38 protein-coding genes and 1 pseudogene are annotated in these 57,671 nt (G+C 58.9%); 6 read left to right on the top strand and 33 right to left on the bottom strand.

Translation table 11 applies throughout. From position 1 onward, the window contains the following. Window positions 1–384: 384 nt before the first annotated feature. A complete protein-coding gene (locus tag ABIB06_RS07140; protein ID WP_354068682.1) occupies window positions 385–618 on the bottom strand; it encodes a helix-turn-helix domain-containing protein in 234 nt (77 codons plus the stop codon). A gap of 71 nt (window positions 619–689) precedes the next feature. Between ABIB06_RS07140 and ABIB06_RS07135 the strand changes: the two are divergent. Both ABIB06_RS07135 and ABIB06_RS07130 read left to right on the top strand, forming a co-directional pair. After that, window positions 690–1,494 (top strand): annotated as a pseudogene (locus ABIB06_RS07135) (YqaJ viral recombinase family protein). A 308-nt stretch (window positions 1,495–1,802) separates the two neighbouring features. Beyond that, on the top strand, window positions 1,803–2,738 hold the full coding sequence (locus ABIB06_RS07130; RefSeq protein WP_502916520.1) for an ERF family protein: 936 nt from the start codon (window positions 1,803–1,805) through the stop codon (window positions 2,736–2,738). Window positions 2,739–3,669: 931 nt separating this feature from the next. On the opposite strand, the gene ABIB06_RS07125 is transcribed toward ABIB06_RS07130, so the two are convergent. From ABIB06_RS07125 to ABIB06_RS07015, 23 genes are all read right to left on the bottom strand, one after another. Then, the gene (locus tag ABIB06_RS07125) at window positions 3,670–5,397 is read right to left on the bottom strand and encodes a PQQ-dependent sugar dehydrogenase (RefSeq protein ID WP_354045362.1); all 1,728 of its coding nucleotides are present in this window, start codon (window positions 5,395–5,397) and stop codon (window positions 3,670–3,672) included. A gap of 487 nt (window positions 5,398–5,884) precedes the next feature. Continuing rightward, window positions 5,885–6,454: a transglutaminase-like cysteine peptidase gene (locus tag ABIB06_RS07120; RefSeq protein ID WP_354068680.1), complete on the bottom strand. Its 570-nt coding sequence runs from the start codon at window positions 6,452–6,454 to the stop codon at window positions 5,885–5,887. Between the two features lie 900 nt (window positions 6,455–7,354). After that, window positions 7,355–8,668 carry an HlyD family type I secretion periplasmic adaptor subunit gene (locus ABIB06_RS07115; RefSeq protein WP_354045366.1) on the bottom strand — a complete coding sequence of 438 codons (1,314 nt, stop codon included), beginning with the start codon at window positions 8,666–8,668 and terminating at the stop codon, window positions 7,355–7,357. Beyond that, window positions 8,665–10,422 carry a type I secretion system permease/ATPase gene (locus tag ABIB06_RS07110; protein ID WP_502916524.1) on the bottom strand — a complete coding sequence of 586 codons (1,758 nt, stop codon included), beginning with the start codon at window positions 10,420–10,422 and terminating at the stop codon, window positions 8,665–8,667. Before ABIB06_RS07110 ends, ABIB06_RS07115 begins: the two co-directional genes overlap by 4 nt. 268 nt (window positions 10,423–10,690) lie before the next feature. Then, entirely contained in the window at window positions 10,691–13,435 is a 2,745-nt protein-coding gene (locus tag ABIB06_RS07105; RefSeq protein WP_354045370.1) for an Ig-like domain-containing protein, read from the bottom strand. Between the two features lie 656 nt (window positions 13,436–14,091). Beyond that, window positions 14,092–15,129, bottom strand: coding sequence for a glycosyltransferase family 2 protein (locus ABIB06_RS07100; protein WP_354045372.1), 1,038 nt, complete (start codon window positions 15,127–15,129; stop codon window positions 14,092–14,094). Continuing rightward, window positions 15,119–16,267, bottom strand: a complete 1,149-nt coding sequence (locus ABIB06_RS07095) for a glycosyltransferase family 4 protein (protein ID WP_354045374.1) — start codon at window positions 16,265–16,267, stop codon at window positions 15,119–15,121. The genes ABIB06_RS07100 and ABIB06_RS07095 overlap by 11 nt, the downstream gene beginning before the upstream one ends. 124 nt (window positions 16,268–16,391) lie before the next feature. Continuing rightward, window positions 16,392–17,582, bottom strand: coding sequence for a GNAT family N-acetyltransferase (locus ABIB06_RS07090; RefSeq protein WP_354045375.1), 1,191 nt, complete (start codon window positions 17,580–17,582; stop codon window positions 16,392–16,394). A gap of 87 nt (window positions 17,583–17,669) precedes the next feature. Then, window positions 17,670–18,524 carry a hypothetical protein gene (locus ABIB06_RS07085; RefSeq protein ID WP_354045377.1) on the bottom strand — a complete coding sequence of 285 codons (855 nt, stop codon included), beginning with the start codon at window positions 18,522–18,524 and terminating at the stop codon, window positions 17,670–17,672. Window positions 18,525–18,770: 246 nt separating this feature from the next. Further along, a complete protein-coding gene (locus ABIB06_RS07080) occupies window positions 18,771–20,126 on the bottom strand; it encodes an O-antigen ligase family protein (RefSeq protein ID WP_354045379.1) in 1,356 nt (451 codons plus the stop codon). Between the two features lie 90 nt (window positions 20,127–20,216). Beyond that, a complete protein-coding gene (locus tag ABIB06_RS07075; protein ID WP_354045381.1) occupies window positions 20,217–21,074 on the bottom strand; it encodes a 2OG-Fe(II) oxygenase in 858 nt (285 codons plus the stop codon). A 184-nt stretch (window positions 21,075–21,258) separates the two neighbouring features. After that, complete coding sequence (locus tag ABIB06_RS07070; RefSeq protein ID WP_354045383.1) at window positions 21,259–22,125, bottom strand: hypothetical protein; 867 nt, start codon at window positions 22,123–22,125, stop codon at window positions 21,259–21,261. A gap of 332 nt (window positions 22,126–22,457) precedes the next feature. Continuing rightward, a complete protein-coding gene (locus ABIB06_RS07065) occupies window positions 22,458–23,672 on the bottom strand; it encodes a glycosyltransferase family 4 protein (protein ID WP_354045385.1) in 1,215 nt (404 codons plus the stop codon). Between the two features lie 3 nt (window positions 23,673–23,675). Further along, window positions 23,676–24,713: a glycosyltransferase family 2 protein gene (locus tag ABIB06_RS07060; RefSeq protein WP_354045387.1), complete on the bottom strand. Its 1,038-nt coding sequence runs from the start codon at window positions 24,711–24,713 to the stop codon at window positions 23,676–23,678. A 209-nt stretch (window positions 24,714–24,922) separates the two neighbouring features. Then, complete coding sequence (locus tag ABIB06_RS07055; RefSeq protein ID WP_354045389.1) at window positions 24,923–26,122, bottom strand: DegT/DnrJ/EryC1/StrS family aminotransferase; 1,200 nt, start codon at window positions 26,120–26,122, stop codon at window positions 24,923–24,925. Further along, window positions 26,062–27,087, bottom strand: a complete 1,026-nt coding sequence (locus ABIB06_RS07050) for an NAD-dependent epimerase/dehydratase family protein (protein ID WP_354068658.1) — start codon at window positions 27,085–27,087, stop codon at window positions 26,062–26,064. The genes ABIB06_RS07055 and ABIB06_RS07050 overlap by 61 nt, the downstream gene beginning before the upstream one ends. Then, window positions 27,060–28,238 (bottom strand): DegT/DnrJ/EryC1/StrS family aminotransferase, encoded by a 1,179-nt coding sequence (locus tag ABIB06_RS07045; protein WP_354045393.1) that lies wholly within the window; start codon window positions 28,236–28,238, stop codon window positions 27,060–27,062. The genes ABIB06_RS07050 and ABIB06_RS07045 overlap by 28 nt, the downstream gene beginning before the upstream one ends. A 94-nt stretch (window positions 28,239–28,332) precedes the next feature. Next, window positions 28,333–28,854, bottom strand: a complete 522-nt coding sequence (locus ABIB06_RS07040) for an acyltransferase (protein WP_354068655.1) — start codon at window positions 28,852–28,854, stop codon at window positions 28,333–28,335. Window positions 28,855–28,882: 28 nt separating this feature from the next. After that, window positions 28,883–30,406, bottom strand: coding sequence for an oligosaccharide flippase family protein (locus ABIB06_RS07035; protein WP_354045397.1), 1,524 nt, complete (start codon window positions 30,404–30,406; stop codon window positions 28,883–28,885). 3 nt (window positions 30,407–30,409) lie between these two features. Then, window positions 30,410–31,471: a Gfo/Idh/MocA family protein gene (locus ABIB06_RS07030; protein WP_354045399.1), complete on the bottom strand. Its 1,062-nt coding sequence runs from the start codon at window positions 31,469–31,471 to the stop codon at window positions 30,410–30,412. A 38-nt stretch (window positions 31,472–31,509) separates the two neighbouring features. After that, complete coding sequence (gene wecC, locus ABIB06_RS07025; RefSeq protein ID WP_354045401.1) at window positions 31,510–32,772, bottom strand: UDP-N-acetyl-D-mannosamine dehydrogenase; 1,263 nt, start codon at window positions 32,770–32,772, stop codon at window positions 31,510–31,512. Further along, window positions 32,765–33,889: a non-hydrolyzing UDP-N-acetylglucosamine 2-epimerase gene (wecB, locus tag ABIB06_RS07020; protein WP_354045403.1), complete on the bottom strand. Its 1,125-nt coding sequence runs from the start codon at window positions 33,887–33,889 to the stop codon at window positions 32,765–32,767. Before wecB ends, wecC begins: the two co-directional genes overlap by 8 nt. A gap of 3 nt (window positions 33,890–33,892) precedes the next feature. After that, window positions 33,893–34,687: a WecB/TagA/CpsF family glycosyltransferase gene (locus tag ABIB06_RS07015; protein WP_354045405.1), complete on the bottom strand. Its 795-nt coding sequence runs from the start codon at window positions 34,685–34,687 to the stop codon at window positions 33,893–33,895. A gap of 189 nt (window positions 34,688–34,876) precedes the next feature. Here ABIB06_RS07015 and ABIB06_RS07010 point away from each other — a divergent pair, with 189 nt between their 5' ends. Then, window positions 34,877–35,764: a glycosyltransferase family 2 protein gene (locus ABIB06_RS07010; RefSeq protein ID WP_354045407.1), complete on the top strand. Its 888-nt coding sequence runs from the start codon at window positions 34,877–34,879 to the stop codon at window positions 35,762–35,764. Window positions 35,765–35,780: 16 nt separating this feature from the next. Here the strand turns inward: ABIB06_RS07010 and ABIB06_RS07005 are convergent, their stop codons facing one another. The 8 genes from ABIB06_RS07005 to rfbC all read right to left on the bottom strand — a co-directional run bounded on the left by ABIB06_RS07005 (window position 35,781) and on the right by rfbC (window position 50,526). Next, a complete protein-coding gene (locus ABIB06_RS07005) occupies window positions 35,781–36,953 on the bottom strand; it encodes a hypothetical protein (RefSeq protein WP_354068653.1) in 1,173 nt (390 codons plus the stop codon). 24 nt (window positions 36,954–36,977) lie between these two features. Then, window positions 36,978–38,405, bottom strand: coding sequence for an HlyD family type I secretion periplasmic adaptor subunit (locus tag ABIB06_RS07000; RefSeq protein ID WP_502916519.1), 1,428 nt, complete (start codon window positions 38,403–38,405; stop codon window positions 36,978–36,980). Beyond that, complete coding sequence (locus ABIB06_RS06995; protein ID WP_354045413.1) at window positions 38,402–40,606, bottom strand: peptidase domain-containing ABC transporter; 2,205 nt, start codon at window positions 40,604–40,606, stop codon at window positions 38,402–38,404. The genes ABIB06_RS07000 and ABIB06_RS06995 overlap by 4 nt, the downstream gene beginning before the upstream one ends. A gap of 324 nt (window positions 40,607–40,930) precedes the next feature. Beyond that, on the bottom strand, window positions 40,931–46,987 hold the full coding sequence (locus tag ABIB06_RS06985) for a DUF4082 domain-containing protein (protein ID WP_354045417.1): 6,057 nt from the start codon (window positions 46,985–46,987) through the stop codon (window positions 40,931–40,933). A gap of 81 nt (window positions 46,988–47,068) precedes the next feature. Next, window positions 47,069–47,974 carry a glucose-1-phosphate thymidylyltransferase RfbA gene (gene rfbA / locus ABIB06_RS06980; protein ID WP_354045419.1) on the bottom strand — a complete coding sequence of 302 codons (906 nt, stop codon included), beginning with the start codon at window positions 47,972–47,974 and terminating at the stop codon, window positions 47,069–47,071. Beyond that, window positions 47,883–48,872, bottom strand: a complete 990-nt coding sequence (gene rfbD, locus ABIB06_RS06975; RefSeq protein ID WP_354045421.1) for a dTDP-4-dehydrorhamnose reductase — start codon at window positions 48,870–48,872, stop codon at window positions 47,883–47,885. Before rfbD ends, rfbA begins: the two co-directional genes overlap by 92 nt. 7 nt (window positions 48,873–48,879) lie before the next feature. Beyond that, window positions 48,880–49,938 carry a dTDP-glucose 4,6-dehydratase gene (gene rfbB, locus ABIB06_RS06970; RefSeq protein WP_354045605.1) on the bottom strand — a complete coding sequence of 353 codons (1,059 nt, stop codon included), beginning with the start codon at window positions 49,936–49,938 and terminating at the stop codon, window positions 48,880–48,882. 30 nt (window positions 49,939–49,968) lie between these two features. Then, window positions 49,969–50,526, bottom strand: coding sequence for a dTDP-4-dehydrorhamnose 3,5-epimerase (gene rfbC / locus ABIB06_RS06965; protein WP_354045423.1), 558 nt, complete (start codon window positions 50,524–50,526; stop codon window positions 49,969–49,971). Between the two features lie 350 nt (window positions 50,527–50,876). Here rfbC and ABIB06_RS06960 point away from each other — a divergent pair, with 350 nt between their 5' ends. The 3 genes from ABIB06_RS06960 to ABIB06_RS06950 all read left to right on the top strand — a co-directional run bounded on the left by ABIB06_RS06960 (window position 50,877) and on the right by ABIB06_RS06950 (window position 56,873). Beyond that, window positions 50,877–53,213: an AAA family ATPase gene (locus tag ABIB06_RS06960; RefSeq protein ID WP_354045607.1), complete on the top strand. Its 2,337-nt coding sequence runs from the start codon at window positions 50,877–50,879 to the stop codon at window positions 53,211–53,213. Window positions 53,214–53,261: 48 nt separating this feature from the next. Further along, entirely contained in the window at window positions 53,262–55,295 is a 2,034-nt protein-coding gene (locus ABIB06_RS06955) for a hypothetical protein (RefSeq protein ID WP_354045425.1), read from the top strand. 108 nt (window positions 55,296–55,403) lie between these two features. Next, window positions 55,404–56,873 carry an exopolysaccharide biosynthesis polyprenyl glycosylphosphotransferase gene (locus ABIB06_RS06950; RefSeq protein ID WP_354068651.1) on the top strand — a complete coding sequence of 490 codons (1,470 nt, stop codon included), beginning with the start codon at window positions 55,404–55,406 and terminating at the stop codon, window positions 56,871–56,873. Between the two features lie 57 nt (window positions 56,874–56,930). Here the strand turns inward: ABIB06_RS06950 and ABIB06_RS06945 are convergent, their stop codons facing one another. Beyond that, window positions 56,931–57,299: an H-NS histone family protein gene (locus ABIB06_RS06945; RefSeq protein WP_354045427.1), complete on the bottom strand. Its 369-nt coding sequence runs from the start codon at window positions 57,297–57,299 to the stop codon at window positions 56,931–56,933. Window positions 57,300–57,671: the final 372 nt, after the last annotated feature.

Here is a 57,671-nt window from a genome sequence, read left to right as displayed (position 1 = left end):
CTCCGATCGCAAGAGCGCCGGCTTAAATATGCAGTCGAAGGGATCTTCGCACCGCGGCTTGCGGGACATGCGTTTCCTCCGCGAATCAAAACGCACCGTGACCTCGCGAGACTACTCACCGTTCGGTTTAACAAGATCTATACGCCGGACGCGGATGGGGCCACGGCTGCCAATTTGGGGCAGTTATCAACAGGCGCATAGTCGAGCCGGAAGCATCTCGTCGAGACCTTCAGCCGTCCCAATCCCGATCACGCCAGCTATGAAAAGATTTGAGCAGGACAAAACGAAGTAGCTGATTCCACGACACAAAATCGGGTTCGTTTTGCCAATCACAATGCAGCCGCCGCGAGAGACACCCGCACTAGCTGTCGGACTTGCCTGACTCTAAGCTCTCGACTTCCCTGATCTGCGCAGCCGGACGCCCGGTCCACCGCCGTTTTCGAAGATGAAGTCAACGCCGGCGGAGGTGATCGCATTTACGATCTTCTCGACCGTTTGGTCCCGCCCTCCCAGCAGACCATCCGACGCCTCAAGCCGCTTTACCGTTGGAACTGACAGTTCAGCGGCCATAGCTAAATCGTCCTGGGACCAACCCAAAAGCGCGCGAGCAGCTTTGATCTGACGAATGTCATGAATGATACTTTTCGTATCGAATTGAGCTACTTCGAATCGACCTAGGAAGAATTACAATGATCCCGCACCTTGCCAATGCAATTGCGAAGCGCCGTACATTTGTCGGCGACTCGGATGCGCGGATCATCATGGGCGGCGATGGAGCCGCCCTCGTCCGGCTTTGGCAAGAAAAGCGCGGCGAGGTCGAGCCAGAGGACCTGTCTGACGACCTGGCGGTCCAGCTTGGCACGGCGACGGAGCCTCTCAACCGAACCTGGTACGAGCGCCAAACGGGCCATGCGGTCGCGCACGTTCAGCGCCGGGTTTTCCACCCCGTGCAGAAGTGGATGGCTGCGACTCTTGATGGGCGGGTGCACCAAACCGGAGACGTCTTCGAAAGCAAATTCGCGCCCTGGAATTTCTCCGAGGACGCGGCGGCGGACAAGCACATGGCCCAACTGCAGCACAACATCTGGGTGGTCGCCGCACGCGCCGCGGTGCTGTCGATCATCACCGGTGGTGGCCGATGGGTCGAAATCAAGATCCATGCCGATCCGCTTTATCAACATCTGCTGCTCACCGCCGAGAAGAAGTTCTGGCGCTGTGTGCAAAACGGTGAGGCGCCGCAGCTATTTGGCATCGAACCGCCGCGGCCGGGCTGGCGGCGGTGCGAGTGGTCGACATGAGCGGCTCGAACGCCTGGGCGGAATTGGGCGCGCTCCACCGCCAAACTCGCGGCGCGGCGCTGGAGCACGAGCGGGCAAAAACGGAGCTAAAGGCGCTGGTGCGGAAGACGCCAAGGAGGCGAGCGGCCACGGCTTGCGCGCCAAACGTTCCAAGGCCGGCGCAATCAGCTTCGAGGTGGTCGACGACGTCGCTTAAACCTGCCGCCGAGCTCAGCCACGGGGCGGGCAACTTGCCGAGCCTGAGCTCCCGGTTCAGAGGGTCTGCCGATGCAGCCGTCCTTTGACTTTGTCCATCTCGATCCCTTCTCTGATCCCCGGAGCCGTACGAAGCGGCATTCGAGCTGTTCGCTGAACTCTGGGCCAAACTGCGTGGCTTTGAGGCGCGCTGCGCGCAGGACTACGTCCTTGTCGCCCTGATCCGTGACCTGCAGCACCAGTTGATCGTCGCCGGACTCATTCTGACGATGCAGCTGGACCGATAACCTCGAGCAGTGGAGACAGCCAATGCAGCGCTGCAGCGTGACCATCAGCCAAATCGCCGGCGCGCTTGCGCGGGCGCAAAGTGAGCTTGAAAATCCGGAAAAGGTATTGACCGCGACGATCGTATCACCGTTCCCGCGGGAGGAGAGCCCCACCTTCCGCTATGCCTCGCTCGCCAGCGGGCTTCAGATCGTGCGCAAGTGCCTCACCAAGCACGAGATCGCGACCGTGCAGGCCACCGCGATCGATGTCGACACCGGACTGATCAGGCTCACGACCACCCTGCTCCACGCCTCGGGCGAATGGATTGCCTCCGACTGGCCGGTGTGCCCGGTCGCCGACACCGCCGCCCCGCACCGGATGGGCGCCGCCCTGAGCTATGCCCGGCGCTATGCGCTGTTCACGCTGGTCGGCATTGCCGGCGAAGACGATCTGGACGCCCCCGCTGCGTTAGCCGGCCCGCTCGCTGCGGCATCGCAACCAGCCGTTGGCGCGCAAGCCAAGCCCGCCAAGGGCGTGCTCAACCGCGCGCCGGTGCTGGGGCCGCCAAGGTCCGCCGAGCTCCGCGAGCAGCTGTTGCGCCAGCTCGCAGAGCTGTCTGGCAGCACTGACCTGCTTGCCTGGGCCAAGGCCAGCCTTCCGCTCAAGAACAGCCTGCTAGAGGCGGACGCCCGCATGGTCGAGGCCGCCTATCAGAGCAAGCTTGAGGATGCCATCCCTCCCGCAGCCAGCAGGGTCGAACAAGCGCACGCCTTAGATCGCGGGCCAAGCCTGGCAGAAGAACCGCTGCCGGCAGCGGTTGCGGGCACCGAGACCGCGCCGCAGCCGGCCCTGCCACCAGCGCCCGAAACAGGGCTCGCTCATCCCAAAGAGCCTCCCCGCAGCAAGGCCCACCTGCTGTTCGTCCGGGAGCAGCCCTGCCTCGTCTGCCAGCGAGCCCGTGCGATGCCCACCATCTGAAATTCGCCTCGGCCGCAAGGTCAGTGACGAGTTCACCGTCCCGCTGTGTCGCGCCCATCATCAGGAGCTGCACCGGCATGGCAACGAACGGGCCCGGTGGGCCAATATGCAGATCGCGCCGCTGCCGGTGGCGCGGGACTTCTGGGTGACGAGCCCAGTCCACAGCCCGTCCAGTACCGCCGTCCTGAGCGCGGCCGTGCCCTCACGCACCGGGGAGGAGGCCTCACCGCTATGAACGGGGCCTCCAAACGGGGCGCCCGCTGCCGGCGGAGTTCAGTCGCCGAACTCTCCTGGGAGATCCAGCGCTACCGCTTACCGCGCCACAAGCTTCTTGAGACTTATAGCCAAAAGGCGATTGAGGCCACGCTCCGCCGCATCGGCATGGTCGTGATCGCCTCGGAGTTCGAAGACAAGGCCGTGTACTACACGCTGCAAAACGCGCTGAGCTCGCGGATCGATCCAATCGCCACGGTCGAGATCAACGCGCGTCTTGCGTCCTATGGATTCGATGCGACGCCATCAACACGGAAGTCTACGCGCAGGCGCGCGAGTTCTTGGTTCTGTTCGAGGGCTTACTCGATGCCGCACAGACAAAGCGCATGTTGCTGCTCCACGAGATCCGGAAACTCGTAAGCGGGCCGATGCGTCGGGGGGCGTCGCCATGCCGCTCACGGAGCGCTTGAAGTCGGGCACAATTAGCTCCGGCTTGTGGCCATCGAATAGGCCGTCATACGATCAAGACAATCCATCTTGCCGCAACGTACTGCCGATTTTCTGTGTCCACCCGCGCACACATCTTGCGTTAGAGTCCACGATGGCAGAGGCTGATTGTTCTGGACCAAAGATCTTCTCGAACGACTAAACGTTGGGGCGAATATCGGACGCAGCTCGCAGGCATGGTAACATTACAAAGCTGGCACGACGTGCTCCGTCAAAGCGTACGTAGATAATTGAGGATGGCTCGGCGTTCTGTCGCGCTGGCATCACCGGGGAAATCCATTCTCGTTCCAGGACAGAAGGCGCTTGGTGCTTTGAGAAACTCGTTAAGGCGCTCTTCGGTCCATGTGCCCCCTACCCGGCGCAAACTTGATGAATAATCCGGATAGTTCGTCACCGACGCGACTTGACGACCAACAATGCCGAGTAAATCTGGTCCGATCCGATTGCCACTCATCAAGTTCGGCTGATGGCAGCCGCTACACTTCTCCGCGAAAAGAGTTTCACCCGTGCCACCTTCCTTGGGACGAAGGGAGATCAATTTCTGTTCATCCGTCCATAGCAAAAGACTGCCATCATTGCCCTCGATGAGGTCGCGGATGCGACTCCCGATCGCGATCGGCTCGAGGTATTTGACCTGACCGTCCCGCACACGCGCGCGAAACAGCGTCGCCGCCTTGAGTGTGGCGATCAGGAGATCACCTTGCCACTGCGCAAACAATCCGCGCTCCACCCCGATTAAATTAGAAACTGCGATCGAAGGGACCCAAGCGAACACTGGAGCTTCATAGCCCTTCTGCTCCGCATCAGGTTTATTGAGCGGCCACGAGAACGAACCATAGTCTGTTCCATAGGTCGCAAATGGCCAACCATAATTTGCGCCCCGGACCAGCTGATTGAGTTCGTCGCCGCCCTGCGGGCCATGCTCGGTCGACCAAATCGTTCCAGACCGATCAATATAGAGGCCTTCCGCATTTCGGTGACCAATCGTAAAAATTGTAGTGTTTCCATCCGTAATGTTAATGGCCAGTGTTTTGCCGTACGAGGCCGCCGGGTCCTGCGCATAGGCGTGAACCGAGGCGGCCCCGTCGAAGCCAAAATCACCGACGGTCAACAGCAGCGTTTCCGGATTTAGGAGAGCCATCCGGCCCCCACCAAAATAGCCGACAAAAGGAATCCCGCGGCGGCGGTGTTCGCCGCGCACTGGCAGGCAAGGTGAGGTCTCATATAGAGTTCTCCATCTGGAGGCAGATTCGCCGCGAAGTAATGCCGCGCGGTTCGCCTCGAGGACGGAGATGCGTTCGGTCCAACATTCCGGACCAACATGCCAGTAAGCGTGCGATACGAAAATGCGTGTACTGGCGCCGACCTCCTGAACCAGCAGGTCATACGTACGGAACCACTCAGGATTAAGAATCTCGTGTCCGGCCTCTCTGCTCTGGGTCTCTTGAGGCACCCAGTCGGAGCGGTCTGCCCATGGACGGCCTGCAGCCGCGGAAAACGCCTGGCCGTTGATCGGTACCGGATACGGCAGCGTGTGGACGGTCATGTGGTCGACCGCTTCCCAGGAGAAGACATGGAGATGACCGTCTCCGCTCACGAGAAGATAACGATCGCCGATCCGGGCCAGTGCGCCGCCGCGCACCGCAGATTTTGGAAACGCGTTCGAATAAGTGTGAACGTCTAAATTGTAGAACTCAGTCTTGATCAAGGTATTACTGTGCACCGCTACATCGGGTGTAACTCGCAACGCGAACAATCCCGCGGCCGCCGCTGCCAGCAGCCCGCCAAGCGCCAGAGCTTGGTGCAGCGCCGCAGTTCCTACGAAGTACGGGGCGGGGACGAGCACCAGGGCAGACGTGAAAATCCCGAGCGTGACGGCGCGGGAATAATCGGTTCTGGTGAGGACAAACCCCAAGAAGACCACACCAAAAATCGCCATTGTGGACGCGATTATTCCGCCCAATCCCCGCCCCGTCGATGAGGGGCGGATCAAGAGAGTACATGCGGCGCTTAGGACGAAAGACACCACAAGACAGCCAAATGGAAGCGACTGCGCGGTGGGAAGCCGCCACAATGGCACGCCAAAACTCAATATTGGAAATAGCAAAAGCAACGCGACGGAGGTCGCATACCACAAGACCAGATAATGCCATGACGGATGTTGGCGCCGGCCGGGATTCGCTCCTGCTCTGGTTTGGTCGAGGAGCTTGAAGCGTGTCACCACATCATTGCTCGAAGACGGAACAATCTTCGCCTTTCGAACCTTCTCAGCCTTTAGGTTACCTCGGAGCTCCATTTACTGTTCTCATGCTTTTGATTATTATAGAGTTTATCGCATTCCGTATTAAATTGTTTTGCAATTGTACTAGTGCAGACCTTTTATGGACGCCGGAGATTTGCGCAGCGCGATGCCAGCGCCCGTTCGCTTACGCCCCTTCGCGTCCGACCGCCGCCCACAACCGGTTGTCGGTCGGGCTCTGCACGCGAATCCAGCGATAAGGCGCCCTCGACCAAGGCTTGATCTGCGGCGCGAGATTGTCGAGGACGAGATCGCCGCTCCGGGTACGCACGAGAAGCACCAGGTGGTGCTCTCCGGAGCCGACCACGACTTCGCTCAATAGCAGGACCCGCGCCGGCCAGCCGCGCTGAAGCAGCTCGTGGCGCTTGCTCACCGCGTAATCATTGCAATCGCCACGAGGGGGGTTGATGATCCAGGTCTCGCCAGCAAGTCCGAGCTCGTTGCGAAACGGCACTATCGCCAAATTGACCGTGCGATTGATTTCCCGCAGCTCCGCCGATCGCTTCTCCGTCAACCGGATCGGCCCGCCGCGGAAGAAGCGCCGCGGGCGACATTCGGCCTCATGGCGCAGGCAAAACGCCGTATAAGTGAGGGGCGGAAGCGTCGGGCGTCCAAGCTCGATATGGGTAAGAGGCGCTTGTGGAGCCTCTGGCACGGCCAACGATGCCGCCCGCCCGCACTGAATACCTCCAATCATGATGGTTACGGCTGCCGCGACGACTGGTCCCAAGGTTCGTTGCATCTACCGATCCCCCTGCGAACGCCAAATTGAGGCCCGGATTCACCCACCCAGCGCGGCCGCGCCGGTCGCGGGAACGGCTTGTCTTAGGTTATAATATTTAATCCTATTTATGTCTCATTTAATCCGCAATAACATATTTAAAATCAAATGGCGCGGCGTCGCACGCAAGGGGCCGCAGCCCGCGCCCCCTGAGGGAAGAACGGGAAGGATGAATGGAGCGAGAGGTCTTGATCAGCTCGGGTGTCCAGTGGGCCCACCATGCGCGGCACGGAAGTGCTTCGCGGATCCAGAGTCGGGGCAACAATATCACGCCCCTTATTAATGTTACTGGTTGATTTAATTACTCATCGAGGCCAAACCCTCAACCAGTGCTTCCTCGGGCGGGACAGATCTCACATGCCAGATGAGCTACTCGTCATTCTGGGGGCTGAAGCCACCATACTTGTCTTCGTAGCGGCGATGACCCTGTACGCTAGGCGAATGGACGTACTGAGCGGGCGGTCGTTCGAGCGATCGGTAGTCTCGCCCACGGGCAACAGGCATCCGTCACGGTCAATCCGTCGAAAGCTGCGCAATTTACTGCGGTTGATCAGGCGGTGGGGTGATCTCACCACGTTCGCCCCGTCAAATCTCTTGCGGCGACCAGACATCACCAGAACGCCGCGGTCGGGCCTTGAAACCCGACCGCAGACTCCGTCCCGGCTTGTGACGCGCTTTCGTCGGCCAGGCACGCCCGCTGCGGATGCGTCGGGCCGCTCAGCCGTGCTTTCAGCGCTGGGCGCGACGCCGGTGCCCATGGATAAAGGCGCCAGCCCCGAATGCGTGCAGTCGAGTGCTGCGATCTTCCGCGAAGACTCAGCGCTCCTTGAAGGCGCGCTCCGCCTGGTCGTGCAGCGGCTTGAGCAGATAGGACAACGCGGTCCGACCTCCCGTCTTGATGAAGACCTCCACCGGCATTCCGGGCAGCAGCTTGGCTGACCCGAGTTTCGCCAGCTCTTCGGGCTTCAGCAGGACGCGGCCCGTGTAGTAACTCGTGCCGGCACGCTGATCCTGTGTGATGTCTGCGGAGACCATGCTGACATCTCCATCGATTTCGGGCGTAGTCTTCTGGTTGAATGCCGCGAAGCGCATCGTCGCGGTCTGCCCCAGATAGACCTGGTCGATATCGCGCGGTGCGATCTTGACCTCAACCGCAAGCGTGTCCGCGTCGGGCACGATCAGCATGATCTGCTCGCCGGGAGAGATTACACCACCAACCGTGTGGACGCTCAGCTCATGGACACGTCCGGATTGCGGTGCCCTGATATCGACCCGATTCAGTTGATCGACCGCCGCAGTTTTGCGCTCGCCCAGCTCAGAGAGTTTCGATCGCGTTTCGATCAGGTCCTTGCCGACTTCCGTTCGTAGGTCCTGGTCGATCTGAATGATCTGGAGTCCGATTTCGGAAATCTTACCTTTCGACTGAGCAATCATTCCTGCCAGCTGGCTGCGCTCGCCTTCGAGCCGGGCGGCATCGCGCTCGAGAGAATTGAGCCGCGTGATCGGCACCAGATTTTTTTGCCAGAGGCTGCGAACGCCCTCCAGCTCCTGGCGGATGAAATCGACTTCCTTCACCTTGGCCTCGGTCTGCCCTGTATAGCCCTTGATCTCATTTTCCAGCTGCGCGCTTTTCTCCAGCAACTGCGCTTTTTGGCCGCTTCTCGCCTGACGACGCAGGTCGAACAGCTTCCGCTCCGCGGTGATTGCACGGCTCGCCTCGGAGTTACTCTCGTCGGCCCGGTCGAGCAGCAGCTTTGGAAACATAACCTGCTCGGCGCCATCGCGCTCGGCCTCGAGACGAGCCTGCCGCGCGAACAGCTCATCGAGGCTGTTTGTGACGATGGTCGCATTCGCGAGCGTCTGGGTCTCGTCGAGGCGGATCAAGATGTCCCCTGCATTGACCCGGGCGCCCTCCCGCACGCGCAACTCTCCCACGATCCCACCAGTGGAATGCTGAACCTTCTTGACGCTCGAATCCACCACGACCACGCCCTGGGCGATTACCGCGCCAGACAATTGGGTCGTTGTTGCCCAACCGCCGATCCCAAAGGTTACCAAACCGAACATGATCATACCGACGATCATGTAACGCTGGATGGATCGCATCGCCGGTGCCACTTGGCCGTTCATCGACCGCCTCCTTGAGCTTCCGCGACGACCTTGAGCGCTGCGGGATTTCGCAACACTCTCTTGAGAACCTCCTCTCTCTTGCCGAAGGACTGAACCCTGCCTTCGCCAAGGCACAAGACATGGTCCACACCTTCCAGCGCCTTCGGACGATGGGCGACAACGGCGACAATTCCTCCCCGGCGGCGCACGTTCAGGATCGCCTCGGTCAAGGCCTCCTCGCCCTCGGCATCGAGATTGGAAGACGGCTCATCAAGCACTACCAGGAAGGGCTTGCCGAAAAATGCGCGCGCGAGCCCGATACGCTGCCGCTGACCCGCCGACAGCGCTAGCCCTCCCTCACCAATCTTCGTGCTGTAGCCGTCCGGGAGGGAAAGGATGAGGTGGTGCGCGCCCGCAGCATGTGAGGCTTCCAGAACAGCAGCGGCCGTTGCCTCCGGGTCGAACCGAGCAATGTTCATTGCGATGCTGCCGTCGAACAATTCAACGTCCTGAGGCAGATAACCGATGTGCTTGCCAAGGGTGTCTGAAGACCAGTGATCGAGCGCGGCATTGTCGAGCCGGACCCTGCCTCGAATGCACGGCCACACCCCAACCAGTGCACGAGCCAACGTCGACTTGCCGGATCCGCTCGGACCAATGATTCCAACCGCCTGCCCGCTCCGCAGCTGGAACGATACTTCGCTGAGGGTGGGCCTCTCGGAGTTCGGGGCGCCAATATAGAGTTGCTCGGCGGTGAGGGTTTCAACAGGCGCCGGCAATGCCAGGCGCTTCTCCTCGTTAGGCAGAAGCTTCAGCAAGTGATCGAGCCGTTGCCCCGATTGCCGCGCGGCGACGAAACCTTTCCAGTTCGCAATAGCCATTTCGACGGGCGCCAGTGCACGCGCGGTGAGAATCGATCCGGCAATGATGATGCCCGCGCTCGATTCCTGGTTGATGACGAGGACGGCGCCAACGGCGAGAACAAGCGATTGCAATATCGCCCGAAAGATCTTGGAGGCGCCACCGAGGCCGTTTGCGGCATCGCTGGCCCGCTCATGGGCGGCGAGGTACTTCGCGTTGGCATCCCGCCATCGGAAAGCCGCTTGTTGCCGCATGCCCATGGCCTGCAGAACCTCGGCATTTCGCCGCCCCTCGAGCGCAAGGGCAGTTCGCGAAACGGCTAGGCGCGAGGACGCCTTTGCCGGCCCTCGGGTGCGTGTTTCCGTGAGCATCGTAATGCCGATCAGCACCAGCGCGCCGGCCAGCGCAGTGACGCCGATCCAGAAGTGAAAGAGGAAGCAGACGCCGAGATAGATCGGCATCCAAGGCAGATCGAAGAGCGCCGTCGGTCCTCCGCTCGACAGGAAGCTGCGGACCTGATCAAGGTCCCGCACCGGCTGCAAGCCATCGCCATCGGCCCTGGTCTTGAGAGGCAGGCGAACAAGCGCGTCGAATATTCGAACGCCGAGCCTTTCATCGAAATACCGGCCGACCCGGGCGCTGATCCTGCTCCTGACGAGGTCGAGCCCACCCTGAAACAGGTAGAGAACCGTGGCCAGAACCAAAAGGGCGATCAGCGTCGGTATGCTGCGCCCGGGCAGCACCCGATCATAGACTTGCAGCATGAAAAACGACCCGGTGAGCATAAGGAGATTGCTCATCCCGCTGAAGGCCGCGAGAGCCCAGAAAACCCGGCGGCAAGAGCGCAGGAAAGCCGACATCTCTGACTGGGGCTCGTCATAGTCCTCCGCCGGCCGGGGTCGACCAGCGAACATCCGTTGCCGGAGGGCTTCCACCGGACGCTTTGCACAGCTGATCAGTCGCGGTGTCCGCAATTCGGCGTCTTCCGCCCACTGCCGCCCGGCCGCCCATAGTGCTGACAGACGCATAAGTGGGATTCGATAAAAATTCGCGGGCGGGGGAATCATCCCCCGCCGTCCAAAGTCAGTCATGGCACCCGCCCTTGAAACATGCCTCGGAAGATCCCCCAAGAGATCCCCCGAGGCAGTTATTGAGTACTAATCGGTGTGGTTGGCCCGTCCCCTACGCGAAGTGGAAGTCGTGGCTGTTCAACGCATCCAGCTTGGTATTCTTCAGCGTGAGCGTGTCGCTCCCCGTCGCGATCACGACGTCGCCGCCTGACTGGGCCGCGTGGGAGAGAACGCTCGCGAAACTGTCGAACACGGTCTTGCTGAACTCGACCGTGTCGTGGGCAAGTCCGCCGGCAACGAAGCCCTTGATGACGTCGTTGCCGAAATTCGCGGCAAACGAGAAAGTGTCGGCCTTGCTGGTGCCAACGAAGACGTCATTGCCTGATGTGCTCGTCTGTATGTTGCTGCCTGTCGAACTCGAAGTAGCAACGACCTGACTGGTGCTCGTGGACGACGTAGCTACGCTGGAAGCACCAATCTGCCCGTCACCATTGAGATCCTGGTGAAAGCTGGTCTCGAGCGATTTAAGCCCAGAGTTCGTGCCCGACACGGAGCCGCCGGACGTGGAGCCGGTCAGGCTGCTGACATGGGAAACGTAGTTGCCGTTGCTATCGGTGTTCCACGCCGTGTACTGACCCGTGCTCGCCTCCTTCCAGACGACCTGATAGCCCGCAGCCGTCTTCTCCGCACCAATCGGCGCCCAGGTGCCATCTGCCGCGTCGACAAAATCCACGCCGTGAGACTTCAGGGACGGGCCCGTCCCGGTGCTGCTGTTGAGATAGTATTTGTCGTTACTCTCAACGAGACGTGTTGCACCAGCCGACTCGATTACCGTGCCAGCAGTTGGCGTTGGCGACGTCGGTGTGGTCGAACTGGTAGCACCGATCTGCCCGTCACCGTTCAGATCCTGGTGGAAGGTCGTCTCGAGCGACTTAAGGCCCGAGTCCGTACCCGACACGTAGCCGCCCGACGTGGAGCCGGTAAGGGCGCTGACCTGGGAAACGTAGTTGCCGTTGTTGTCAGTGTTCCAGGCCGTGTAGTGACCGCTGCTCGCCTCCTTCCAGACAACCTCATAGCCCGTGGCCGTCTTCTCCGCACCAATCGGCGCCCAGGTGCCGTCTGACCCGTCGACAAAATCCACGCCGTGAGACTTCAGGGACGGGCCCGTCCCGGTGCTGGTGTTGAGGTAGTATTTGTCACCACTCTCCACGAGACGTGTCGCGCCAGCCGACTCGATCACCGTGCCAGCAGTTGGCGACGTCGGCGTGGTGGGGGACGTCGGTGTGGTGGGGGACGTCGAGGTACCGGTGCTGGCCGTGACCACGGTAGACGCCACACTGGTATTACCCGCCACGTCCATTGCCTTCGCGGTGAGGCTGTGCGAACCGGTCGCAAGGGCGGCGGTGGTATAGGCCCACACGCCGCTGCTGTTGGTCGTCGAGGTCCCGATCTGGGTCGTGCCGTCGAACACCTTTACGACGCTGCTCGCTTCGGCATTGCCCGACATCACCGCTTGATTGGCGCTGTTCACCGTATGGCTGCCAATGGTCGGCGCGGTCGGCGCTTTGGTGTCCACGGTGACTGCCAGCGCAGACGATGCCGCGCTGGTCTGCCCCGACGAATTGGTTGCCGTTGCAGTGAGCGTATGCTTGGCGTCAGTCAGGACCTTTGTGATGTAGTCCCAATTGCCGCTCGAGTTCGCAGTTGTCGAACCGATTTGGGTCGTACCGTCGTAGATCTTGACAGTGCTCCCGGCAGCAGCGGCACCCTTGAGCTCGATGGTATTGTCGTTGGTGATCTTGTCGCCTGCGGTGCCGCTATCGGTCGAGAAGGAGGCGATAGTGGGTGCATTCGGGGCAGTCGAACCGGTCGAAGTTGAGCCGGAAGTCGATCCGGACGGGGATGTTGGCGCATTGGCGTCCTGAAGGACGGCACCATTCGTCATATTGACGTTGTGCACATAGATCGACTTGGAGCTGGAGTCGTTGGGACCGCCACGGACACCGCCGAACGCCAATCCCGAAGACGAAGTGGAGGAATCGAAGTAGTTGTCGTGGACGGTGAAGGTATTCTGGATATCTGCCACCGTGACGGCAGTGAACGCGTTGACGCTGCCGGTGAGTGTATTGTTGCCGATTTCGCCGGAGACAACTGTGCCCGGGCTGCTACCGATGTCAGGCTCCACCATGAAGCCCTGGGACGCCCCCCCATTCTGGGTGGTGGTGTTGTACATGATGGTGGCCGTAAACGGCCCATCCATGAACTCGGTGTAGTCGCCGTGCGCACCGGCTGCCATTCCGGCGTTCTGAATCAGATTGTACTCAGCGACAAGGCCGGCCGACTTGCCGCCATTGTGCATTTGAATCATGTCGCCGCCGGCATTCTTGAGCCAAGAATACTCCACGGTCAGCGTACCCGAACCGCGATTTTCGATGAGGCCACTGACGCTGCCGTTGTTGTTGCCATCAATCGTGCAGTACATGACCGTCAAATTCGACGACGACGACGACGCTAAGACGGGTTTGTTGCTGTTGGACCCGACCAGGAAGTTGGAATCCATAATCTTTGCATTGGCGCCCTGGACAACGACGCCCCAGCCACCGTTGAGCGAGAAGTCATAGCCGTCGAGCGTAACGTTGCTGCCGGTCACTGTGATGGTGTGATTGGTCGTATCCACCGATACCCCGGCCATCGAGATCGTCCCCGGGTTTTTCAGAACCAAACCCTGAGGCGTCCCCACGTAGTAATCCACGCCCGCGGCATTCCATCCGGGCCGGTTCGCACCGTAGGAATCGAGCAAGTTCGGAAGCTGCGGCGTTCCAGTTGGCGCATTTGCGGAGCCGTCGTTAATTGCCATCTACCCTGTTCTCCTGATTTAATACCCGATAGGCATGCGCTCAACCACGAAGGTCCCCCAAGCGACACGCTATCTTTAAAAGCCGAGCATCTCGGCCGCGGCGACTCTTGGCCGAGTACCACGGACTTTTGTTGGACTATATCTAGGCCGTGCTGGGGTGATGTCTGGCTCAGACCGCCATACTCTCGCGTTTTACCGAATTAAACCCGGTACTGCGACGCAATCCACAGACAAAAACGGCATCATTGCCGGACGCTGAGAACGCCAGCGGCCAAATTTGCCAGTGATGGATTGACACTAAGAGGTGCTAGAGAATTTGCGTTGCAAATTAATAATCCCGCTCGAAATAACCGTCTTAATTGGGGGACATAACCCGAAACATCGCGAACAGTAAATCGAAGGAAGGCATTGCGCCAAGCCAATGCCACAATATTTTGCCGAGCCTAACCAATTCCAGCGAAGCTGCTCTCGATCGAAGGTTAAAGAACTCCGGTCGCTCCGACCCAGGCCGCGCGGACTCAGACCCAGCTCTTGGAGCCCGTATTACAGCGCCTGAACCAGTGCCGCCCGATCGACGCGTTTTCCGATATCCCCGCTCGCGCAAGACTGACAGTTACAAGCCGCCCCTAGAGACCGAAGCTGGAAATGTGCAGCGCCTAGCTGGACTGAGGCAATCGCACAGAAGCGTCGGGTTTACCCGTCTTTCCCTGCGCGCCGTCCATTAGGCCGACGAGGGTAATCTTTGCGGCAAGAGGTGCGCCAATCGCTGCGTATCGGAAAGCGTGCAGCAAACCCCATCCAAAGTGAAGCACCCACCGGCGTCCAGCCCATCGGCGCGCGAAGAGGATGCTATTGCGCGCAGACAGATAGACCGAAAGGAAGGATTGCTTTTTGGGATCAATCGCAGAACCGATAGCAGTGCCGCCAACGTGACGTATGATCGCCCGCTCCGCGAAGCCAATTCTGTGCTTCCCACGGCGACGACCCCAGTCAACATCCTCCATATAGAGAAAATAGTCCTCGGCCATCAATCCGACGTCCTCGATAAACGCACGCGTCACCAGCACGCAGGCGCCACTAATCGAATCGATCCGGGAAAGCACCTCAGGTGTGGGAGAAGTGCCGGCCGCCAAATTTCTGCCGACTGCGAGAACCCGGCCCGTGATCGGCGACCAGTGAAGTCCGTAATTGATGATCTTGTCGGGCGCATGATCGAAAACCAGGGTGCCGCCAATCATTCCGAAACCCTGATCTGCTTTGGACATGAATTCCGTCAGGCAGCTATCGTGGACCTCGGTATCGGGATTAAGAACGAGCACAGCTTCCCAGCCCGGCGTGCCGAGCAGGCGTTCGAGCCAGGCGTTTATCCCGCCGCCATAACCGAGATTATCTGTCGCAAGTCCAAGTCGAACAATTACTGCCCGGTTCTGAAATCGACATTTAAATACAAAGCCAAACCGTCCGCCGGGCGCGTCTACGGCATCATCTTCATCTTGAATGCATGGCAGCATCCGCTCCTGATCGATAAGCGCAGCCGCCAACGTTTCGAACGCTTCTTTCCCTCCATTTTCGCAAACAAAGACTTCAAACTCCTGCCAATCGGACGCTGCGAGCGACCTCAAACAACGCTGAATGTCATCGGGATTGCGATACGCGACAATCAGCACGGCAAGCTTTGCGCGATCAGAGGCCATGGCCAAGACATTCCTTGATCTGCTGACGACGCTGACTGGCGACCTCAGCCCAGACGAAATGCTCTGCACGCTCGGCAGCGGCTTCCGACATTGCTCGTCGAAGCTCGAGGTCGCCAGCCAGCGAACGAATAGTCTCGACCCAACGGGGCGCATCGTAGGGATCGAGCACAAAACCTTCATGACCGTCTCGCACGAACCGCCCCGCCCCCATCTCCGTCGTGACGACCGGAAGTCCAGCGCCGCACGCTTCGTAGATGACCAACGGACTCCCCTCCTCCAACGAAGGAAAAATGAAGAGATCGGCCGATCGATAAAGCGCGCCAACATCTCTAAGATAGTCCAATACGATCACATCATCTCTGGCAAGAAGGCTGGCGCACTTCTCCCTGATGGCAGGCTCCATCTCCCCTGCAAGCACAAGCCTTCCCTTCACCCTGCTCTGTGCCCAATAGTCCAGGAGCAGATGAGCTCCTTTCCGCACACAAATGGCTCCAACAAACACCGCTGTGACGCCAGCGCTCGGTTCGAGCAACGGCCGCTTTCCGAAAAGGCGCGCCGGCTCCCAGCCATAACTGGCGTTCAAGAACTTGGATCGAGGCACGCCGTTCTCCAACAACGAGGCCTCGACTAGTGGACCGGGACAAAACACGTAATCCACCGCCTCTAGGACTTGTGTCTCACGATCGACCTTCTCGGCCGTGATCCCATGCGACGGCCTTACTCCAAGCCGCTCGTACGCATGATCAAGAATCCTCTTTGCTGTCCCGGTATGGCAATTGAACTGTTCACGAAAAACAGTAACTCCGCGCCGTTTCAAGTCCCGGATGGTCTCCAGGCTTGCATCCGGCCAAAGATAGGCTGCCGACCTCTCGGATTGAAAATCATCGATACAAGAGAGAAATACGCCCTCGATTGTACGGCCGACCCAGCGTCGCACGCACCGGTATGGGATGTATCGCGCCCAATCCGGCAGGACCTCGATTAGCTGTACCGATGGCAACGCCCACTGCGCACGCGGCGTCACGATCGTCACATCGAAATTCTCGCTCGCCATGCCTTTTGCGAGGGAAGTGCACGTATAGCCGACTCCCATTCCGTTGAGTGGCAGCGGCATCAGCACACCTAGTGAGATGCTCATTGCGACCTCGCGCTCAAACGCTCGATCCGCCCTACGACGAACGCATCCAGGTTCTCCCACAAAGACTCCGGGAAGTACGTCCTCTGGCACATGCATGTTCCGCTGCTATCCACGGGCGTAACAGTCATGACGGAGGCACCCGATAGGACGGTTGACCGCTAACCCCCGTTCGCCACTTTCGCTTGATTCCTGCAAGCCACGATCTCCGCAGCAGAATCTTGGCCAGAAGGTTCAACTTACCGATCGAGGTGCGCAGGAGGTTGATGCAGACCGCCTTCAATCGCGGGGCAAAGATATAAACCGTCGCCTCCTGCCTTGAGAGGTTGGCCAGCATTTCCTTGTAAGTTGCGTCGCCGATACCAAAGTCGACCAGCCGCACCGGCCCGCTCGACGACGCCTGTAGTTCTTCCAAGATGCTTAGAATCAGGTGGAGGCCGGGGCCATACTTCGCGTAGGCTGGATCGTAGGAAACATACTCGCTGAGAAAGACCCCATTGCGGAGCGACCCGATCCAGAAGGCGACCGGTTGGCCGTCGAGATAAAGAATGTATCCTTGCAGCCAACCCTTGCTTGCTTCAAAACGGAGACGCGATCGGATGACCGGCGTTTCCGAGAACCCTACACCCAGCCCCCGCTGATAGGATTTGGCCGCGATGATCTCCGCGTCTCGAATTAACTCGTCGAGTTCAGCCGACGAACCAAATCGCTCGATTCTGCTGTCCGCGAAAGCACGAGAGATATTTTCGACGCGTTTGCGCTGGTTATATCGCCCCTTCTTCGGAAGACCGGCCAGGAACGAAGCGGCTTTCTCGGGAAGTTCGCACAATCGATGAGCTTGTGGGTTTATCAAATGATCGGCGCACCACCAGGAAGGAAGATCGCGGGCATATTTGACGAGAGGGGAATTGACCTCGGGAGAATGAAATGAGACTGCATCGGCCTCCCCGGCTGCCAGCGAATTCATGATGTTCCCAAGCAGCATCCTTGCGTTGTGCTCGGAGATCGCTCCCAGCCAGCCGCCATGCACAATCTGCAGCACTCTCAGTTCGGGAACCGGAAGAGCAAAATACCCCAGCTTGACGGGCACATGGCTCGCCTCCAATCGACCCACAAGAAGTGCGCTGGGAAGCCCTCCTTCGTAGAGAACCACGATGTGAGGTCGCTGAATCTGCGGATATACGTCCAGGATAAATAGGAAAAAGTCGATATCCGCATCTCGAGCGGGTTTGCACGAGTTCCAAAACTCTCGAAGAGCCTCGATCTCGGAGCGGGTTCTAACAACCCTAATTTGGTGGCGCGCAATGATTTCGTTCATGGCGTTGACCTGATGAACACTCCCTTGGCCCCTCATCCCGACCCTACACGACGCTGACGGAGCCGAGCCGATACACGACCTTAGCGATCAGCGATGAGGAATCTCACTTGCCTTGACATCCTGCACAATGGCGCCCGTGAGCATGTTCACGTTGCGCACATAGATCGACTTGGCGCTGTTGTCGTTGGGTCCGCCGCGGATGGAACCGCCAAATGCCAATCCCGACGAGGTCCTCGAAGGATCGAAATAATTGTCGCGCACGGTAAACGTGTTCACGATATCGGCGACAGTGACGCCGGTGAATGCGTTGACTGCGCCGGTGAACGTGTTGTTGCCGATTTCGCCCGAGATGATTCTGCCAGAGTTGGAGCCAATATCAGGCTCGACCATGAACCCCTGACTCGCTCCTCCACTCTGGGCAGTCGTGTTGTACTCGATAGTCACCGTGAACGGTCCGTCAATGAACTCCGTGTAGTCGCCGTGCGCGCCAGGCGCCATACCAGCATTCTGAATGAGATTGTATTGAAGAACGAGGCCCGCTGCCCGACCGCCATTGTGCATTTGAACCATGTCGCCGCCGGCGTTCTTCAGCCAGCAATACTGGACGCTCAGAGTACCTGAACCACGACTTTCAATAAGACCGCTGACGTTGGGGTCGTTGTGGCCGTCAATCGTACAATAGGCGACTGTCACGTTCGACGACGACACGGCTGCAAGGATGGGCTTGTTGCTATTGGCGCCAACAAAGAAATTTGAGTTCTGAATCTTTGTATTGTCTCCGTGGACAACGACGCCCCAGCCACCATCGAGAGAGAAGTCATAACCATCCAGCGTGATGCCGTTTCCCGTTACGGTGACGATGCGCATCTTGCGATCGACTGTTATCCCGGCCAACGACATTGCGCCAGGATCCTTGAGCTCGATCGCCGCTGGATGGCCCACGCAATAGTCGACTCCAGCAACAGGCCAAGGAGGACGCGCGCGGTATCGGCTTAGCAGCGAGGGATACTGAACGTCGCAATGGGGTGCACTGGAGGCCCGATCGCCTTTCTCGCTATACGCCCGCGGCGCACCCGTGTCCTCGGCCGCTCCTACGAGAGAGTATGCTGTGTTCAGTGCCACTGCGGCAGCAAATGAGCAGGCAAGAAAGCCTCCAACGGCGGTTGTCAAAGGCAGCTGCATGGACACCTACCATCGACGCTCGGTCGCCGGAACATAGATCGGAGGACCATACCAGGCAGAGCAAAGCTCGCTAAGATGTCTCGTCCCCAGAAAATGTTCGTATAGTGAAGCCCGTATACCGATATACGCACCCCAAATCATCCACATGGTGTTCCAATAGTGCACGGTTAGTCCGACCAGCACGAACGTCATTACCGCAAGCGTAAAGCCAGATCGCATTAAGTCCATGTAAACATCCAGCGTCGGGCCAACGGTCTTTCGTCCAAACCCGACGAAGAATGAGGTCACATTGGCCAGTAGTATGAAGACGACGATCGGAACACCAAACCGGAGCGCGATGACCAGCCAAACGGCATCCACCGAAGCGTTGTCGAAGAATTCCAGACCTTCGCCAATATCGCCGAATCCAAAGCCCACCAAGGGAGAGAAACCAATGTTGTAGAATGCGCGATCCCATGTGGCCTTGCGAAAATATCCTGTAGAGGGATCGAGGGTGAGGTGCGCGATGATCCAGGAAGTCGGATTGTTGGTGGTGAGATAGATGAAGGCGAGCACGGCTCCGATGACCGCGGCGAACGCTTTCCATCGCCATGGAGAGGATTTCATGAGCCGATCATAGCTGTAGACCGACAAAACTACGATGAACATCAACATAGGGGCTGAAGACATCGCCAGGAAGCATCCGAGGAAAGCAACCCCAACCCAGCCAATCTGAGACAACCGGCGTCTCTCCGAGTACAGAAATATCGCTCCGGCAGCTGTGCAGAATGTCCCATAGGAGATCGCGTGCGGAAAGATCGACGCCGCTCTCATCAGGCCGTTCCTGTACTCCGGCTCGCTGTTTAGCCCGAGAAAGCTATTGATAATGAGCTTTCCCGACATATCGTCGAGCATTGCGACAGCGACGATTATTGCGACTGCGACCTTCAAGACCTTGATGAACTCGGCGACCGCCAAGTGGCCGAAAAAGAATGCGCGGCCGACAATATAGCCGCCCAGGAGTTCGAGCGTCACCGCACCCGCCGACGACAATTCGGAGGAACGGTTCTCCTGTGCTGATACTCCCAGCATCCATACTGACGCCAGCAAGACGAACAGATCGCAGGCAACGAACCGCCGTCCCTTCTGCAGCAACAAGAACAGGGCCGGAATTAAGAGCAGAGCGATGACGAGCCGTTCAGGATTGAACTTCGCGCCCCCGAGCAAAAAGCTCATGTCGCCGGGCAATACGACGCCAAGAAAGAACAGCCATGTCGCGAATGGATGGGCGCCTTGCGGCGCCGCACCGGCACTCGTAACCAGCCAGGGCTCCCGCTCCACTGAGCCCTTGGCTACCGCAACGTTGGGGACACGGTTCCTCAACGAATATCTCCCTACCTGTTGGACCGATCAGCTCGCAATGCCTGCCACAGGACGCTCTTCACCATGCAGAAGCCGCCGAATGAAAGACGATCAGCGCCTGAAAATTCTCGGAATCTGCCAGACGATGGGCGGGATGAAAGGCTTGATGACCTCAAGAGACGTTCGCCTTCTGACCTCGCCCGGCCGCATTCTGAAAATCGTCGTGTGGTCTTCGGACATTTCGTCTTCTGGTCGACCATTGGTGTAGTAGTAGAGCGCGATCGATTTGCGATACTTTCCTTTGGGACTCGTCAAAGGATCGGGATGTCCGTGATAGGCAGTATCGGTCGTTGAGAATACAACGATCCGATTCGCAATCGGTAGATAGGCCTTTTGCCTTGCCTTGACGCACTTATCCCAAAATTCGAGGGCTCCGCCCCACTCCTGCTTCCAATCATGGTTCAAATAGACCAGCAGATTGAGCCGGCGGTCCAGCCTCAGCTTCTTGTGCTTGTTGAAGTCCGCGTGGATGGCGAGACGACCTCCACGCGGAATCATGTGCAACCCGCCACCAACGAGGTAAGGATCGGGAATGAGGCCGTCAATGCCGGTGAGGCGCTCGAGAAAATCGAGAAAGAGTCGCGAATTTAGCGAACTGACGAATTGCTGAATGTAAGGCGGAAACTCTTCAAAGCGGTCGAGTCCGAGCTTCTGCTCCTCATACGCGCCGGCATCGAGAAAGGTCCGATTCCACGAGCTCTCGAATTCCCCCGGAAATTCCTCGGCGACTTTTCTAATGACCCCTTCATCAAAAAAGGCATCAATTCCGATGTGAGAAAAGGGCTGATTGTCTCGGTACTGCTCGGCCCACGCATCAGCATGGCGGCGCATTTTATCCAACGGAAGGAGAGACTTGATGTCGAGACATTGGGACCCTGCAGACAGCGGCAGCACAGCTGTGGCAACCATTTCTACCTCTTCCCCGTTCGGCGGGGCAAATGACGTCCCTCGAATGCCGCCCTCTTGACGGCCGACATTATTAAACCATGATACATTATAATATTATTTTCAGCAAGCCAATTAAATTGGTTTCTAATCGCGAACGTTAATGCGCCTCAGGAGACACCGCGCTCGGTAAGAAAACCCGACTGAATTACGTCGGCGTCAGGCAGCCATTCTCCGGCAAAGAAGCAGCCAGAATCCGATCCATTCCCAGTTCCCTCGACTTTGCGTCAGGATCCAACGCCCGCTGCGTCGAATACGTTGACCGTCGGAACATTGCCTTATGGTGCATCCGCAGGCGACGCATCGGTAGGACAAGCGGATTGCGGGTGATGGTCCCGCACGTGGTCTGGACGGGAAGGCGATCTCGCCATTTCCGCACCATGTAATGATAGGATCGAACGTAGTCGCGCCCCAGCGATAACTGTGCCTTGGCGTTGTGAATCAACGGCAAGTCCAGACCGTAACAGGATCTGCTCAGCCTCTGTGCTTCGAGGACGATGTCTGCCCCATAGAGGTGGAACTCTGGCAGCAAGGGATCGAACGATACGCCCGAGTCTCGGCGAACAATGATCGCCAATTCATCCACGCTGACCACTCGGACAGGTGCCTTCAGCTCCCCTCCATGAATACCTCCCGTTTCGGGAAATAACGGGGCAAGAGAGGGATCCCACGTACGACCAACCACTTCCCCCGCCGCAGTGACGCTGCTCGTTCCAGCCACGGCCCAGCTGCTGTCTTGCTGAGTGAGCCCTCGGATTTCCCAGTCCAGCCGCTCAAACCAGTATTCGGGGAAGAAAACGTCGCAATGGGCAAAAATGAGGATATCTTCTCTCGCACTTGCGACGGCCCGGGCATAGGCGCCGGAAGCGCTAGGCTGATTCCATAGGATCGTGAGCTTTACGTCACCTCTGGCAATCGCTGGCGAGCGCCGAAGGTCGCGATCGAGGGTTTCGACGTCCGTCGATCGAGCACAGGTATACACATGATAGTTATCATAATTATCGCTCGGACACATTGCGGGGTCGCCACCTAATAATAATCTACTCACCGATTATATTAGCTCCCACGGCAGTTCGTAATCAAGCTCTCGATGAAAAAATGGGGTCGTTCATTCGTATTCTTCGGAGGGCGAGTTTGGACGTTTATGCCCTCGACTGCGCGCATGCCAAATCACATCGGCACGCCGCTCGGAGGCGAGCGAAGCTCTGCACCTCCAACTAATCGCCCAATGAAGCATCATCGATCACCAGAACTCGTACGCTTCCGACCAATTAATCGAGAACGCTGCGGGCCGCGTCCATGCGGTCGCGGAATAAGGATGTCGACGGACTGGGCGTGGCGCCGCAATTATTCAGTTTTATTTTGCGCAAGCTGGGTGAGGTCTTCACTCGGCGTCGCGCCATGTTTCCGTTTTATCGCATCCTGGATGAGCGACGCTATCGCTCGCCCCCCCTGCCCGGGGGTATGGCGCCTCTCAAATTTGCGTTTCGCCGCGCGTCCCATTTGCTCTCGCAGCGAAGGGGACGAGAGGAACTCGATGACTTTCCGACTCATCTCCCCAACATCAAACTTGGCCACGCTGAATCCGGCGTCCGGTTCGACAAATCTCCGCGCTGCATCGCTTGCGTCGAAGCAGATAGTGGGCGTGTTGCGCCGAGCTGCTTCCAGAACCACGAGGCCGAACGCCTCCTCGCGCGACGTGAGGAGAAAAACGTCCGATGCAGCAAAGTATCTGTCGACATCGGCCTTTCGCCCAACGAAGCGTATCTGAGTGGCCGGCGCCTCGTTTTTGAGCCTGCGCCGCATACTTTTGACTTTGTCCGGCGCGCCGCCCACCCACACGAATAGGACATTTCGCCCACTGACGCCGCCGGCGACCTGTCGAGCGACCTCTATGAACAAATCCGTGCCCTTTCGCGCCTCGATCGAGCCGCAACCGCACACAATCCTTACGTCAGGCGAAATTTCCAACTCGTGCGCGAGCCTGAGGCGCGCATCCTCCGCGTCGGTGGAAGCGGCTTCGAGCTCAGGAATGAACGGCTCGACGACCTCGATCCGGTGGGGCGCGATGTCGAAATCCCCGATCAGGCAATCCTTCACAGCATCGGACACCGCTATATATCGGGCTCGACGCCGTTCAAGCGCGGCCAGATTCATCAATCCGACGCTTCGTATGGCTCCCGCAAGCTCGTGGACGTGACAGAGGACTTCGCAATCCCCAATAGGTAATCGTTCGAGCAACCGACCAGAAGCTATCGAATTGACATAGACGAGACCGAAGCGCTCCTTGGAAAGATTTTCTTGTAAGCGGGCCAGATGATTAGACGGCAAGAAATGATGCAAATCGAAGCGTCTCATCGCACGATAAAGCAAATCACTGGGTTCGACCGAGTCGACCTTGCCGAGCATGGCGAATTCACTGCTGAGTTCGCCCGGGCTGGCTGTCACTGTCCGGAAGGAAATGGAATCATTGCGACGAAGCCAGCGTTGCACGTTGAGGAGCATGATTGGCGCCCCTGTTCGCGACGCCTCATGGCTGAGGAAGAGCACCTTATTCGTCATAACTTAACTCAGCCGATCCCTGTCCGCGCCTAGGAAGGGAGCGGCGGCTGACCTCTGCAACAGCTTTCGGCATCGCGCATTCGATTTGCTCATCAAGGATGCGAGCCCTTGGCGTCCCTCCGGCCCAGGCATCCGCAGGAGCCGCCATACCGGCGGGAGGTAGCGCATTCGCGAGTCGAGGCTCCTGGCCCAGCGTAGAAGCGCTAAGCCGCTCTCGATGCGCCCCCGTCGGATATAATTGATCCCGGTGTCGAAGGCCTGATCGGCGAGCGAGTGCGCCGTCTGCCGCTGCAACAACGGTATGTCCCGGCGTCGATCGCGACAGGTTTCGAAGAAGCTGTCGAACGCCGCTTTCCTCTGTCCATACTCCGTCAGCATTTCCGCGAGATAGGCGTTCGACATAGCGGAATCGTGCTTTCGATAGATCGCCTGCACCGCCTCGATTTTGGCGACCTCCGCATGCACGCCAAACCGGAGCCACATCTCCAGATCGCCGCTGTGAGGAAGCGACGATCTATAGCCTCCTACAGCCTTCTGGACAGTCGTTCGCGCGATAGCTGTCGCGGTGGCCACGAAGTCGGACGCGGTCCGGCACATGTCCGCCACCACATCTTGCTTGGTCCATCGCAAGTCCTGGACCGACTTGACGAATGGGCGAGGAGTGTCCCGACGCCACACCAGGCATTCGCCATAAGTCAATCCTACCGCCGGACACGAATCCATGATTTTCGCCGCACGTTCGAACGCTCCCGGCACGAGCAAATCATCCGCGGAAAGCAGCAGAAAGTAGTCGCTGTCCGCCCACTCGATTCCCTCGTTGTATGTCGCGATATGTCCCTTGTTGCTTGCGTGCGCTACAACACGTACGCGCGAATCTCTGTCCGCGAGGCCGCGCGCGATTTCGACAGACGAATCTGAGGATGCGTCGTCGATGATGAGGATACGAACGTCGGCGATGGATTGATCAAGCACGCTTCGTACGCAGTCCGTCAGGAAGCGCCCGTAGTTGTAGCAGGGGACAACGACGTCTAACTTGGCCATCGCTTTGATTTCTCCTGTTGTGGCGACCTCGCGAAACAAGAGGCGGCTGCGGCGCCCGTCGCCTCTTGTGTAGGGACCCTCATCCGGACCCGCTCCACCTTGAGGGCTTCGGCTGCTCTTTCCTGGTCATTCGGCATTCATCTGTGCATCGAGGGAAGCGGGATCGCGTAGAGCGACCAATTTTCTGCCGAATCTCTGCCTCGCGATAGCTATCCCCGGGCCAGTTCCGCTCTAAGGCACTCTGCGACGCGAAGCTGCTCTGCCTCGCTCATCTGCGCGTAAATCGGCAGCAGGATAGAACGATCCTGTGAGAGTTCTGATTGACCAAGGCCATGGCGCTGCTTCGCCTTCGCGTAAGGCAGCTCCCGATGAGAGCACATGATGCCCCGACGAGTGGCGATGCCCTGATCCAGCAGCGATTGCATCGTCGCCCTCTGATCGATGCGATCGGGCAAGCGTACACAGTAGCTCTGCCAGTTGGATCGAGCCCACTCCGGCTCGAAAGGCAACAGCAGCCCCTCTATATTCCCAAGCAGTTCAGCGTACCGGGATGCTAGCCTGCGCCGGCGCGCAATCAGCTGCGGAAGCCGCTCGAGCTGTTTGCGGCCGATCGCAGCCTGCATATCTGTCATTCGATAGTTGTAGCCGAGAACGACGTACGCCTCGAAAATGACACGCTGCGACCCGTGACGGACGATATCCGGAACGCTCATACCGTGTTGGCGCAGCAGCCGGAACCTACGGTCAAGCTCGGCGTCGGCAGTGGTGAGCATTCCACCCTCACCCGTCGTGATCACCTTTCGCGGATGGAAGGAAAAGCAGGCAATGTCGCCATGCGGCTTGCCGATCGGCTCCCATTCACCGTTCATCCGAATCTGCGATCCGGCGGCACAGGCCGCGTCCTCGATCACCGCGATCCCGTGGCGTCGCGCCACAGCGATGAGCGCTGCCATGTCACACGGCATGCCCATCTGATGGACCGCGATGATCGCGCGCGTGCGCTCGGTGATGGCTTCGGCCAGCCGAGCGCAATCCAAATTGTAGGTCTCCGGGTCGATATCGACAAAAACGGGAGTGGCGCCCTGATATCGGATGACGTTCGCGGTCGCAATGAAGGAGTGGCTGACCGTGATCACCTCGTCGCCGGTGCCGATCTCCAACGCCACCAAGGCGAGCTGCAGGGCAGTCGTACAATTGGCGACGGCACAAGCGTGCGGCGCGCCAACAAGTGCAGCGAACTCACCCTCGAACGCGGCCACCTCCGGGCCTTGCGATACCCAGCCCGACAGCACGACGGCGCGCGCAGCATCGGCCTCTTCGTCCCCAAGCAGCGGCGACGCGATCGGAATCACGATGCCGCCGCCTGCCGCTGGCGACCGGAAGCAAGTTCGCGTTCGGATCGCCACCATCTCACGAGATCGGCGAGCCCCTGCTCCAGCGAAACCGTGGTGCGGAACCCCAGCAAACGCTCTGCCTTGCCCGTCGATGCCAGCCGTCGAGGCACCGGATTAACCGAGCGCGCCGGCGCGAATTCGGGTGCCAGGCCGCGGCGCCCCATCACAGAGGCAAGCGCCGTAGCCAACTCCGTCAGGCTGGTTTCCGTGCCGCTCCCGACGTTGAAGACCTCATCAGTGACCTTTGCCCTGGCCGCAAGGATATTGGCACGGGCGATGTCGCGGACGTGGACGAAATCCATGGACTGATGGCCGTCACCAAAAATAATCGGAGGTAATCCGGCTTCCAGCCGCTCCATCCAGCGGATCAAGACTTCGGTGTACCGTCCGTGGATGTCCATCCGGCTACCGTAGACGTTGAAATATCGGAATGCGACGTAGTCGAGGCCGTATGCATCGTTGAAGGCCCGCAGCAGGCCCTCGTTAAACGCCTTGGCGGCTCCATAGAGAGTTCGGTTGTTGTATGGATTCTGCCGCTCGGTCGTCGGAAACTCCTCGGCCATGCCATATACGGATGCCGAGGACGCAGCGATGATCTTCTCGATATCGTGCTTGATGCACAGCTCCAGCAGGTCATAGGTGGCGTCCACCATGACCTCCTTGGCCAGGCGTGGTTCGGCCGCACAATGAGTGATGCGGAGTGCGGCCTGGTGAAAGACGATATCGGCAGCTTTGAGCAACGCTTCCATCAGCTTGCGATCACGAATGTCGCCGTGCACCATTCTCACCGGCCCACGCCCGAGCGCGCGCCGGAGATTTTCCGGCCGGCCTCTTATCATGTTGTCGATGGCAACGATCTCGATGCAGCCCTCGTCGCAGAGCAGATCAACGATGTGGGAGCCGATGAAACCCGCGCCGCCGGTGACCAGAACGCGTTTTCCCTTGAGATCAATCAAGACGCTCTCCTGTTGTGGGACCATGTCATGACGCTTTGTGGATGCTCTGCTCGGTCGCTGACCACATCGCTGGGCCGCAGTGCCGCCGCGTTCCTCAGTGTGGAGACAACCTCGACGACCTGTTCCGGCAGCAACTCCGGATAAATGGGAAGAGAGAGAAAATCGTTCGCAAGCATCTCAGTGACGGGCAGATCACCGGCACGATAACCGAGGTCTGCATAGGCCCTCTGCTGATGCACCGGAACGGGATAGTGGATCCCGGCGCTGATGCCCGCGTCACGCAACAGCGCCAGCGCGTCATCGCGGCACGACGCTCTGACCGCATAGACGTGATACACGTGCCGGGCATAGCCGGGCGGCTGGGGACGCGCGAATGGGAGATCAGACAGCAGTGCATTGTATCGCTCAGCGACCGACCGACGCGCTTCCGTCCAGCGCTCAATGTAGTCCAGCTTGACGTTCAGTATCGCGCCCTGAATTTCGTCCATGCGATAGTTGTATCCGGAAATGACGTGATTGTATTTCGTCTCCTGTCCCCAATCCCGCAGCAGTGACACGCGGCGCGCCAATTCAGGCCGATCGGTTACGACGGCCCCACCCTCGCCAAACGCTCCAAGATTCTTGCCGGGGTAAAAGCTGAAGCATCCCAGATCGCCGATCGAGCCTGCGCGACGTCCGCGATATTCCGCGCCATGCGCCTGCGCAGCGTCCTCGATGACGATCAGACCGTGGCGACGCGCGATCTCCATGATGGGATCCATGTCGGCCATCAGCCCGTGGAGATGGACCGGCAGGATCGCTTTGGTTCGTGGTGTTATCGCAGCTTCGATCGAGCCGGGATGCATCGTCCATGTTACCGGGTCAACGTCGACAAACACGGGCCTGGCGCCGCTGTAGAGAATGGCTGCGGTTGTCGCAACGAACGTCATGGATACCGTGATGACTTCGTCACCGGGTCCGATGCCGGCCGCCAACAAGGCAAGGTGAAGCGCCGAAGTTCCGCTGTTCACCGCGCGGCAATGGGCGGCCCGGCAATACTCCGCAAAGCGGCCCTCGAAGGCAGCCACCTCTGGGCCGAGCACAAAGTGCCCGCTGCCCACGACTCTAGCGACCGCGGCGTCGATTTCCGGCTTGATCTGGCTATATTGGGCTTTCATATCCAGGAAGGGTATCAAGATTGAAGACCTTTTATTGAACCAACATTATAAGACAATTAACCCTCACTATTAAATTTAATCAAGCATTAAATTTGGCGGTATATGTAACGATTTAAAATTGTTTGCGAAGCGCGTCTGACGAGCCACGATCGCCCAAGATGGCGGTTTCAGCCGCAGACAAAACCCGAGCGGGCACTCCCGCGACGACGGCGCCGGGCGGCACGTCCCTCGTCACCACTGCACCCGCGCCTACGCAGGCCCCCTCTCCGATCGTCACTCCGCACATAATGGTGGCGTTCGAGCCGATGGAGGCTCCCCTATTGACGTGAGTACGCTGCAGCGTCCAGTCCAAAGCTTGCTGAGGACGACCATCCGCGGTTGTTGCCTTCGGATATTTGTCGTTCGTGAACATCACGCCGTGACCGACGAAGACCTCATCTTCAATCGTGACGCCCTCGCAGATGAAGCTATGCGAAGAAATTTTGCAGCGCGCACCGATCGTTGCGCCAGCCTGGACCTCGACGAAAGTTCCGATTTTGCTCTCGTGGCCGATCGTGCAGCCATAGAGATTGACCAGTTCCGGATGAAAGATCCTGACATCACGGCCGAGCTGTACGTCATTGGTAATCGGCATCTTCGTCTCCAAAAATTGCCGCAAGGCTTTAAAGGGCCGAACGCGACGGTCGCAGCTTTGGGATAATGTAGGCGAGACCCGCTGCCGCCTGATGGAGCTGATGCAGCAAAGGGTGCCGGGTCAGTAGCAACCCAAGCCACCAGCAAAGCACCGCAGCGCACAACGCCAAAGCAATTCCGGCAAGGGACGCCAGCGATCCAGCCTCCGTCAGCGCCGCACAGCCGGCGACACCGAACGCAGTTGCCGCCGTGACGAGTGCGCTCTTCCTCAACGCGCGAGCAATATCCCTTGGCCCGAGCTGCAGATGCCGCCCGATAAAGTAGATCGCGACGGCGGCCTGAAATGGCAACGTCAATAACGCGGCTGCGGCGACGGCGTGCACACCGAGGAAGGATGCGCCAAAAATGACAAGAAGCGACGGCGGGAGCGAGATGAAAGAGGACACCAACGCGTCCCGTACGCTTCCAACCGCTACAAGTACGGGATAGCTCAAGCATGCGGCAAAGAGCGCCATGTTTGCGATGCACAGCAAGCGTACGAGCGGTACGATCTCCAGCCAGGTCTGGCCGAGCCAGATCGCGATAATTGGGCGCGCCATAATCGCCGCGAATATCAGGAATGGCCACTGCGCGGCGGAAAGCAGCTCAATCGACTGGAGATAAACGGTCTTCAAATCCTCCCCGGCTTGGCGCCTTGCGACAATGGCCGGCATGATGACAGGGTTCAATACTTGCGTGACGAGCCTGTCAAATACCTGCGTCAAGTTGATCGCGCGGCTGTAGAGACCAACGGACACAAAGTCGAGAGATCTTGCGAGAAACAGTTGGGGCGCCAGATTGTAGAACACATTGATGACGCTGACCCCACTGGAATAAAGACCGAAGCCGACGATCTCGCGGTATTCGAGCAGCGAAGGACGCAGCACGTTGAGATTCCGATGACCAACGAGCAGCGCCAGGGTCAGGATCATGTTCCCTGCAAGGGCCCCCCAGATCGGGGCCATGTAGCTCAATCCCGCTATTGCAAGTGCTATCGAGACCAGGGCAACGGCCACGCCGGATGCGAAGTTGCAAATGGCTAAAGTTCCGAACCTCATGTCCCGCCGCAGTAAGGCAGAAATGGTCCCGGAGAAAGGCAACAGCAGAAAATTCAGAGCTGAAACCTCGATGCCTTCCTTGAGGCCATTCTGCCCGAACAGCTGCGATAACTCGTCAGCGAGGACGAACAGAAGAACCGCAATTGCGCCGGAAATGCCCAACGTGATCGTGAACGCCGAACGAACATCTCCGTCCGACAGTTCCCGCTTCTGAATTAGATAATTTCCGCCGCCGAACTCCTGAAAGGAGGCAGCAATGACCACCGCAATGGCGTTGACGACCGCATAGACCCCGAATTCCGCTGGGGACAGCAAACGGGAAAGGACCGCGGTAGCCACAAAGAATAGCACAAGGCTGCCATAGCGGTCGGCCGCCGAAAACACGATTGAGCGTTGGACCGCATTCATCGCGAAACCGTCGCCTTTCGGCGGATAAGCAATGCCCGGCGGCACCACGATTTAGGCTGTGGCCCGGGCGCGTTCCCGGACCTGATGCGGTTGCTTGAGGAGGACTGGTTTGCCCTGCGCGGCTATCGATCGCGACGCCGCCTCCAGCACCTCAATTACCTGCAATGCGGACAGGCCGCTGGAAATTGGCCGCACGCCGTTGTGGACGCAACCGATGAAGTGTTCGACCTCGGTCTGCAGCGCCTCTTTCGTGGAAATATGAGGAGCCCACATGTCGCCAGCTCGATATCCAATACGGAATTCATGGGCATTCTCGGTCGGAGTATCGAGGGTTATCCCCTTGTCATAGACCTTGATCTTTTCGGTCGGCTCGAGATCGTCATAAACGATCATCTTCTTGCTGCCGCCAATGAACGTCTGACGCACCTTGACCGGCGACAGCCAATTGACGCTCACGTGCGCCACGCAGGCGCTGGCGAAGAACAAAGTGATATGCGCCATGTTTTCCGGAGAGCCGGAGATGTGACACGAACCCGTCGCCGACACCGCAACCGGTTCCTCATCGAAGATATGGTCGATGATCGCAATGTCGTGCACCGCCAAATCCCAGATCACATTGACGTCTTTCTGAAAAAGCCCGAGGCTCGAGCGCGTACTATCGTAGTAGTAGATGTCTCCGAGCTCTCTCTTCAGCAAGAGCTCACGAATCTTCTGCACCGCCGGCGTATAGAGAAAGGTGTGATCGACCATCAGCGTCAATCCGCGCCGGTCCGCTTCGTCGATCAAGCGGGTCACCAGCTCGGCGCTCGGCGCAAGGGGCTTCTCGACCAACACGTGCTTGCCTGCCCTCAACGCCGCAATTGCCAGCTCGTAATGTGTGTGCGCCGGCGTAGCGATAGCGATTGCATCAATAGAGGTATCCTTCAGCAGATCCTCATAGCGAGTGGTCGTTGTGACCCCGGGGTAGACCTGCCCCATGACGCCGAGCCTGCCTGGGTCAAGGTCGCTCACGCTGACAACGCGGGTGGCGGGATTGATCGAGAAATTGCGCACGAGATTGGGGCCCCAATAGCCGTATCCAACGACGCCGATTCCCAGCTGGCTATCTCGCATGCTAACCTCGTTTCATTAGGGAGTTACGGCTGTATGCACTATGTCCTCGCCGGCATATCCTGCCATATGCCTCGCGTATCGATGACGTCGAGGTGCCGCCGCTCTGCCAGCGGCACCATTTTGAACTCATCATGATCGACGAGGAGAAGCGCGATCTCGCAACTGCGCAGGGCTTCCTCGATACTCACGAATGCGACACGATGATCCGCCAGCTGAGGAGGCAGACGGCGCAAGTTCGGCTCGACAACCTTGATCCGTTCGCCGTATTTCGCCGCGAGATGCGTGGCTATCTCCATGGCCGGGCTTTCACGCAAGTCGTCGACATTGGCCTTGAAGGTCAATCCGCAACAAGCAACGTTCGCATATGGATGATCGTCGATCAGCGCCTCTGCGCGCTCGATGATCTTCTGTGTTTTGGCATTGTTCACTTCCCGACTTGTTCGCATCACACGTGCGAGGTCCGGCGCAGAATCAATGATGAACCAGGGGTCTACCGCAATACAGTGCCCGCCAACACCTGGCCCCGGCCGCAATACGTTTACGCGAGGGTGACGGTTGGCGATGTCAATCACCTCCCAGACATTGATGTCGAACCTGTCGCAAATCAGCGAGAGTTCATTGGCAAATGCTATGTTGGTATCGCGGAAGGCGTTTTCCGTCAGCTTCACCAGCTCGGCCGCGCGCGCCGTGGTGCCGACGCAAGCGCCGCGAACGAACATTTTGTAGAACCGTTGAGCACGCCGCGTGCAGGTTGGCGTAATCCCGCCGATGCACCTGTCGTTGTTGATTAGCTCGGTCAGAATCCGTCCCGGCAACACGCGTTCGGGACAGTAGGCCACGTAAATCGCTCCATCCTCCTTGCCGTTGACGCCTATGTGCAACTCTGGCCTGCGTTCAACGATCCGCTTTGCGATGGCTTCGGTGGTTCCGATGGGCGATGTCGATTCAAGAATGACAAGATTGCCTGGCGCAAGGAGATCTACGATATTGTCGACGGCCGCATTCACGCTTGACAAGTCCGGACGGTTCTCGCGATCGATCGGCGTCGGTACCGCGATGATGAAAACGTCGGCCGGCTGCGGCCTTTTGGACGTCGTGAGCGCGCCACTCGACACAACCTTGGAGACGAGACCGTCCAGATCGGGCTCGGCGATATGAATTTTGCCAGACGCGACGGTGTCGACGATGCGCTCATTGGTATCGATGCCAACCACCTGCAGACCTCGACTCGCAATAAGCGCCGCGGTCGGCAGACCGATATAGCCCAGTCCTAGGACATTGATCTTTTGGAATTCATGCATCGAGAAGGACCTTCACGATCCGCTCGCTCGCGTGCCCGTCACCAAACGGATTGTGCGAACGCGACATGGCAGCATAAGTCTCGTCATCGTCGAGCAGGCGAAATGTCTCCGCAACGATCCTCTCGTAGTTCGCACCGACCAGGCGCGCCGTTCCCGCTTCTACTCCCTCGGGTCGCTCGGTTGTCTCGCGCATCACCAGGACCGGCTTCCCGAAAGTGGGAGCCTCCTCCTGCACGCCGCCCGAATCTGTCAGGACCAAATAGGACAACGCGAGCAGGCTCACAAAATCTGTATACTCTTGTGGGGAAATAAGGACGACCCGCGGATGGTCCGAGAACCGAGACGCAAACATGTCGCGGACATTCGGATTTGGATGCACGGGGAGCACCACGGCAACGTCCTCCCTGCGCAGAATGGTCTCCAACGCGTTTACGATATTAAGGACACCGCCTCCGAAGTTTTCCCTGCGATGGCAGGTCACCAGGATGATGCGCCGATTGCCGTGACGCTTCTTGATGCCATCCCAGCGGCACGACAGTCCTGGGTCGGATTCGACCATGGCTTTGGCGAGAATGAGAGCGTCCACCACCGTGTTTCCGGTAACGTGAATGCGGTCATCCGCGACGTTTTCAGAACGCAACGCGCGCGCCGCGCGCTCTGTCGGGGCAAAATGTTGATCGGCGATCGAGCCGACGATCTTGCGGTTCACCTCCTCGGGCCAAGGCGCGAAGATATCACCGCTGCGTAGCCCGGCCTCGATGTGCGAGACCGGTATACGGTGATAATAGGATGCCAGTGCACCCGTCATGGCCGTCGCCGTGTCGCCCTGGACAATAACCCTGGTGGGCTTCAACTTTTCGAGGAGATCGCCGATTTGTCCGAGCAACCGGGCGGTCAGATGATCCAGCGTCTGATCGGTCGTCATGACGTTCAGATCAAAATCCGGGACCACTTTGGCCAGCTTGAGGACTTGATCAAGCAGCTGCCGGTGCTGTGCGGTCGCACAGATCGTCACGGAAATGTCCTTGCTCTTTTCGGCCTTGAGCAGATTGATGACCGGAAAGAGCTTGATTGCTTCCGGCCGGGTTCCCAGAAGGATGAAAAAATGCTTGCGCACGCCTCACCCTCCGATCCGGCTCGGACCCGGCGGAACGACGCCGGGCGCACCAAGCGGGTGGTGAAGGGCCTGCCTGACGAGGGCTTGCGCCAGGACGCCCGCAAACAGGGTGTTCGTCGTGGCGTATCGCCACCACATCCGCCCGGGCTCCTGATAGATGCGGTACAGCCATTCGAGGCCGAGCCTCTGAATCTGTACCGGCGCGCGCCGAACGGTGCCTGCTAGAACATCAAACGCACCACCGACGCCCATGATAAAAGGTATGCCGAGATTATCGCGGTAAGCGGCCAGAAAGCGCTCCTTCCGGGGGGTTGGCATGCCGATGAAGAGACAATCGGCCCTGCTGGATTGGATGTCCCGGACGACGTCACTCTCCTGCTCGCGTTTGAAGTAGCCGTCGTGCCAGCCCGCAAAGACAAGTGAAGGATGCTTCTCGCGCGCCACTTGCACGGCCTGCTGCAGTACGGCGGGAGTTGCTCCCAAGAAGTAGGGCATGAAGCCTTCATGCGCACATACCGCGAGCAACTCGGCGAGGAGATCCACACCCGCGACTCGCGACGTCGCCGGAAGCCCGAGTGCTCGAGCGCCCCAAGCAATGCCCATGCCGTCGATGCCGACAACGTCGCTGTTGGCCACATCGGCCGCGAGCACGGGATCGGATCGCATATTGACGAATTTAGCGACGTTCAGCGCCACATGCTGCAACCGCTGGCGGCTGCGCATGGCCCCGCGCGCCAGTTCGACGGTTTCCGCCATTGTCAGGAGGTCGACGGGGCATCCCAGAAATGATGCGCGCATTGGAACCTACTCCCAGAAACTGAAATCATATTTAAGTTTGCATTTAAGATTATTATCGAGATAATACGCAGCGAATATTTAATTGCAAGTTTTAAATGGACCGACTTTGCCGCGCACCACAGAAAATGAAAGCTGCCGCGCAAACGAGCAAGCGGCGAACGGGGCAGAAATTAAATAGGGAATCAACAGATGATTTCGGTCATTATTCCCCACCTCAACCAGCCTGACGCGCTGGAAGCCTGTTTGCGTAGCCTGGACGCACAGACCCTGACTCGGCACTCGTTTGAGGTCATCGTGGTCGACAACGGTTCGGCGACGCCCCCGATGGACATCGTTGCTGGTCATCCTGGTGTACGGCTGCAGCACGAATCGCACCCAGGTCCCGGCCCGGCGCGAAACGCAGGCGTCGCTGCTGCCAGCGGCGAGATCCTCGCTTTCATCGACGCCGATTGTCGGGCCCATCAGGATTGGCTGGGTAGCGTGATGAGATGGTTTCAGTTGTCGCCAGCTGGCACGGTTCTCGGGGGTGACGTTCGCATTTGGCGGCCGGACAACGCGAAGCTTGACGCCATTGCGGCTTATGAGAGCGTCTTCGCCTATCGCTTCAAGCTCTATATCGAACGCCACGGCTATTCCGGCACCGGCAATATGGCGGTGGTTCGCCGCGACTTCGATCGCGTCGGCCCTTTTGCCGGAATCGATGTCGCCGAAGACATGGAGTGGGGAGAGCGTGCGCTGCGCGCGGGCCTTCGATTTCGATACACCCCTGAAATGATCGTCTTCCATCCGGCCCGGGGCTCTCTCAAGGAGCTCTACACCAAATGGGATCGACACATCGCGCACTATCGCAACATGGCGGAAGGCAAACCTGTCTGGCGATTGCGCTGGCTCGCGCAAGCATTGCTCGTCCTCGCATCACTCGCACCAAACGCTGTGACTGTGCTCACCAGCGACCGCCTGCATGGTAGCGGCGTCCGCCTCAAAGCTATTGCCGTGTTGTGTGCTGTCCGAGCGCACCGCGCGATGACGATGCTCTCGCACCTAAGAAGCCGGCGAGCAGTAGCTTGGAATCGTTAGCGGAACGCCAAGTGCGTTAGATACCATCAAAGGCACAGTTGTGGGTTAGCTCCCGCACGCCGGTACGCCGGCCGAATGACCACAGAATCCAACCGAGTTCGTAGCTGCGGCACTCAAGCCGAACCCCCACGGCAGCGCTGTCGATCAGCGTCCCCCCTTTGTCGAGCCAGACGTTCTTGACCGCGCGCAACACCCGCGGCGCCTTGGTCTTCAATTCATGCTTGCGAACCTGCGAGCGGATGGTCAGGCCCAGTTCAGGCACGAGCATGATCCGGCCCAGCTGGTTGTGACCAAGTACCCAGTTGAATCCCTTGATCAGGGCGTCCCGCGCTCCTCGCTGCCCAAAGCGCTCGGCCCATTCCAGCAGCGCCGGGGCCATTCCATACTGATGGACTGAGTAGACTTCGTAGAAATCAAGAATGCGGCCGCTCAGCGCGTCGAAAAACCAGGGCCATTCGCCTTGTGGCCCTTGAACCGCTATCAGATCGCGCACACAAGTGTCGGCCATGACAAGCGCGGACGCATTGCCAGAGAATTCGCCATATTGGTAGCAGGCGATGGAGAGATAGGTCTGGGTCGCAAATGACGCGAAGCGGCGTCGAAAGCCACACGGGGCATCGAAGAACAGTCCTGACTCGCTATGGAAACGCTCCTTCAGGAAACGGAAGAGCGGGCCGGCGAAGCGCGTCCACTCCCTCTCACCTGCCCTGGCCTGAGCGACGACTCCCGTCAGCAGCATGCCCAGATCCTGCGCCCGAAACTCACTCCACCGCGACTCATCCGAAAGAATTCCTTTCACCTCGCGCTTCACCTGCTCCGGAATCGGAAGATCGAGCTCGGCGGCGGCCCACAAAGCCATGCCAAAGGCATATTTCCGCACAGGAAGGACAGTAAGCTTCATGACGTTTCGATAGAATATCTCTGGGATATCGATACCGGTCGGACGTTCCACGACCCGCGACATCCCGAGCAGGACATTGAGGGTATAAAACACGTCACTTTGCGGTATCGATTCGTTTGGGGAAGCACGTCCGTCAAGGTGATAAATGTGCGACCAACGGCGCTCCTCGGGTAACCAGCAGCGTTCCAGGCCCTTGAGCGCATAGTTTACCAGCGGTGAGTTTGGCGACGGCCTGTTCGCTGCAACGGGCACCGTGAGCTTCACACCAAAATTGGGGCCGATCATCATCGCACTACACCATGGTCAATCGGGTCAGTATTCCCGGATGCTTTCATCCAAACCGCGAAGCAAGGGATAGAGGAAATAGGAAATCACCGTGCGCGTTCCGAGCTTTATCTCGGCGGTGACCGCCATACCTGGCAGCAACTGGGCGCGTTCCGACGGCAGCCGAAGATGCGTGTCGCGCAAATCGATCAGTACGCGATAATAGGGAGCTGACGGGCGGCGCGCACCTTCGGCCTTCGCGTCTGGCGAGAATGAGTCCTGGCTGATGACCCCAACCTCACCAGTTGCCGTGCCGTACTTCTGGAACGGAAATGCTTCAAACTTGATTCGTACGGCCTGCCCGACCGTCAGCTGTCCTATATCCCTGCCCTCGACGTTGACCTCCGCCCGGAGCGTCTCGTCGCGAGGGACCAATACAAGCAATGTCTCGGCCTCGCGGATTACCGAACCCACCGTTCGATTGGCAATTTCAAGTACCACCGCATCTGCCGGTGCGTGTAGCACGATCAATTGCCGGCGAAGCTCCGCCTTCTTGAGCTCCTCCGCGGCGCTGTTACGCTTTGGCAGCGTCTCCACGAGATCCTGATACGAAGTACGGAGAAACTCTGCAGCGAAGACCTTTTGGTCTGCACGGGCCTTGTCCAGACGATGCATGTTGTCGACAATGGCGCCACGAACCCGCGCCAGGTTGCTTTCCACCTCCAGCCGCGCATCCCGGGACAGCAGGAAGTTCAGTCTTGAACCGACCTCCTTGGCCATCAACACGTTTCGCATGGCCTCAATCGACTGCATGGTGTCCAGCCGCTGGGTCAGAACGAACTCCTCGTCCTGGGCCGTCTTTAGATTGGCCTGAGCGGACGCAATCTGCGCGTCATAGTTCTGGATCTGAAGATCGTAAGCCGTCTTTCTCTGGAGGAATACCTTTCGCTGCAGCGCCTGATCGGCATTCGCCGGCTCGTCGATGAGGTACTCAGCGCCGTCCAATTCCGCCCGAACCCGGTCGATGGAGGCGTCCAAGCCCGCCAAGCGGCTGCGCAGTTGATCAAGATCGGCCTGAGAAAATGTCGGATCAAGGATCGCAAGGACGTCGCCGCGATCAACGAGGTCGCCGGCCTTAACGCGAATGTCCCGAATGACCGATGTTTCCAGCGGCTGTACAACCAGGTTGGGACGTGTGGTGATCAGCTTACCCTGTGCCGTCACAATCATATCAACACGCGACACGCATGCGAACGCGATCGCGGTCACGATCAGGGCGACGACACAATAGAGCGTGATCCGTCCTACGCGCGGTGGCGTTCCCTGCTCGATCTCGGCGGCGTCGGACTGGAATTCCGCAACTACGCGAGATGCCGTCGGCGTGGGCCTCAACAGCCCTCGCCGCCTCCGCGAAACCGTCGAAGGCCCCGATCTGCCGGAGCTCCCCTCCGCCCTGCTTTTCTCGGCGCCGGTCATGCGACCTGTCTCGTCTGCTGATTCCAGAGATGCCTGTAGATGGTACACTTCGACAGCAGCCCGTCGTGACGATCCACATCGACGATCCGTCCACGGTCGATGACCAAAATCTGGCCGGCATCCGACAGCATTGAAAGCCGGTGCGATACAATGATGACGGTTCGTCCCTCGGCGATACGCCGCAGATTGCGCCGAATGATCGCTTCGCTCTCGGAGTCCAGCGCGCTGGTCGCTTCATCGAGGATCAGAATGCGCGGGTTGACGATCAAGGCGCGGGCGATCGCAAGCCGCTGCTTTTGCCCGCCCGACAGGTTCGATGCCTGCTCCTCGAGCATGGTATCGAACCCCCTCGGCAGCCGCTCAATGAACTCGTCGGCACCGGCGAGCTGGGCCGCCCTGACAACTTCGTCGAACGTCGCGTCACGCTTCACGCAAGCGATATTTTCGCGCACGGTGCCGCGGAACAGGAAATTGTCCTGGAGCACGACCCCGAGATTCCGCCGCAGATGGGTGAGATCGATCTCACGCGAATCGTGGCCGTCAATCCGCACCAATCCCTGCTGCACCGGATACATTCCCGCGATTAGTCGCGTCAGCGTCGTCTTGCCTGAGCCGCTCCGGCCGACAATCCCAAAGACCGAACCGGGAGCGATCGAAAAAGACACGTCGTCCAGCGCCGGCGCACCCTCGCCGTAGCGGAAAGTGACGTTTTCAAACTCGATCTGGCCGGCGAACTCGGGACGCAGCCCCTCGCGACGGCCGTCCCGTTCCAGCTCCTTATTCATAACCTCGCCCAGCATCTTAACTGCCAGCGCGACCTCCTGATATTCGTGGACCATGGTCACCATTTGCACCAGCGGCCCCGAAACCCGTCCCGCCAGCATGTTGAAGGCGACCAGTGCGCCGATCGTCATCTCGCCACCGAAGACGTCCAGCGCGCCCAGGGCCACGATGCCGAGCGTCATCATCTTCTCGAGAAAACCGGTCAGCGCCTGGGCGCCCGCCGAAATCTTTTCAACCCCAAACCGCATCGACACCGATTGCGCGCAGCGATCGTCCCACGCCCTGTTCTGGTTGGGCTCCATGGCCAACGACTTCACCGTGCGCATCCCGTGCACCGTCTCGACCAGAAGAGCCTGGCGGCCAGCTTCGGCTTGGTAGAGCTGGTAGAGCCGCCGCCGGAACGGTCCCATCAAAATCACAACCACGCTGCCGCTGATGGCGGTAAAGGCCAGGACGACGCATGTCAGCTTGACGCTGTAGAGCGCGAGGACCGGCAGGAAGACGAACAGCGAAAGCGCGTCCAAGGCGGTCAGGAACAGCCGACCGGTCAGAAACTCGCGAATCCGCCCGGCCTGCTGCATGTGCTTCACCAGGACGCCGGCCGAGATGCGCTCGAAGAAGGTTACGGGAAGCCCCAAAAGATGCCGGAACGTTTTGGTCGCAACCCGGATGTCGATCTTGTTCGTGGCATACAGCAGCAGGTAACGACGCAAGAAGCTGAATATGGCATCGAAGGAGAGCGCTATGATCGCGCCGGCCGACAGTACGTAGAGCGTCGTGAGACTCTCGTGCACAAGGACCTTGTCGATCACGAGTTGAAAGAAGATCGGAAGCGCGAGGCCGAGCGCATACAGGAAGACGGCGGCGATCGCGACGTCAGAGAACAATCGCCATTCCCGGAGCATTTCGGGTACGAACCAGCGCAATCCAAAGGCCCTTTGGCCCTGTGTTGAACGCCTCTCGGGCTTGAACAGGATAACCTTTCCAAGCCATCGGGCACAAAACCGTTCAGCATCGACGAGCAGCGGCTCGCCCCTCCGCTCAGCCAGGGGATCAAAGACGGTTACAGCATCGCGATCCGGTCCCGCGTCGACCACCAGGACCCAGTTCTGGTTCGAGAGCTGAACAAGAGCCGGATAGGCTTCGCCAAGCCGACGTAGCGCCTTCCAATCGAGCTGCGTCGCCCTTGCCCGAAGGCCGGCCTCATGTGCTATGCGTAGCAAGAGATCGGTCGAGATGCCGCCATCGTCGACGGCATAAGCATGCCGCAGCCGGTCCGACGGCAGATCGATACCGTGATGAGCAGCGACCCTCGATAGGCACTCAAGCGCGGTTTGAGCAGCCCAATGCGGCTCGTCCTCAGACGGCGGCGGTGCCGGTTCACACGTCGCGATTTCAACGGAAGTTGGTTGAGACATTTGGAGATCTGGAGCTATCCGAAACCGATGACGAAGGCTCAACTGGTGCGGTTGCCTGTGGCGGTGTAGTCGGCGGCCTTGGCCGATTGCGCTGAACGACGCCGGCGTCCACCAGACCCCGAAGGGCGTTTTGCATCACCTCGACAGAGTTCGCGAAGGATTCCGCCGAAAAGATCAACCTTTGGCGAAACACCTTCTTTGGCGCATTGTTGGCGTCACGTTCCGTGGGCGAGAGACTGACCAAGTCCACCCGCACGATCGCCCCGCCAATTGTGACCTCGTCAATCCCGTCGGTATATAGCTCCGTATGCATTCCGATTCTCCCTATGCTGCGAGCTGCGGCCTGAAGAGGACGTCAACCGCGTAGCTGGTCGCGTTGAAGGTGTTGGTTGGGAAGAGGCTTCCGGATCCGTACGCATAGACGCCGTTCCCCCCGCTGGACGTGGATGACGGGGCGGTCAACGATCCGTTGGTTAGCGAACTGGCAAACAGATTGGTATCTGCCGAGTAATTCCCAGCAGTGTGGTAGGAGGCGATATAGGTCGTCCCCGCGGCTATCGTCACCGGCGTACTGAAATTGACCTGCTGCCAGCCGCTCGCTGCCTCGTTCGCGAAGGTGGCGGTAGCTAGCAACGTGCCCGTGCTGCTCCAGAGATCGGCGACGTGCGTTCCCGTGTTGGATGGCCCCTTGTAAAAGCGCAGACCGACGATGTCGCCCGAGTTGGACGCCTGGAACTTCATGCCGAGCTCCACGGAATTCGGATCGTTCACTGTAACCACGCCGGGCGTTGGATTCGCGCTGAACAGACTCACCGTGCTCGCCGACGGCGCATGGACGGTCACATCCACACTCGCGCTTGCCGTACCGCCCTGACCATCCGAGATAGCGTAATTGAACGAAGCCGGTCCGGTGTATCCGTTGGCTGGAGTGAACGTCACCGTATTATTCTGAGAACTGAAACCGACGGTACCGTTGACGGCTCCGCTGACGCCCGTGATCGTTAGAGCGTCCCCGTTAGGATCGGTATCGTTGGCTAGAAGAGCCGCCCCGGAGATGCCGAGCGGCACGTTCTCGGTCGCATTGAAGCCGCTGTCATTGCTGGCGATGGGGGGCTGGTTCGTGCCGCCGCTCGAATTGTTGAATACGACGTCGACCCAGTAATTGGTGGCGGCGAACGTGCTGGTGGGAAGCAAATTTCCTGTCCCGTAGGTGTAGACACCATTGTTGCTCGCGGGGGCCGTGAGTGGGCCGTTCGTCTGAGCAGTGGTGAAGTCGTTGGGCGTATCGGCATAGTGGCCGTTGCTGTGGAAGCTCGCGACGTAGGTGGTGCCGGCCGCGATCGATACCGGGCTGCTGAACGTGACGGTTTGCCAACCGCTGCTGGTCTCGTTGGAGAAGGTTGCCGTGGCCAGGAGCGTCCCTGTGCTACTCCATAGCGAGCCGGTGTGAGTGCCGGTGTCATTTGCACTCTTGTAGTACTTGATGGCGGTAATGGTTCCGGCCGCCGAGGACGTAAAACGTACGCCAACATTGACTTGCGAGGTGTCGGACGTCGACAGCACCGAGGGCGTATCGGAGCTCGAGAACAAACTGACCGTCGACGGCGCTGTGCCCACCACAACATTGAACGTCTCGCTGGCGGCGAGGCTGCCGAGATCGGTCGCAGTTGCCTTTACGCTGAGCGTGCCTATATCGCCAGACGCCGGTGTGCCGCTGAAGGTCCGGGTGGCGGCGTTGAAACTCAGCCAGGCAGGCAGTGGCGAGCCGTCGGCGGCGGTTGCCGTGTAGGCGAGCGAATCGGCGGAATCGACGTCAGTGAAGGTGCCGGCAGGCAGCGTCAGCGAGAACGCGGAACCAGCCGTTGCCGTTTGGTTGCCGGTCTGGACCGCCAGCACCGGCGCGTCATTAGCACCGTGAACGGTGATCGTGAGTGTCGTGGACGATGTCGCACCGGCGGCGTCGCGCATCGTGTAATTGAAGGCATCAGTCAGCGTGTTGGTCGCAAGCCGCAGGGCCTGCACCGCGGGATCGGTTTCGTTGACGGTATAGGTGAAGGCTCCCGTCGCATTCAGCACCAGGCTGCCATGCGCTCCATTCAGAGCCGAGCCCAGCGTGCCGGAGGTCGAGCCGAAGCTGACCGCAGTCACTGTCTTGGTGTCGCCGGCCTCCGGATCGGTGTCATTGGTCAGTACGTTTCCCGCAGCGGGCGAGCCGCCCGTGCCGTTGTTGAGGCCGCCTTTCTCCGTGGCGTCGCCCGTATCGGCGACCGCTGTCGGCGGTGTGTTGGTGTTGGCGGATCCGTTGAAGACCACGTCGACGAAGTAGTTGGTCGAGTTGAAGACGCTGGTCGGGAAGACGGTTTCGGCTCCGTAGCTATAGACACCATTTCCCGCGGCCGCGACGCTCAGCTGGCCATTGGTCATTGACGTTGTGAAATAGCTCTGAGTGTCCGAATAGTTGCCGTTGGTGTGGTAGGAAGCGACATATGTCGTGCCTGCGGTAACGGCTATCGGACTCGAAAAGCTTACCTGCTGCCAGCCGCTGGAAGTCTCGCCGCTGAAGGTCGAAGTGCCAAGCAGCGTTCCCGTCGCAGTCCAGAGATGCGCGACGTGGGCACCCGTGTTCAACGAGCCCTTGTAGAAGCGCAGGCCGGTTATCGTCCCGTCGACCGAGGCGCTGAATTTGACGCCCACTTCGACGGAGCTTGTATCACCCGAATTGGTCACGCTCGGCGTGTCGTTGGTGCCAAACAGGCTCTGGGCAGATATCGGATAGTTGACGTTGAGAAACACCTGTCCCGTTCCACCGGCTCCGCCGGAATCGGTGATCGTGTAAGCGAACTGTGCCGCTCCCGCGTAATTCGCGGTCGGGGTGAACGTCACCGTCTGAGTCTGAACGTTGTAGGTTACGGTGCCATTGGCCGGATTGCTCACGCCGCTGATCGAAAACGATCGGCCGGCGGGATCCGTGTCATTGGCAAGCAGCGCCGATGCCGCGATGTTCAGCGTACCGTTTTCCGTGACCGTGAACCCACTGTCATTGTTGGCCTGCGGCAGCTGGCTGTTGTCCCTGAAGACGACATCGACCCAGTAATTGTCTCCTTTTGCCATCGAGATGCTGTTGGGGAAAAGCGGTCCTGTCCCATAAGCGAAGACGCCGTTCAGGCCGCCGCCCGTCGCTGTCAATGAGCCGTTGGTGTGCCCTGCATTGTCGAAGTAGAAGTCGGTCGTGGAATAGTGACCGGTGTTCGTATGGTATGAGGCGATGTAGGTCGTCCCGGCCTGTACATGCACCGGGGTCGTGAAATTGACCTGTTGCCAGCCACTCCCCGTTTCGTTGGTGAATGTAGCGCTTGCAAGCAGCGTCCCGTTCGCCGTCCAGAGATCGCCGAGATGCGTTCCGGTGTTCTGGGTACTCTTATAGAACCGGATGCCGGTAATATCGCCGGAAGCCGCGGCAACGAACTTGACACCCAGCTCCACAGCGCCGGCGTCGGGAGTGTTGACAACGGCCGGCGTGTCCGAGAGACTGAAGATCGTCAGGTTCGACGACGGCGTCACTATGTAAGCAACGCCCGTACCTGGCAATTCGAGGTTCAAGCTATCATCGACAGCCCTGCTCTGGATCTTCAATTGTCCCGGCGCGCCGGCCGCGAATGTATACGTCCATGTTACATTCGACGCTCCAACGGTGCTGCTGGCCGGATGCCAGATGCTGCCGCCGTCGGTTGAAACTTCGACACCACCGACCACCCCCCCGGCGTCGCTTGCCGTTCCGGTCACAGTGATAGATTGGCCTTCTACCACGCTTGTGGCGGAGAGATTTGCGATCGTCGAGGTCGGGCCCGTATGATCGGTCGATTGGGCGGCAATCACCAGACTTGCCTGCAGCGTCGCTGGTTGCACGCCCATGTCCGCAAACAGATTGACCATGGCCTGCTGGACATTCGGATCAGTCGGCGTCGCCGGCGCTAAGTTGTACTGATCATGGCCCGATGCAAGACCCCAGGACCAGAACACGGTGCCGGCGCTAAAGACGAGAGCACCGCTCACAGGATCACGAAATTCTACCAAGTTGTGGGTTGCGGTACCGCTGCCCGTCGTATTGCCGTAGTCAAGTAGGTATTTTGTGGTTTGGAGAGTGGTCGACGACACATCCACCAGTCCAGCCGGACGGAAGCCGTTGTCTGGCGACGAATCCCATTCGTAGCCCAACAGGTTCGGGGTCAGCGATGCAGTTTGTCCTTGGGCCGTCCCTGCGATCGGCGCGTTACGCCAGAGCCTCAATTGGGTCATTCCGTACGGAATCTTGATCGTGCCGTAGGAATCCCCGTCCACCTGAAAGACAGTGCCGGTCAGCGCGTTGGAGGGAATGCCTGACATGCCTCCGGTTGACGCAAAACGCGCGTCCATGAATGTTCCCGTTGCCGTCCCTGTTGGGTCAATCAACTGATTGGCATGGGTGTCCTTGTACGTGATCAAGGTGCGGTTTGCCGTGTGGCTGGGATCAACGCTGGGTGCAAGCCTCGTCTGCCAATACACTTCGTTACCGCTCAGAAACGTCAGATTGACGCCCGCGTGACCGGCGGCCTGGACGTTGGAGACCTGGCTATCGGTCCAGTATTCGTCGTGACCGACCTCCATATAAACCTGATGATTCAGCAGCAGCGATCCGTTGGTTGCCGCATCGATGCTCGAAATGTAGGAGACGTCGTACCCGTTTTGCTCAAGCCAGTAGATCGCCGGATATTCCGCAGAGAACACCATGTCATTGGAGGTGCCCTCGAGCCCCCCATCACGCGTGGTGATGGGACGATTGTAGCTTACGGCGTAGGCAGAACCGTTCACGCCAGGTCCGTTGCCAGTGTAGAGATTGGCCCCGCCCCAAGGGTTGTATGCCTCCCAAGTTTGGTCAGACGTCTGGAACACGATTGCGCTATTTGACCCATCGCTACGAACGACAAACGGAATTTGGAAAATCTGCGTGCCGTCAATGACGTTGGCAATGTAGACGCCTGACACGGCGGTCGTCGGAACCGCCCAGGAGTCAGTCACGCTCCAGTTGCCGGCGTCCACGAGACCGGTGGACGCGTCCTTTAACGGGGCCGGTTGCATAACCGAGGCCGCAGCCTGATGCTGTAAGCTCGTAATCAGTCGCGCACCGTTCCCGCCGTAGTAACCAAGCCGGTAGATATCGATGTGGTAGTTCGGCGCGCCGGTCTGGTTGTTGATCTTAAACTGAACGGTGCCGCCGATATCGGTACTTATCTCCGTCGTGAAGCCCTGGATTTTTGTTGAGTCTGCGCCAGCGTCGATCTGCCAGATGCTTTGCGGCGTGCCTTGTTTCTGATTCTCCAGCACGATGGGGTTCGTTGCAGCTGGGTCCGCAACAATGGTGCCGCCCTGCCCGTCGCTTGCAAAGGTCCAGTTCCGGTCATTCCCGGAGAAGAGCAACGTGACGTTGCCGGCGCCGTTGCCGAAATCGACTGTGCTGATGTTTGAGATGCTGTCGTAATGAACCGATACCGACATCGTTGACGTGAAGGAAAAATCCCTGAGATCGATGAGATTGCCGGCCGAAAGCGGCCGATCCGGCGATGAACTTCCGATCAGGCCGTGGAATTGAGCGGAGTGATCGAGCATAAGGGTGCCGGCTTTCGTCTCGAACGACACGGTTATTCCGGAAAATGATCCACTCAAGACTTGCCCAGAGACCGCCCCTCCGATCTCGAGAGTCGCCTTGTCGGAAATCGTGAAGTCCCCCGATCCGCGGACCTCTCCCTTAAAATCTGCCGCAGCTGCGCGATCACCGCTGAAAGATCCCAGCTTGATGTTCCCGTTGTTTGTTGCATCGCCCTCTACGACGAGTGAGCTTCCGGCCCCGAGCGAAACCGCCGCATCTGCATCGACAACCAGCCTGCCTATGTCGACGTTGCCTGCGGTCGCAACAACATAGGATCCCGGCGCATCGATGAACGCGCTCGAGGCGATATCCGGAACGCCCGCACTCCAGTTCGCAGCAACATTCCAATAACCGCCGCTCGAATTGATCCAACGAGTCGCGCCGGATAGCTGAGCAGGCAATGTCGCCTGCAATGCTGCGGCAGCGTGACCGCGCACACCGCCGATGGCGGTCAGCTGCCAGGAACTTGCACCCTGACCTGCGCCCACACTTACCTCGGCCCCGACGTTCGAGTTCCCAACTGGCAGGTCTGCGCGGGGCGGAAGCCAGAGCGGCTGCCACGCCGGCAGATTGCTGCTCCAGGTCGCGGCCCAGAAGGGCGGCCGTTCCAGGACTGGGATTGTCGGGTTGAAGTCACCTTCTTCCAAAAGGAGAGGCCTTGCTCCTCGATAGAAGACGCTCGACCTTTGATTCAGCATGGCCAGCCTCTCGAAATTCCAATCAATACATTTAATTTAAATGGATAGCGAACGTCAATTAATTATATAGTGATTCAATATTCAAATCAGGCGCCCCCCAACAACGGAATCGGCAGCCGGAAGGCGCAGGATTTCGCTGAGATATATGCCATATCCGCTCTTCTCCAGCGGCTGAATCAGCGCGAGCAGCTGGTTTCGATCGATGAAGCCTTGCCGAAAGGCGATCTCCTCGAGACAAGCCACCTTCATGCCCTGCCGCTTCTCAAGGGTTTGCACGAACGTCCCCGCATCGATAAGCGACTCGACCGTGCCGGTGTCCAACCACGCGTATCCCCGCCCCATGCGCTCGACATGGAGAGCGTCCTCGGAGAGATAGCGCATTTGCAGGTCGGTGATCTCGAGCTCTCCGCGGGCCGACGGTTCGACGCGACGGGCATACCGCACCACGCGGTTGTCAAAGAAATAGAGACCGGTGATTGCCCAGTTCGAGGTCGGCTTGCTCGGCTTCTCCTCGATTCGTATCGGACGATCCGCCTCGTCAAACGTAACGACGCCGTATCGTTCGGGATCGCGCACGTGATACGCGAAGACCGTCGCCCCCTCCTCGCGGGCGGCAGCCCTGGCGAGCAGTTCACGCAAGCCGCCGCCGAAAAAGATATTGTCTCCGAGCACCATTGCCACGCGGTCGGTCCCGATGAAATCGGCACCGACTGTGAACGCCTCCGCGAGTCCTCCCGGACGGGGTTGCTCCGCATAACTGAGGCGAATGCCCCATTGGCTTCCATCCCCGAGCAATCGTTCAAAGTGGCACCGATCTGCCGGCGTGGTGATGACCAAGATCTCGCGGATCCCCGCCAACATCAGCGTCGACAGGGGATAATAGATCATCGGCTTGTCATAGATCGGGAGCAACTGCTTGCTGACCACGCGCGTGATCGGATAGAGGCGCGTTCCGCTGCCGCCAGCCAGCACGATTCCCCTCAGCATCGGCTTCTCCTTCTCCGACCAGTTGGTTAAGACAGGCTTCGAGTGAATCGCGCCAGGGCGCCAGTCGAATTCCGAACACGCGTTCGGCCTTGGATGTATCTAGGCACGAGTTCCGAGGTCGACGTGCAGCGGTCGGAAACTCTTCAGTCGTGATCGCCTCGAGCGCCGGAATCCGCGCTCCACGACGTGAAAGCTCGTCGAAGATTGCCTGCGCAAAGTCATGCCAGCTCGTCTCGTCTTGACCGGCAAGATGAAAGATGCCGGCCGTGGCCCTGCGATCGTCCGTCACTGACCGTTCTGCGATCCGAAGGACGGCGTCCGCGAGGTCGAACGCGTAGGTCGGATTTCCATGCTGATCGCGAACAACCCTTACAATCTGCTGCGTCTCACATAGCCGCAGCATCGTTCGCACGAAATTGCTGCCATAGGGGCTGTAAAGCCACGAGCATCTGATCACGGTTGCGAGCGGGTGCGCTGCCAATACAGCAGCTTCACCGGCAAGCTTGGACGCGCCGTAGACGTTCAACGGCGCGGGAATGTCGCTTTCGTCGTACGCATCGGGTTTCGCCCCGTCGAACACATAGTCGGTCGAGAGATGGATGAGTGGAATATTCAGCTGCCATGCAACATCTGCCAATGCCGCCGCGCCATCGCGGTTGACGCTGAACGCTTTCGCTGCTTCAGATTCGGCCCGATCTACCGCCGTATAAGCGGCCGCATTGATGATAGCAGACGGCGCGATCGACGCGATGAGCTTGTCGATCCCTTCGCGGTTCTCTAGATCGAGTTCTGGGCGCCCGAGAGCCACCGCAGGCAGACCGCGCATCGCAGCAAGATCACGAAGACACGTTGCCAACTGACCATTCCGTCCGGAAATGAGGATGGGTCGATCTGTCATCTTCACCTCAGTGTTGGGCGGCCAGGAGACCAAGACGCGAGCCGTCATAGACACCGCAGCGAGCACGCTCCCACCATCCACGATTTTTGAGATACCATCCGACGGTTTCGGCCAAACCCTGTTCGAATGTTCTCGTCGGCTCCCAGCCAAGTTCGCGATGTGCCTTCGACGCGTCGATTGCATAGCGCGCATCATGTCCCGGACGATCCGGCACGAACGTAATGAAAGAACGCCTTGCTTCCGCGCCCGGAGATAATCGATCCACAACGTCACAAACTTGGGTGACGACCTCCAAGTTGGATCGCTGGGCATCTCCGCCGAAATTGTACTTTTCGCCCGGCCTTCCTTCGCACAGCAGTCTTATCAAACCGGCGGCATGATCATCGACGTGAAGCCAGTCGCGAATATTTCTGCCGTCGCCATAGACCGGCAGAGGCTTCCGGTCGATCGCATTGAGGATCGTCAGCGGGATGAGCTTTTCCGGGAACTGATACGGCCCGTAGTTGTTCGAGCAATTCGATACGATGACCGGCAGACCGTAGGTTCGAAACCACGCGAGCGCGAGGTGGTCCGAGGCCGCCTTGCTGGCCGAATACGGCGAACTCGGCCTGTAGGGCGTATCCTCGCGAAACAAGTCCTCCGGCCCCAATGACCCGTAGACTTCGTCTGTCGATACGTGGATGAAGCGGAACTGTTTCCGCCGCGGAAGCGGCAGACGTTCGTAGTAGGTCCTGGCCGCCTCCAACAGCGTGTAGGTACCAACTATATTGGTGTTGACGAAGGCGCCGGGTCCATTGATCGAACGATCGACGTGGCTTTCGGCGGCCAGATGTATGATCGCATCCGGCTCGTAGTCGGCGAACGCGAGATCCATAACTTCGCGATCGCAGATATCGGACTGCAGGAACGCATAAGACTCCAGTTCCTCGATGCTCGCTAGCGAAGCCAGATTGGCTGCGTATGTCAACTTGTCGATGTTGATCACTGCGGCGCCGGTCTGCTGCACCAAACGGCGACACACCGCAGAACCGATAAATCCCGCTCCGCCGGTCACCAAGATACGCATTCCGCTCATTTCCACTTCCACTCATCTCCACTATTCGAAAACGCAAGCAAGCTGGTCGAGCGCAGGAAGGATCTGGTCTCTTGGCGAGACCTGAGCCTCTGAGGTTGTCACGGGCCACTCGATACCCAATGCTGGATCAGCCCAATAGATGCCGCCGTCATGGCTTGGGGCGTAGATCTGGTCGACCTTGTACAAGACGACGGTCTTGGGCTGCAGCGTACAGAAACCATGCGCGAACCCCTTCGGAATAAACACCTGCTCACCGCTTTCACTATCCAACTGGATGGCGATGTGCTTACCAAAGCTTGGCGATGAACGCCGGAGATCAACAGCAATATCGAGAATAGCCCCGTTCAACACCCGTATGAGCTTCGCCTGGGTGAAGGGCGGTCGCTGGAAATGCAAGCCGCGCACCGTGCCGATCCGATCCGAGCTGGACTGATTATCCTGAACGAAGTCATCAAGGATTCCCTTCTCAGCAAAAGTCGATCGCTGAAAGGTCTCACAGAAGTAGCCGCGCGCATCGGAAAACCGACCTGTTCGAATGACTTTGACATCAGGGATCGCCAAGGATCGCAGTTCCAGCATTAGGCACCCTCCCGCCGGTCCTCAATTTCCCCGTCGGGGTTCGTTGCGACGGACCATAGATATCCGACGGAGATTTAATTATGCGCCCTGCCGATCCGTCCCGAAACGCTAACATTATTCTCGTTGCAAATACGGACCAGACCGTAAACCCATAGAGAATCCTATATTTTTCTAACGCTTGGTCGAAACTGACAGACCCATCGTCATTTGCAGTTTCATTTCCATTAATATATTATTTATTTAATTTGGCAAGTAGATTTTTATATGCATATAATCCCCATCGCCCGCGCGCCCAAACATTGGTCTGCGGGCGAGCGGCCCAACGTGACCCACCGTCGGACAGGTACGTGATGCTCCAGAACAATCTTCGACACACGGATAGCGTACGGCTGCCCGTGACCGGGCTGCCCCAACCCGTTCAGGCGGACAGCGGAGGAATCAGCGACGTCATTAATCTCGGCATCGGCCTTCTACGACGCCAATATCTCATGATTCTTGTCACTGCCGGGCTCGTAACTGCAGCCAGCCTGCTCTATCTCCGGTTGGCGTCTCCAACCTATACCGCGCAGGTTCAGATCCTGTTGGCCAATCCAAGGGCCCAATTTGTCCAGCAGCAGTCACTCCTTGCCGAGCCGGCTTTCGATCTCAGTCAAATCGAGACCCAGCTTCAGCTCCTGAGATCAAAGGCCACTGCGGTCGCCGTCATCGACCAGTTGAAACTGTCGGACGATCCGGACTTTAGTGCGTCAGGGCTATCTCTACAGTCGCTCTGGCAGCGAATTCGGTCATGGGCGTCGATTGGATCGAAGAAGAATGCGCCATCCGATTCCCATGGCGAACCATCGGACACTATCGTAGACGCATTTCTCAATCGGCTTTCCGCGGGGCGTGTCGGGTACAGCAACGTCATTGAGATCAATTTCAATTCGAGCAACGCAGCCCGAGCCGCGGAGATCGTCAACGCGGTAGCCAATACCTATGTTGCGGACCAGCTCAATGCAAAATTCGATGCTAATCGCAGGGCAACAAGCTGGCTGCAGGACAGGCTGCGCGATCTGGGTGACCAAGCCCTCGCTGCACAACGTGCCGTCGACGTCTACAAGGCCCAGAACAATATCGTCTCTTCGGACGGAAAGACCATCGACGAGCAGCAGATCACAGAAATCAACAATCGATTGGCTGCCGCACGCGCCCAGACCTCTGAGGCCACGGCCAAGTTGGCTCGCTATGAAGCTCTTCTTGCCTCCGATCTGACAAAGCCGTCCTCGATGGGCAATCTGGATGCTATCGGCGCCGATGCGACAAACAGCCAGATCATTACGGGGCTGCGCCAGCAGTATCTGGAACTCCTGAGACGTGAGGCCGAGTTGACGGCCAGGGTGGGTCGCGACCACTTAGCAGTCGTCAATGTTCGGAACCGCGCGCGGGAGTTTCGCGTCTCCATTCTCGACGAAGTCAGGAGACTTGCCGAAGTCAGCCGAAGCGAATTCGAATTCGCCAAACAGCGCCAGCAAGAAATCGAAAAGCAACTGTCCAAAGCCGTCTCGCAGTCCCGTTCAGTCAATTCTGCCGAGCTGACCAACAAGGATTTGGAAAGCCGGGCAAAGGGCTTGCGTAGCTTGTACGAGACTTTCCTCCAGCGTTACATGGGCTCCGCACAGCAGGAGACATTCCCCATCTCGGAAACGCGCGTACTTTTTCCCGCTTCGCCGCCGCCGAGCAAGAGCAAGCCAAAGACAACGTTGGTGCTGGCGCTCGGCATCGTCGGCGGCCTCGCGCTAGGCATCGGCTTGGCGCTGCTCAGAGACATCATGGACCGCGTCTTTCGTACCTCTTCACAAGTGGAAACTGTGTTGGAATTGCCTTGCCTATCCTTGGTCCCACTGTTGCCGGCCCGCAAATCCGCGAAGCTACCAGTTCGCTCCCAGCCAAACGATGATGATGTTCAACAACGGATAGTTCCGTCTCCAACGGCAATTCATCGGACCGTGGTCGGGATGCCGCTATCTCGATATACCGAGGCAATTCGTTCTATCAAGCTGGCCATCGACCACAATCCGGCGAAAATCTCCTCTCAGGTCATCGGCATTACCTCCGCCCTACCGAATGAGGGGAAGACTACGATTGCAGCCTCGCTCGCGCAATTGATCGGGCACACTGGCAAGAAAGCTATCATCGTCGATTGCGACCTCAGGAATCCCTCACTTTCTGCGATCTTTGCGCCCAAGGCTGCCAACGGAATCATCGAAGTTGCGAACGGCAGCCGATCCCTGGTGGACACAATTTGGCGAGATCCCACGACCAACCTTGCATTTCTACCCGCCGTGCGGCGGGGACCCCTGCTTCACACCAGCGAAATTCTGTGCGCCGACGCGATAAGCAAGCTGTTCGACCGTTTGCGAGCTGACTATGACTACGTCATCGTCGATCTTCCTCCCCTGACCCCGTTGGTTGATGTCCGAGCTACTTCATCTCTAATTGACTGCTACATTCTCGTCGTTGAATGGGGCCGGACCAAAATCGATGTCGTGCAGCACGCTCTGCACACCGCACCCAATATTCACGAATCGCTGATAGGGGCAGTTCTCAGCAAGACGGATACCAAGGCAATGGCTCGATATGACGGTCATCGGAGCTACTACTATCACGACAGCCACTACATCCGTTACGGCCTTTCTGGCTCTTGAGGCTGTCTCGTAGCGGCCTCCCCGTTCTCCGGTCCGCGGATCAGCGGAGTGGCCGCACCACAAGATGGTGTTTACATGATTATCCGACTTGTCATGTTAGCCGAGTTGGTGGCGATTACCGCGGCGCTCGCAATGCCGGAAAGTCTGCATAGCTTGGGATTGGCATCGTTCATACTTGCAACAGCCGCGCTAGTTGTAGCGATCTTTCCGTCATCCGTCTCCCTCGGGCTCGTCAAGCTGCTCCGGCCGAGTCTCGTCGTTGTGCTCGCGGCTCCGGCCCTCTGGATGGCGTTACAGGCGGTGCCGATGCCCATGGACGCGCTCGGCAATCCCATCTGGGCAACTGCTTCGGCGGCCTTAAACGAGCCCCTCGCCGAAATAATCACAGTCGATGTGGGGGCGACTATGCGCTCGCTCGCGCAGTATTGCGCTGTGCTCGCCGCGGCCCTCGTCACTGCGGTCATCACGCTTGACCGATATCGCGCAGCGCAAGTCCTGCATATTCTGCTGTCGGTAGCCACGATTGCCACGGCCATGTGTTTCGGCAAGGAAACAACTGGTATTACCGGGCCCAATGGCTCAACCGTCGCAGTGCTCGGCGTCTTGCTCTCCTGCGCGACGGCAATACGCGCGTCCGATCAAATAGCGCGGCACAGTCGGCCAGGAACAATTGCGCCAGCTCCGCTCCTTTCTATGTCCGCCGCGACCATCGCACTGATTGTCTGCTTGGCCGCGCTGCTCATTCGGACCAACTCCAGCGCCGTCGTCGCCGCCCTTCTCGGATCAGGAATCTTGCTTTCAGTGTTCGCTATTCGCAGGTGGTGCTTGGGCTTGTGGGGTACGGCTGGCGTTTTCGCAACCGCCGCAATATTCTTTATTGCCAGCATAACGGTTATTCCGTTCAGGACGAACACCGATGTGACGATCGCCTTGTCAACGAGCAATCAGATCGCGACAGAACGGATGCTACAGGACGTCAGGCCGGCGGGATCCGGTGCCGGCGCTTCGACGGTCCTTTTGCCGCTTTATCGGGACATTGGAATCGGCGCCCCGCGAGAAAGGCCAACGGCTGCCGCCGCAATGGTTATAGACATGGGCCGGGCGTTCCTTTGCGGCCTTGTAGTTATAGCGATGCTCGGCGGTTGTATTCTGATCAGGCGTTCTCTGTCACGAGCTTACGACTACGTATACCCAGCCTTGGGCGCCGGCGCTTCGATTGCACTGACGATACTGGCCTTTGCCGACCATGGAATTCTGGATTTGGGCGCATCGCTTTTGGTCGCCGCGCTTTTTGGGCTGGCGTTCGGTCAAAGCGTCCCCGGTGCGGGCCGTGAGGCCATATCCTTGGAATCGAAAGAGGCTTCGGACTGGATGGCCGGTCCAGTTCCGGCGTCTCGTCCAAGGCTCGCGCCAGTGTTTGTCACCCTTTGGCCGCGCGTTGCCCTGGCGGTGCTTGGAATAGCGCTGATCATACAGACGATATGGATGGTCCTCCCTGAGTGGTATCTCGGAGGGCAGCCTTCTTTGTCGGCAGCTGTTTCGGCCCCAGCAGCATGGCCAAACGAGATCTCGAAACCAATTTCGGTTGCGGCGGCGCGTGAAGAGTTTTGGATCCGAGGGGAATCACCATCCCGTGGAGATCCGGCTCTCGCCGCGGACGAGCAAAAAACGGAACTTCCGGCAGCGTCGAATGCGTTTGCCCGCGCTCTGCACTCGTCGCCCCTCCGCGGCGACTTTTGGCTCATGCTCGCGGCGGCGTCGAAACAGAATTCGATCCAGACGGCAGCCATGCTCAAGATGTCGTACTACACTGCGCCGAACGATCTGGATCTGCTTCCGCTAAGACTATCCGTCGCGCTCGCTACAGATGCTGTGGTACGGGACCTTGAATTTCGGGATTTGATCAAGCGGGACGTCAGCCTCGTCGTTACGCGCCGACCTGCTATCAGACCAGCTCTTGTGGCCGCGTACCGGTCAGCCTCGGCCGAGGGGAAGATCTATCTCGAGAACCTAATTTCGGAGCTCGATCCGACCTACCTCGACAACATGCGCGCGCGGAATTCCCGACAGGGATCTCGATAGGATCTTCTGAGCAGTGCGACATATTTAAATGGCTGAAACGGGATTTTTCCCTTGATAAATCAGATTAACTAATAATATATTAAATATTAACTCGCGAGTGTCCCGGCAATGAATTTCGTGAACCGACATTTCCCCGATCGGGAGGTTACGGATCGTGTCAGTCCCGGGCCGAGAGTATCCCGCCAGCACAAATGGCCTCTTCGTTACGATTCGATCGAATACGTGGCGCTCTGTGCCGATATTGCGACCATTGTTTTTGCGAGCGTCGTTTCGACGTGGCTGTGCCAAGCTCGGAATGGGTGGGCTGCAGGCGACTTAAGCGACGCACTTGGCTTGGCGCTAGTCACCGCAGCATGTCTCGTTTGCCTCTTGAAGACCCACGGCCTTTATCGGCCAGCTGAGCTTCTCGTCCTCCGAAGTCAGATGCGCGCCGTCTGGATGGCATGGGCGTCATCGTTGCTCTTGATATGGGCCGGGTACGGCCTTGCAATTGGTCCGGGCTTTTCTCAGCAAGCAGGCCCACTTTTCGCTATCCTGGGCCTAGGCTTGCTTATGGCCGAGCGGTGGGGAGCGAGAGCGCTTCTTGGAAGGGGCCTGAGCGGCAGAAAATTCGTCACCACAAACATTGCTCTGGTCAGCGACCAGCCGCCATCGAAAAACGCCGGACTGTCTGAAACGCTGGCGATGCATGGTTATTGTGTCCGAGGCCGGTTCAGCTTGCCCCCAGTCGGCTTCGGTCCTGCCTGTCGAAGGCGGCTCACTGCTCGCGTGATTGAGCACATTCGCAGTTCCGAGCTCGACCAGGTGGTGGTGGAAGCGAACCCGGAACGATGGCCCGAACTTCGGGCCTTCGTTGCCGACTTGCGGGTCTTGCCGCTACCGGTCGTGTTCGTGCCGGTCGGTACGACATCCGAACTGCTTCGACATCCTAAGCGAAGTCTTGGAAGTGCCGTTTGTGTTGAACTCCAGCGTGGTCCTCTTACGCCGCTGGACTGTGCGACCAAGCGAATGATTGATCTTTTCGGCGCGGGGCTCGCCTTGACGATATTTGCCCCGCTGCTTGTGCTGGCCGCACTTGCGATCAAGCTGGATTCGCCCGGCCCCATATTCTTTCGGCAAAAGCGCTGCGGCTTTAACGGCCGGACCTTCTTGATCCGCAAATTTCGGACGATGCATGTGCTCGAGGACGGGCCTGTGATCCTTCAGGCCAACCGCGCCGATCGACGCGTTACCCGCGTCGGCAAATGGCTGCGCCGGACAAGCTTCGACGAACTGCCACAGCTGCTGAATGTACTCGACGGCAGCATGTCACTGGTGGGCCCCCGTCCTCATGCCTTGGCTCACGACGGAGAATTTGACAAGCTGGTGCGTAACTATGCCCTTCGCCGCAGGGTCAGGCCGGGATTGACCGGGTGGGCTCAAGTCCACGGCTGCCGCGGCCCGACTCCCACAGCGGTCATGGTCGAAACACGTGTGCAATATGATCTCTGGTACATCGACAACTGGAGCCCTCGGTTGGATCTCGCAATCTTGCTGCGAACCCCCGTGGAGGTGCTGCGTGGCCGCAATGCCTACTAGGCGCACAGATTTATGTGGCTGCGCCGGCTAGCTTGCCGCCGATCATTGCCGATCCGGTCAGCCCCGCTGACGAAGCTTAGGACCCGCTTCGCCTATGCGAAAGTCCTCGACCCTTCGACCAGACTTCACTGCTGCAACCAACCACCGCGGCCGCTTGCCGCGCCCTGACCAGGTCTCGGACGTCTGTGGATTCCGAAACTTCGGCAGAACTCGCGGATATTTACGCCTCTGCTTGCCGGTCGGAGACGCGCCTGCGCCGCGGGAGTCCGCTAAAACGGCCATCCCGCCCCCGAGAACTGCTAAGCGCTTCTCCAGTTCGTGCTTCTCCGCTTTGATCCGCTCAGACAACATCCCGCTAATTTCCTCATGAAGCGACCAGAGATCGTCAAGAGACATGGATTCTAGTTCGAGTTTCTTAGCCGACATGGGCTCACCTTTTAGTTGCGATCATCTAATATTGGCCCGATTGACATTAATCAAGACAAAGAGCCAAATTATCCCCGCAAAATACGCGGAACCGACTGGAACCTTCGTTCCAGATAGCTGCGTCTCGGTTATTAATCAAGTCTGGAAGATGAGTGATCCGCAGAATTTAACCGCGGAGAAGTAATTTCACGCGCCCAGCGCAGGGCCGCGGAACACATCAAACGTCAAACCGGGACCTGGGGATGAGATCAAGCCGGCCGCGTGAACAACTTTCCGCGCCGCAGCCTCAAGAAGGACGCTTGACGCGCGGAGGCGCCCTTCCTTCGTCTGGGCATCCTTATTACCGTACGGTCGTCCCATACCCGCAGACGG

Source organism: Bradyrhizobium sp. LB8.2 (genome assembly GCF_040548035.1).
GTDB lineage: Bacteria > Pseudomonadota > Alphaproteobacteria > Rhizobiales > Xanthobacteraceae > Bradyrhizobium.
This window is presented reverse-complemented; position numbering and strand designations above follow the sequence as displayed.

What these genes read in the sequence shown, in the direction of transcription:
- rfbC (WP_354045423.1), bottom strand. Translation starts at nt 50,526, where the DNA reads ATGCTGGAACTGCGATCCTTGGCGATCCCTGATGTCAAAGTCATTCGA.
- rfbD (WP_354045421.1), bottom strand. Translation starts at nt 48,872, where the DNA reads ATGACAGATCGACCCATCCTCATTTCCGGACGGAATGGTCAGTTGGCA.
- ABIB06_RS07095 (WP_354045374.1), bottom strand. Translation starts at nt 16,267, where the DNA reads ATGAGCATCTCACTAGGTGTGCTGATGCCGCTGCCACTCAACGGAATG.
- ABIB06_RS06945 (WP_354045427.1), bottom strand. Translation starts at nt 57,299, where the DNA reads ATGTCGGCTAAGAAACTCGAACTAGAATCCATGTCTCTTGACGATCTC.
- ABIB06_RS07000 (WP_502916519.1), bottom strand. Translation starts at nt 38,405, where the DNA reads ATGACCGGCGCCGAGAAAAGCAGGGCGGAGGGGAGCTCCGGCAGATCG.
- ABIB06_RS06985 (WP_354045417.1), bottom strand. Translation starts at nt 46,987, where the DNA reads ATGCTGAATCAAAGGTCGAGCGTCTTCTATCGAGGAGCAAGGCCTCTC.
- ABIB06_RS07130 (WP_502916520.1), top strand. Translation starts at nt 1,803, where the DNA reads ATGCAGCGCTGCAGCGTGACCATCAGCCAAATCGCCGGCGCGCTTGCG.
- ABIB06_RS07015 (WP_354045405.1), bottom strand. Translation starts at nt 34,687, where the DNA reads ATGCGCGCATCATTTCTGGGATGCCCCGTCGACCTCCTGACAATGGCG.
- ABIB06_RS07050 (WP_354068658.1), bottom strand. Translation starts at nt 27,087, where the DNA reads ATGGTCCCACAACAGGAGAGCGTCTTGATTGATCTCAAGGGAAAACGC.
- ABIB06_RS07100 (WP_354045372.1), bottom strand. Translation starts at nt 15,129, where the DNA reads ATGGCCTCTGATCGCGCAAAGCTTGCCGTGCTGATTGTCGCGTATCGC.
- wecC (WP_354045401.1), bottom strand. Translation starts at nt 32,772, where the DNA reads ATGCATGAATTCCAAAAGATCAATGTCCTAGGACTGGGCTATATCGGT.
- ABIB06_RS07040 (WP_354068655.1), bottom strand. Translation starts at nt 28,854, where the DNA reads ATGCCGATTACCAATGACGTACAGCTCGGCCGTGATGTCAGGATCTTT.
- ABIB06_RS07090 (WP_354045375.1), bottom strand. Translation starts at nt 17,582, where the DNA reads ATGAACGAAATCATTGCGCGCCACCAAATTAGGGTTGTTAGAACCCGC.
- ABIB06_RS07120 (WP_354068680.1), bottom strand. Translation starts at nt 6,454, where the DNA reads ATGATTGGAGGTATTCAGTGCGGGCGGGCGGCATCGTTGGCCGTGCCA.
- ABIB06_RS07060 (WP_354045387.1), bottom strand. Translation starts at nt 24,713, where the DNA reads ATGGCCAAGTTAGACGTCGTTGTCCCCTGCTACAACTACGGGCGCTTC.
- ABIB06_RS07005 (WP_354068653.1), bottom strand. Translation starts at nt 36,953, where the DNA reads ATGATGATCGGCCCCAATTTTGGTGTGAAGCTCACGGTGCCCGTTGCA.
- ABIB06_RS07075 (WP_354045381.1), bottom strand. Translation starts at nt 21,074, where the DNA reads ATGGTTGCCACAGCTGTGCTGCCGCTGTCTGCAGGGTCCCAATGTCTC.
- ABIB06_RS07030 (WP_354045399.1), bottom strand. Translation starts at nt 31,471, where the DNA reads ATGCGAGATAGCCAGCTGGGAATCGGCGTCGTTGGATACGGCTATTGG.
- ABIB06_RS07065 (WP_354045385.1), bottom strand. Translation starts at nt 23,672, where the DNA reads ATGACGAATAAGGTGCTCTTCCTCAGCCATGAGGCGTCGCGAACAGGG.
- ABIB06_RS06960 (WP_354045607.1), top strand. Translation starts at nt 50,877, where the DNA reads ATGCTCCAGAACAATCTTCGACACACGGATAGCGTACGGCTGCCCGTG.
- ABIB06_RS07105 (WP_354045370.1), bottom strand. Translation starts at nt 13,435, where the DNA reads ATGGCAATTAACGACGGCTCCGCAAATGCGCCAACTGGAACGCCGCAG.
- ABIB06_RS07010 (WP_354045407.1), top strand. Translation starts at nt 34,877, where the DNA reads ATGATTTCGGTCATTATTCCCCACCTCAACCAGCCTGACGCGCTGGAA.
- ABIB06_RS07070 (WP_354045383.1), bottom strand. Translation starts at nt 22,125, where the DNA reads ATGTGTCCGAGCGATAATTATGATAACTATCATGTGTATACCTGTGCT.
- rfbB (WP_354045605.1), bottom strand. Translation starts at nt 49,938, where the DNA reads ATGCGTATCTTGGTGACCGGCGGAGCGGGATTTATCGGTTCTGCGGTG.
- ABIB06_RS07055 (WP_354045389.1), bottom strand. Translation starts at nt 26,122, where the DNA reads ATGGTGGCGATCCGAACGCGAACTTGCTTCCGGTCGCCAGCGGCAGGC.
- ABIB06_RS07125 (WP_354045362.1), bottom strand. Translation starts at nt 5,397, where the DNA reads ATGGCGATTTTTGGTGTGGTCTTCTTGGGGTTTGTCCTCACCAGAACC.
- rfbA (WP_354045419.1), bottom strand. Translation starts at nt 47,974, where the DNA reads ATGCTGAGGGGAATCGTGCTGGCTGGCGGCAGCGGAACGCGCCTCTAT.
- ABIB06_RS06995 (WP_354045413.1), bottom strand. Translation starts at nt 40,606, where the DNA reads ATGTCTCAACCAACTTCCGTTGAAATCGCGACGTGTGAACCGGCACCG.
- ABIB06_RS06950 (WP_354068651.1), top strand. Translation starts at nt 55,404, where the DNA reads ATGAATTTCGTGAACCGACATTTCCCCGATCGGGAGGTTACGGATCGT.
- ABIB06_RS07115 (WP_354045366.1), bottom strand. Translation starts at nt 8,668, where the DNA reads ATGAACGGCCAAGTGGCACCGGCGATGCGATCCATCCAGCGTTACATG.
- ABIB06_RS07110 (WP_502916524.1), bottom strand. Translation starts at nt 10,422, where the DNA reads ATGTTCGCTGGTCGACCCCGGCCGGCGGAGGACTATGACGAGCCCCAG.